Origin of the sequence: Lactimicrobium sp. (genome assembly GCF_036453465.1) — a bacterium.
Classification (GTDB): domain Bacteria; phylum Bacillota_I; class Bacilli_A; order Erysipelotrichales; family Erysipelotrichaceae; genus Bulleidia.
In genome coordinates this window covers 1-54063 of the sequence record NZ_JAZHUW010000013.1, presented here as the reverse complement: position 1 = coordinate 54063, position 54063 = coordinate 1, and the positions used below count along the sequence as shown (strand labels likewise).

General features: G+C 46.8%; 55 protein-coding genes and 1 pseudogene. 42 read left to right on the top strand and 14 right to left on the bottom strand.

Annotated features, from left to right (window positions below; genetic code table 11):
- Nucleotides 1–89: 89 nt before the first annotated feature.
- A complete protein-coding gene (locus tag SOI44_RS04980) occupies nucleotides 90–404 on the bottom strand; it encodes a GNAT family N-acetyltransferase (protein WP_331348123.1) in 315 nt (104 codons plus the stop codon).
- Nucleotides 405–610: 206 nt separating this feature from the next.
- Between SOI44_RS04980 and SOI44_RS04975 the strand changes: the two genes are divergently transcribed.
- The 8 genes from SOI44_RS04975 to SOI44_RS04940 all read left to right on the top strand — a co-directional run bounded on the left by SOI44_RS04975 (nucleotide 611) and on the right by SOI44_RS04940 (nucleotide 7025).
- Entirely contained in the window at nucleotides 611–952 is a 342-nt protein-coding gene (locus SOI44_RS04975) for a VOC family protein (protein ID WP_331348122.1), read from the top strand.
- Nucleotides 953–975: 23 nt separating this feature from the next.
- Nucleotides 976–1530 (top strand): TMEM175 family protein, encoded by a 555-nt coding sequence (locus SOI44_RS04970; RefSeq protein ID WP_331348121.1) that lies wholly within the window; start codon nucleotides 976–978, stop codon nucleotides 1528–1530.
- A gap of 42 nt (nucleotides 1531–1572) precedes the next feature.
- Nucleotides 1573–2361, top strand: a complete 789-nt coding sequence (locus tag SOI44_RS04965; protein WP_331348120.1) for an arginase family protein — start codon at nucleotides 1573–1575, stop codon at nucleotides 2359–2361.
- 162 nt (nucleotides 2362–2523) lie between these two features.
- Entirely contained in the window at nucleotides 2524–2787 is a 264-nt protein-coding gene (locus tag SOI44_RS04960; RefSeq protein ID WP_331348119.1) for a hypothetical protein, read from the top strand.
- Complete coding sequence (locus tag SOI44_RS04955) at nucleotides 2784–3101, top strand: type II toxin-antitoxin system RelE/ParE family toxin (RefSeq protein WP_331348118.1); 318 nt, start codon at nucleotides 2784–2786, stop codon at nucleotides 3099–3101. Before SOI44_RS04960 ends, SOI44_RS04955 begins: the two co-directional genes overlap by 4 nt.
- Before the next feature lie 198 nt (nucleotides 3102–3299).
- Nucleotides 3300–4742 (top strand): adenylosuccinate lyase, encoded by a 1443-nt coding sequence (gene purB, locus SOI44_RS04950; protein WP_331348117.1) that lies wholly within the window; start codon nucleotides 3300–3302, stop codon nucleotides 4740–4742.
- Nucleotides 4743–4965: 223 nt separating this feature from the next.
- Nucleotides 4966–6279, top strand: coding sequence for an MATE family efflux transporter (locus SOI44_RS04945; RefSeq protein WP_331348116.1), 1314 nt, complete (start codon nucleotides 4966–4968; stop codon nucleotides 6277–6279).
- A gap of 104 nt (nucleotides 6280–6383) precedes the next feature.
- Entirely contained in the window at nucleotides 6384–7025 is a 642-nt protein-coding gene (locus SOI44_RS04940) for a YczE/YyaS/YitT family protein (protein ID WP_331348115.1), read from the top strand.
- 103 nt (nucleotides 7026–7128) lie between these two features.
- Here SOI44_RS04940 and SOI44_RS04935 read toward each other — a convergent pair whose 3' ends face one another.
- Nucleotides 7129–8301 (bottom strand): mandelate racemase/muconate lactonizing enzyme family protein, encoded by a 1173-nt coding sequence (locus SOI44_RS04935; RefSeq protein WP_331348114.1) that lies wholly within the window; start codon nucleotides 8299–8301, stop codon nucleotides 7129–7131.
- Nucleotides 8298–9218, bottom strand: a complete 921-nt coding sequence (locus tag SOI44_RS04930) for a Sir2 silent information regulator family NAD-dependent deacetylase (protein WP_331348113.1) — start codon at nucleotides 9216–9218, stop codon at nucleotides 8298–8300. The genes SOI44_RS04935 and SOI44_RS04930 overlap by 4 nt, the downstream gene beginning before the upstream one ends.
- A 197-nt stretch (nucleotides 9219–9415) precedes the next feature.
- Here SOI44_RS04930 and SOI44_RS04925 point away from each other — a divergent pair, with 197 nt between their 5' ends.
- A complete protein-coding gene (locus tag SOI44_RS04925) occupies nucleotides 9416–10042 on the top strand; it encodes a hypothetical protein (protein ID WP_331348112.1) in 627 nt (208 codons plus the stop codon).
- 14 nt (nucleotides 10043–10056) lie between these two features.
- Here SOI44_RS04925 and SOI44_RS04920 read toward each other — a convergent pair whose 3' ends face one another.
- From SOI44_RS04920 to SOI44_RS04910, 3 genes are all read right to left on the bottom strand, one after another.
- Entirely contained in the window at nucleotides 10057–10521 is a 465-nt protein-coding gene (locus tag SOI44_RS04920; protein ID WP_331348111.1) for a hypothetical protein, read from the bottom strand.
- Nucleotides 10522–10613: 92 nt separating this feature from the next.
- Complete coding sequence (locus SOI44_RS04915; protein WP_331348110.1) at nucleotides 10614–11030, bottom strand: DUF4430 domain-containing protein; 417 nt, start codon at nucleotides 11028–11030, stop codon at nucleotides 10614–10616.
- On the bottom strand, nucleotides 11027–12427 hold the full coding sequence (locus tag SOI44_RS04910) for a B12-binding domain-containing radical SAM protein (RefSeq protein WP_331348109.1): 1401 nt from the start codon (nucleotides 12425–12427) through the stop codon (nucleotides 11027–11029). The genes SOI44_RS04915 and SOI44_RS04910 overlap by 4 nt, the downstream gene beginning before the upstream one ends.
- Nucleotides 12428–12542: 115 nt before the next feature.
- Here SOI44_RS04910 and SOI44_RS04905 point away from each other — a divergent pair, with 115 nt between their 5' ends.
- The 11 genes from SOI44_RS04905 (at nucleotide 12543) to SOI44_RS04855 (ending at nucleotide 24612) form a co-directional block, all read left to right on the top strand.
- The gene (locus tag SOI44_RS04905; RefSeq protein WP_331348108.1) at nucleotides 12543–13118 is read left to right on the top strand and encodes a TetR/AcrR family transcriptional regulator; all 576 of its coding nucleotides are present in this window, start codon (nucleotides 12543–12545) and stop codon (nucleotides 13116–13118) included.
- A gap of 103 nt (nucleotides 13119–13221) precedes the next feature.
- A complete protein-coding gene (locus SOI44_RS04900; protein WP_331348107.1) occupies nucleotides 13222–13842 on the top strand; it encodes a TetR family transcriptional regulator in 621 nt (206 codons plus the stop codon).
- A 71-nt stretch (nucleotides 13843–13913) separates the two neighbouring features.
- On the top strand, nucleotides 13914–14459 hold the full coding sequence (locus SOI44_RS04895; protein ID WP_331348106.1) for a flavin reductase family protein: 546 nt from the start codon (nucleotides 13914–13916) through the stop codon (nucleotides 14457–14459).
- A 21-nt stretch (nucleotides 14460–14480) separates the two neighbouring features.
- Nucleotides 14481–15344 (top strand): aldo/keto reductase, encoded by an 864-nt coding sequence (locus SOI44_RS04890; protein WP_331348105.1) that lies wholly within the window; start codon nucleotides 14481–14483, stop codon nucleotides 15342–15344.
- A 191-nt stretch (nucleotides 15345–15535) separates the two neighbouring features.
- Entirely contained in the window at nucleotides 15536–15688 is a 153-nt protein-coding gene (locus SOI44_RS04885; protein WP_331348104.1) for a hypothetical protein, read from the top strand.
- Between the two features lie 62 nt (nucleotides 15689–15750).
- Nucleotides 15751–16299 carry a methylated-DNA--[protein]-cysteine S-methyltransferase gene (locus SOI44_RS04880; protein ID WP_331348103.1) on the top strand — a complete coding sequence of 183 codons (549 nt, stop codon included), beginning with the start codon at nucleotides 15751–15753 and terminating at the stop codon, nucleotides 16297–16299.
- Entirely contained in the window at nucleotides 16299–16886 is a 588-nt protein-coding gene (locus SOI44_RS04875) for a DNA-3-methyladenine glycosylase I (protein WP_331348102.1), read from the top strand. Before SOI44_RS04880 ends, SOI44_RS04875 begins: the two co-directional genes overlap by 1 nt.
- Before the next feature lie 179 nt (nucleotides 16887–17065).
- Complete coding sequence (locus tag SOI44_RS04870) at nucleotides 17066–18913, top strand: TerB N-terminal domain-containing protein (RefSeq protein ID WP_331348101.1); 1848 nt, start codon at nucleotides 17066–17068, stop codon at nucleotides 18911–18913.
- Nucleotides 18914–18918: 5 nt separating this feature from the next.
- On the top strand, nucleotides 18919–20250 hold the full coding sequence (locus tag SOI44_RS04865; RefSeq protein ID WP_331348100.1) for an ATP-binding protein: 1332 nt from the start codon (nucleotides 18919–18921) through the stop codon (nucleotides 20248–20250).
- Nucleotides 20251–20280: 30 nt separating this feature from the next.
- Nucleotides 20281–22539, top strand: a complete 2259-nt coding sequence (locus SOI44_RS04860; protein ID WP_331348099.1) for a DEAD/DEAH box helicase — start codon at nucleotides 20281–20283, stop codon at nucleotides 22537–22539.
- A gap of 45 nt (nucleotides 22540–22584) precedes the next feature.
- Nucleotides 22585–24612, top strand: coding sequence for a glycoside hydrolase family 31 protein (locus SOI44_RS04855; protein WP_331348098.1), 2028 nt, complete (start codon nucleotides 22585–22587; stop codon nucleotides 24610–24612).
- Between the two features lie 188 nt (nucleotides 24613–24800).
- Here the strand turns inward: SOI44_RS04855 and SOI44_RS04850 are convergent, their stop codons facing one another.
- The 4 genes and pseudogenes from SOI44_RS04850 to SOI44_RS04840 all read right to left on the bottom strand — a co-directional run bounded on the left by SOI44_RS04850 (nucleotide 24801) and on the right by SOI44_RS04840 (nucleotide 26766).
- Complete coding sequence (locus SOI44_RS04850; protein ID WP_331348097.1) at nucleotides 24801–25259, bottom strand: hypothetical protein; 459 nt, start codon at nucleotides 25257–25259, stop codon at nucleotides 24801–24803.
- Between the two features lie 74 nt (nucleotides 25260–25333).
- Nucleotides 25334–25963, bottom strand: coding sequence for a class I SAM-dependent methyltransferase (locus tag SOI44_RS04845; protein WP_331348096.1), 630 nt, complete (start codon nucleotides 25961–25963; stop codon nucleotides 25334–25336).
- 119 nt (nucleotides 25964–26082) lie between these two features.
- Nucleotides 26083–26313, bottom strand: a pseudogene (locus SOI44_RS10395) (class I SAM-dependent methyltransferase); the annotation flags it as partial.
- A 39-nt stretch (nucleotides 26314–26352) separates the two neighbouring features.
- Nucleotides 26353–26766 (bottom strand): hypothetical protein, encoded by a 414-nt coding sequence (locus tag SOI44_RS04840; protein ID WP_331348095.1) that lies wholly within the window; start codon nucleotides 26764–26766, stop codon nucleotides 26353–26355.
- A gap of 197 nt (nucleotides 26767–26963) precedes the next feature.
- Here SOI44_RS04840 and SOI44_RS04835 point away from each other — a divergent pair, with 197 nt between their 5' ends.
- The 7 genes from SOI44_RS04835 to SOI44_RS04805 all read left to right on the top strand — a co-directional run bounded on the left by SOI44_RS04835 (nucleotide 26964) and on the right by SOI44_RS04805 (nucleotide 33517).
- A complete protein-coding gene (locus SOI44_RS04835; RefSeq protein ID WP_331348094.1) occupies nucleotides 26964–27584 on the top strand; it encodes a 4Fe-4S binding protein in 621 nt (206 codons plus the stop codon).
- Entirely contained in the window at nucleotides 27581–28417 is an 837-nt protein-coding gene (locus SOI44_RS04830; protein WP_331348093.1) for a protein-ADP-ribose hydrolase, read from the top strand. The genes SOI44_RS04835 and SOI44_RS04830 overlap by 4 nt, the downstream gene beginning before the upstream one ends.
- Nucleotides 28395–29381 (top strand): SIR2 family NAD-dependent protein deacylase, encoded by a 987-nt coding sequence (locus SOI44_RS04825; RefSeq protein WP_331348092.1) that lies wholly within the window; start codon nucleotides 28395–28397, stop codon nucleotides 29379–29381. Before SOI44_RS04830 ends, SOI44_RS04825 begins: the two co-directional genes overlap by 23 nt.
- Nucleotides 29382–29439: 58 nt before the next feature.
- The gene (locus tag SOI44_RS04820; protein ID WP_331348091.1) at nucleotides 29440–30027 is read left to right on the top strand and encodes a uracil-DNA glycosylase family protein; all 588 of its coding nucleotides are present in this window, start codon (nucleotides 29440–29442) and stop codon (nucleotides 30025–30027) included.
- A 280-nt stretch (nucleotides 30028–30307) separates the two neighbouring features.
- Entirely contained in the window at nucleotides 30308–32029 is a 1722-nt protein-coding gene (locus SOI44_RS04815; protein WP_331348090.1) for an ABC transporter ATP-binding protein, read from the top strand.
- A 172-nt stretch (nucleotides 32030–32201) separates the two neighbouring features.
- Entirely contained in the window at nucleotides 32202–32759 is a 558-nt protein-coding gene (efp, locus tag SOI44_RS04810) for an elongation factor P (RefSeq protein WP_277655537.1), read from the top strand.
- The gene (locus tag SOI44_RS04805) at nucleotides 32759–33517 is read left to right on the top strand and encodes an SDR family NAD(P)-dependent oxidoreductase (protein ID WP_331348089.1); all 759 of its coding nucleotides are present in this window, start codon (nucleotides 32759–32761) and stop codon (nucleotides 33515–33517) included. The genes efp and SOI44_RS04805 overlap by 1 nt, the downstream gene beginning before the upstream one ends.
- A 54-nt stretch (nucleotides 33518–33571) precedes the next feature.
- Here the strand turns inward: SOI44_RS04805 and SOI44_RS04800 are convergent, their stop codons facing one another.
- A complete protein-coding gene (locus tag SOI44_RS04800; RefSeq protein ID WP_331348088.1) occupies nucleotides 33572–34840 on the bottom strand; it encodes a methionine gamma-lyase family protein in 1269 nt (422 codons plus the stop codon).
- 103 nt (nucleotides 34841–34943) lie between these two features.
- On the opposite strand from SOI44_RS04800, the gene SOI44_RS04795 reads away from it, so the two are divergent.
- On the top strand, nucleotides 34944–35375 hold the full coding sequence (locus tag SOI44_RS04795) for a GtrA family protein (RefSeq protein WP_331348087.1): 432 nt from the start codon (nucleotides 34944–34946) through the stop codon (nucleotides 35373–35375).
- A 5-nt stretch (nucleotides 35376–35380) separates the two neighbouring features.
- Entirely contained in the window at nucleotides 35381–38173 is a 2793-nt protein-coding gene (locus tag SOI44_RS04790) for a DUF3427 domain-containing protein (protein ID WP_331348086.1), read from the top strand.
- 125 nt (nucleotides 38174–38298) lie between these two features.
- Here the strand turns inward: SOI44_RS04790 and SOI44_RS04785 are convergent, their stop codons facing one another.
- On the bottom strand, nucleotides 38299–39468 hold the full coding sequence (locus tag SOI44_RS04785; protein ID WP_331348085.1) for a pyridoxal phosphate-dependent aminotransferase: 1170 nt from the start codon (nucleotides 39466–39468) through the stop codon (nucleotides 38299–38301).
- Between the two features lie 76 nt (nucleotides 39469–39544).
- Between SOI44_RS04785 and SOI44_RS04780 the strand changes: the two genes are divergently transcribed.
- From SOI44_RS04780 to SOI44_RS04755, 6 genes are all read left to right on the top strand, one after another.
- A complete protein-coding gene (locus SOI44_RS04780) occupies nucleotides 39545–40357 on the top strand; it encodes a hypothetical protein (protein WP_331348084.1) in 813 nt (270 codons plus the stop codon).
- 35 nt (nucleotides 40358–40392) lie between these two features.
- On the top strand, nucleotides 40393–41742 hold the full coding sequence (locus SOI44_RS04775) for an MATE family efflux transporter (RefSeq protein WP_331348083.1): 1350 nt from the start codon (nucleotides 40393–40395) through the stop codon (nucleotides 41740–41742).
- 116 nt (nucleotides 41743–41858) lie between these two features.
- Nucleotides 41859–42848, top strand: coding sequence for a phosphate acetyltransferase (gene pta / locus SOI44_RS04770; RefSeq protein ID WP_331348082.1), 990 nt, complete (start codon nucleotides 41859–41861; stop codon nucleotides 42846–42848).
- Nucleotides 42849–42960: 112 nt separating this feature from the next.
- Complete coding sequence (locus tag SOI44_RS04765) at nucleotides 42961–43374, top strand: hypothetical protein (protein ID WP_331348081.1); 414 nt, start codon at nucleotides 42961–42963, stop codon at nucleotides 43372–43374.
- Nucleotides 43371–44291 (top strand): metallophosphoesterase family protein, encoded by a 921-nt coding sequence (locus SOI44_RS04760; protein ID WP_331348080.1) that lies wholly within the window; start codon nucleotides 43371–43373, stop codon nucleotides 44289–44291. Before SOI44_RS04765 ends, SOI44_RS04760 begins: the two co-directional genes overlap by 4 nt.
- A gap of 195 nt (nucleotides 44292–44486) precedes the next feature.
- A complete protein-coding gene (locus SOI44_RS04755; protein WP_331348079.1) occupies nucleotides 44487–46376 on the top strand; it encodes an EAL domain-containing protein in 1890 nt (629 codons plus the stop codon).
- A 6-nt stretch (nucleotides 46377–46382) separates the two neighbouring features.
- Here the strand turns inward: SOI44_RS04755 and glgB are convergent, their stop codons facing one another.
- Complete coding sequence (glgB, locus tag SOI44_RS04750) at nucleotides 46383–48170, bottom strand: 1,4-alpha-glucan branching protein GlgB (RefSeq protein WP_331348078.1); 1788 nt, start codon at nucleotides 48168–48170, stop codon at nucleotides 46383–46385.
- A gap of 133 nt (nucleotides 48171–48303) precedes the next feature.
- On the opposite strand from glgB, the gene SOI44_RS04745 reads away from it, so the two are divergent.
- Complete coding sequence (locus SOI44_RS04745) at nucleotides 48304–48840, top strand: TetR/AcrR family transcriptional regulator (RefSeq protein ID WP_331348077.1); 537 nt, start codon at nucleotides 48304–48306, stop codon at nucleotides 48838–48840.
- A gap of 63 nt (nucleotides 48841–48903) precedes the next feature.
- Complete coding sequence (locus tag SOI44_RS04740; RefSeq protein WP_331348076.1) at nucleotides 48904–49776, top strand: phosphoribosylaminoimidazolesuccinocarboxamide synthase; 873 nt, start codon at nucleotides 48904–48906, stop codon at nucleotides 49774–49776.
- 58 nt (nucleotides 49777–49834) lie between these two features.
- Here the strand turns inward: SOI44_RS04740 and SOI44_RS04735 are convergent, their stop codons facing one another.
- The gene (locus SOI44_RS04735) at nucleotides 49835–50770 is read right to left on the bottom strand and encodes a D-2-hydroxyacid dehydrogenase (protein ID WP_331348075.1); all 936 of its coding nucleotides are present in this window, start codon (nucleotides 50768–50770) and stop codon (nucleotides 49835–49837) included.
- A gap of 81 nt (nucleotides 50771–50851) precedes the next feature.
- Between SOI44_RS04735 and SOI44_RS04730 the strand changes: the two genes are divergently transcribed.
- From SOI44_RS04730 to SOI44_RS04710, 5 genes are all read left to right on the top strand, one after another.
- Entirely contained in the window at nucleotides 50852–51604 is a 753-nt protein-coding gene (locus SOI44_RS04730) for an EFR1 family ferrodoxin (protein WP_331348074.1), read from the top strand.
- Between the two features lie 86 nt (nucleotides 51605–51690).
- Nucleotides 51691–52320, top strand: coding sequence for an HdeD family acid-resistance protein (locus tag SOI44_RS04725; RefSeq protein WP_331348073.1), 630 nt, complete (start codon nucleotides 51691–51693; stop codon nucleotides 52318–52320).
- An 81-nt stretch (nucleotides 52321–52401) separates the two neighbouring features.
- Entirely contained in the window at nucleotides 52402–53157 is a 756-nt protein-coding gene (lgt, locus tag SOI44_RS04720; protein ID WP_331348072.1) for a prolipoprotein diacylglyceryl transferase, read from the top strand.
- Nucleotides 53154–53597: a ribose 5-phosphate isomerase B gene (gene rpiB / locus SOI44_RS04715; RefSeq protein ID WP_331348071.1), complete on the top strand. Its 444-nt coding sequence runs from the start codon at nucleotides 53154–53156 to the stop codon at nucleotides 53595–53597. Before lgt ends, rpiB begins: the two co-directional genes overlap by 4 nt.
- A complete protein-coding gene (locus tag SOI44_RS04710) occupies nucleotides 53598–53909 on the top strand; it encodes a glutaredoxin domain-containing protein (protein ID WP_331348070.1) in 312 nt (103 codons plus the stop codon).
- Nucleotides 53910–54063 lie beyond the last annotated feature (154 nt).

Genomic DNA, 54063 nt, shown 5'->3' with positions numbered 1-54063 from the left:
TGGAGAAGATCGAGATCCTCCTGAAATTAGGTTTTGAAAACCACAAAACACTCAAATATAGAGATCTTTTTAGCGTAAACAAGCCACAATCAGAGAATAAATAGACCCACTGTGCAAAAACAGCATCTTTCTTTTATCAGTTCAATCAGCCGGCCGGCAATTCCCTGTCCCTGATATGCAGGATCAACAAGAACATAATGCACCTGAGCCAGCATGCAGGAATCATCCAGTGCTCTTGCCAGACCCACAAGTTTCCTGTCATCCCAGGCTGTAATTACCGTTGAGGAGTGTATTAAAGCCTGATACAGCTTATCAGGATATTTCCCGGATACCCAGTTCACAGACAGAAACAGATGTTGGATTTCTTCCTTTGTGAACTTCTTTTCTTCTGTATAGCGGATCATATGTATCTCCCTTTCTCTACAGCTGCTGTCATGTAAAAAATGTAATGAATAAAAAGCATTATACAGTGTACTCATGCAGGGACAAATACTATGAAACTTCATAGCTGCCAGTACAGGTGATGAAGTTTATTGTCGAATCATCGTTGAAGCAGAATCGAATCAAAGATATATTTTTCTGTGAAAAATGCAGGGGATGGAGGAAATTTATGCTTGAAATCGGATCAATTGTGTGGGGTGTGAAAGATATCAACAGAGCAGTGGCGTTCTGGTCTGCGGCATTGGATTATCAGCTGAAATATCCGGCGGAAGAAGACTGGGCAATCCTGGTGCCAAAGTCCGGCCATGGGATCCAGCTGTCCTTGAAACTGATTGCTTCTGATAAGGCACAGAGACATCACATGGATCTGTTTACGGATCATCAGAAGGAAGAGGTAGAAAGGCTGCTGACTCTAGGTGCTTCGCGTAAGGAATGGAACTATGAGGAAGGGGCAGACTATGTTGTTCTGAATGATCCGGATGGCAATCCTTTCTGTGTGGTGCAGCGCTGATAGAAGAGAGCAGGAATATTCATATGGAAAAGAACAGGCTTGAAGCATTTTCAGATGGTGTGCTTGCCATCATCATAACAATTGTTGTACTGACCTTTACAACACCACAGGGAGACCAATGGTCGGATCTTGCAAAGATGATGCCTATGATCAGTGCCTATTTTCTGAGTTTTCTCTTTGTTGCGATTTACTGGGTCAATCACCACATCATGTTAAAAGATGTCAGCCGTATCAATGTCAAAGTCTTGTGGGCAAACAATGCCCTTCTGTTTGTGATGTCATTCATCCCGTTCTGTACCGGCTGGGTCGGCAGATATCCCTTGTCATTTGTTCCGCTGTTCTGCTACTTCTTTGATATGTTTCTGGCATCCGTGGCCTTCCATATCATGGCAATGTTTATTTCGCATGAACTGGGAAACAGTTACCATGTGGATCTGCGCGGTGCCTGCAGTCTGATCGGCTATCTGGCAGCTGCCTTGCTGAGTTATTTTGTCCCGGTCATATCCTATCTTCTTTCCACTGCCATCAACATCTGGTGGCTGTTCCCGCAGAGAACCGGCAGGATTCTCAAGTTGTGATACTGCTGGCATTCTTGAAAGACTGCGGTATTCTCTAACCGTATGCAGAAAACAGAGAAAAGAGAAAACTATATTCTGGATTTTTCACATGTGTATCCGGAAGATATTGAACAGATCATACCCGGACTTCATCGTATTGACTGCAGTGATATTCAGGGAACAGATCTCTATGTGACACCGCAGGCAGCCGCAAAGATCCGTGAAAGGATCCGTCCTTACGGGATCCATGGCATTCATTTTCTGGACAATGGCAACTACCACTATGTAACAGGCATCATCACAGAACGGATCAGGACACCGTATGTGTTGTTTTTGTTTGATCATCATACCGATATGCAGAGGCCGATGATCCATGATCTTGTCAGCTGTGGCAGCTGGGCAGGGGAGATGGTACGGCGAAGATCCATGTTAAAGCAGCTTGTGCTGATTGGACCTTCTGCCGCTCAGATTGCGCACTTGCCTGCCTCCATGAAAGAAAAAGTATTGTGCATCAGTATGCAGCAGCTGGAGAGTCGGGATGCTTCTCAGGCTTTTGATCTGATCCGGCATGATCTGCCTGCCTATATATCGATTGATAAAGACGTACTGGACCGCTCCTTTGCCAGAACCAACTGGGACCAGGGTACTATGAACCTGGATATGCTAGGTAGGATTGTGAGAGAAACATTCCATCACCATCATGTGCTTGGAGTGGATATCTGCGGAGAGTGTTCCCTGCAGGAGCCGGCAGGAGAGCTTGCACAGGATCTGAAAATCGATGAACGCACCGATGAGATCCTGTATCATTTCCTGTCTTCATCTTATATAGCAGATTCAAAAAATAACGTGTAATCCGGGATACGCTGAATGACGCAATATTTAATGATAATTTCATTCAGATTCGATCTGTATAATTCGATGAATCATTCGTAAAATTTTTCTTTAAATAATTGAAGTTATCAAGTTATTATTTTACTATGATTACATCAGCGATCTGAAGAAAGGAGATTAATTATGACAAAAATCAGCCCGGTTTCTGATCTTAGAAATTATAATTCTGTTCTTGAAAACGTATCTGTTGGAAATCCAGTTTATTTAACAGTGAATGGCAGGGGAAAATACACAATTCGGAATATTGAAGATGATGAAGAATTTGAAAAAGCAAAGGCGATGCTACGGTTAATGAGCGAGCTAAATGAAGGAAGGCGTTCCGGAGAAGAAGAGGGATATATATCTTCTGATGACGTAAGAGCACATTTCCGTGATAAAAGATTATGAGATATCAAGTTGAATATTCTCAGATTGCTCTCAGAGATCTTGATCAAGTCTGGTATGAGGTATTTGAAGCCTCCAAAGATTATGGTACTGCACAAAAATATCTGGACGAGCTAATTAACAAAATTGAACAGAAATCCGATTTTCCTAAATCTGGGATTCCTCTTTACTATGAGGATCTTTTTGAAGGATACTATTTTGTCTCCTTTAAATCCTACTTAGCTTTTTACAGAATTGAAGGAGATAGAATGCTTGTTGAAAGAGTTTTGTATTCTGCAAGCGATTATCGAAGATTTCTGCCAGGCGTTTCAAAATAACGGTTTCATTATTTGAAAGACAAATGGCAGATGAAATGCGTAGATGAATGAATATCTAATACTATAAGTTCAAGTGCTCATATTCGAAATGATGCTGCCTACTGCAGGTGTTTCTGGTTTGATGTCTTTATGATATACTTGCCTCGGTTTTAGTAATACATCAGGCAGTATCACAGCGATTTCATGCAGGAGGGTTACATGACAAATACAGACCGCTATATCAGTCCGCTCTCAGAGCGCTATGCAAGCAAGGAAATGCAGTTCATCTTCTCTGAGGATCATAAGTTCCGTACATGGAGAAGACTCTGGATTGCTCTTGCAGAGACAGAGAAGGAACTTGGCATTGACCGCATCACGGATGAGATGATTGCGGAGATGAAGGAACATCAGGATGATATCAACTATGATATGGCAAGGGCACGTGAGAAGCAGGTTCGTCATGATGTCATGAGCCATGTGTATGCCTATGGCGTACAGTGCCCTAAGGCAAAGGGCATCATTCATCTTGGTGCCACAAGCTGCTATGTCGGTGATAATACTGACATCATTCTGATGAAGGAAGCTTTGACACTGGTGCGCAGGAAGCTGATCAATGTCATTGCGACACTTTCCAGATTTGCCAGAGAGCAGAAGGATCAGCCGACCCTTGCTTTCACACATTATCAGCCGGCTCAGCCGACAACGGTTGGCAAGCGGGCAACGCTGTGGATCAATGAATTCATGCTGGATCTGGAAGAAGTTGATCATGAACTGAAGAATCTCAAGCTGCTTGGCTCCAAGGGAACCACCGGCACCCAGGCATCTTTCCTGGAACTGTTCCAGGGAGATCTGGAAAAGGTGGATGCGCTGGATCCGATGATTGCCAAGAAGATGGGCTTTGAGGCATGTGTTCCTGTCAGCGGCCAGACGTATTCCCGCAAAGTAGATACCCAGGTTGCCAATGTGCTGGCTGGCATTGCGGCATCTGCTATGAAGATGGCAACGGATATTCGTCTTCTGCAGCATATGAAGGAAGTTGAAGAACCGTTTGAAAAGTCACAGATCGGTTCTTCGGCAATGGCTTACAAGCGCAATCCGATGCGTTCTGAGCGTATCTGCTCACTGTCCAGATATGTCATGGTGGATGCTTTGAATCCTGCCATTACAAGCGGTGTGCAGTGGTTTGAGCGTACACTGGATGATTCTGCCAACAAGCGTCTTTCCATTCCGGAAGGTTTCCTTGCCATTGACGGTGTGCTGGATCTCTGCCTGAATGTGACCGATGGCATGAAGGTATATCCGAAGATGATTGAAAGACACCTGAGAGATGAGCTGCCTTTCATGGCAACGGAGAATATCATGATGGATGAAGTGGAGAAGTATGGCGGCAATCGTCAGGAGCTGCATGAGCGCATTCGTGAGCTTTCCATGCAGGCAGGACGCCGTGTCAAGGAAGACGGCCTGGACAACAATCTGCTGGAGCTGATTGCCGATGATCCGATGTTCCATGTCACATTAGAAGAACTTCAGTCCAAGCTGGATCCGAAGCTGTATGTCGGATGTGCACCGCACCAGGTTGAGAAGTATCTGGATACTGTGATTCAGCCGATGCTGGATGCCAACAAGGATCTGCTTGGTGAAACAGTTGAGATTAACGTCTGAGAAAATAGCTATGATTGCATGAAGATAGCGGATGGCAGATATGCTGTCCGCTGTTTTTGATTTCTTGCAAAATTATGAGTAACTTAACATCTGGCACGTGTCTTTTTCCCTGTCTGCAAGCGCCATATACTTTATCGCGATGAATGTAAACGACAGGAAAGCTAACATAGAGACTGACAGAAAAAGAGATCCTCAAACAAATGAGGATGATCTGCTGGCATCCATGCCAGTGGTGAAGGCTTTTGTGAAACTGGCTGTGCCGGCTGTGGCTGCTCAGCTGATCAATATTCTTTATAACCTGGTGGATAAGATGTTCATCGGCCATATTCCAGAAATTGGCTCTCAGGCATTGGCCGGGGTTGGCGTGACAACACCGGTGATTCTGGCGATCTCTGCTTTTGCAGCACTGGCCAGTATGGGTGGTGCACCAAAGGCATCCATTCTGATGGGCAAAGGTGAGAAAAATCAGGCAGAAAGAGTGCTTGGCACATGCACGTGGATGTTACTGATGATATCGTTGATCCTGACAGTGCTCATGCTTGTCTTTGGCAGAAGTATCCTGATGCTGTTTGGCGCCAGTACAGATACGATCGTCTATGCGGTTGATTACATGAATATCTATTGTCTTGGCACTGTGTTCACACAGCTGACATTAGGATTGAATGCGTTTATCACCGCCCAGGGCAGGGCCATGATCAGTATGCGCAATGTTGCCATTGGTGCCGTCACAAACATGATTCTGGATGCACTTTTCATCAATGTCTTTGGCATGGGCGTACAGGGAGCAGCCCTTGCAACAATCATTTCCCAGGCTGTTTCTGCCTGCTTTGTTGTCAGATATTTATGCACAGACAAGACTGATCTGCACTTGTACAGAAGAAATATCCATTTTGATGGAAAGCTGCTTGGGCCATGTATTCTGCTTGGCACTTCACCGGCTTTAATGCAGTTGACGGAGAATATGGTATCGATCAGTTTTAATACAGCTTTGCAGAAATACGGTGGGGATATGGCAGTGGCTTCCATGAGCATTCTCAGCAGTATCATGCAGATTGTGATGCTGCTGTTACCCGGACTGGTGCAGGGGGCACAGCCGCTGCTGAGCTATAACCTTGGTGCTGACAATATTGCCAGGGTGAAGAAGACATTCCGCCTGCTCTTTTTCTGCTGTGTGAGCGGATCTGTTATGATCTGGCTTCTCTGTATGGGTGCTCCTTCCACGATGGCATCTGTCTTTACAAGTGATCATAAACTGATCCAGTACACAGTCAGAAGTATGCGGGTTTACTTTGCCGTACTGCTGATTTATGGCGTGCAGGTTGCCTGCCAGTACAGTTTTGTGGCACTGGACCATGCACCCAAAGCAATCTTTCTGACCATCTGGAGAAAGATCATTCTGCTGATTCCGCTGATCTTTCTTCTGCCGCATATCTGCCCGGATCCTGTTACCGGTGTCTATCTGGCAGAGCCCATTGCCGATACGATTGCGGTATGTACGACGGCACCGATGTTTTTTGCCTATTACCGGAAACTGTAAACACTGCTGTCTGTTATTTTTTCAGGAATTGATGAATTTGTGATCGCAATTTTCATGGAACGCAATATAATACCTGCGTTATGCGAAAGGAAACAGAAACGTTCATGAAAAAGCGTATCTTCTTCGTCATTATCGGCAATATCATCCTTGGTCTGGGTACAGCCGTTCTCAATCTTTCCGGCTTTGGCATTGATCCCTTTACATCCATGACCTACGGCCTTTCTTCTGTGCTTCATATCGGCCTTGGCATTGTGCAGGCATGCGTCAATCTCATCCTGCTTGTTCCGGTTGCCTTGATGATGCATAAAAGCTTTGGGGTCGGTTCTTTCATCAATATGTTTCTGCTTGGCTTTATCGTTCAGTACTGGGGCGTCTTCTTCGGACTGTTTGGCATCACCCAGGCATCTCTGGCAGCCAATCTGCCCATCCGCTGCCTCATGCTTGTGCTTGCTATCATCATTCTCTGCTTTGGCATTGCCCTGTATATGGAATGCGATCTTGGCTGCGGACCATATGATGCTCTGGGAGATCTGATTGCTGAGAAGTCACATGGTAAAATTCCGTTTCACTGGGCACGCATCATGCTGGATGCCATCAGTTCCATCATTGGCTTGATCTGTGGTCTGACGATGCATATTACAACAGTTGGCTTAGCAACCGTGTTTATTGCCTTGTGCACAGGTCCGATCACATCCTGGTTCCGCCGCAATGTAGCTGCCAGGATTCTTGGCACCAAAGCTGCCTGAATGTACTGCAAAAAAAAGAAAACGGTCTACTGCAAAGGAATTCAGAAACATGTCAGTTCTTCCTGCATCAGATCGTTTTTTTTGCTATTGAGGCACTGTTGATTCACCCAATATGGATGACTTCAGAATGCTCAAAGGTGGATGGCGCAATCTCATTGCCAAGGCCTGGCAGATCCGGTATGGGCATTCTGCCATTGATGGGTTCATAGGTTCTGGTTGTTAAGCCAAGCATCTTTGGCATTTCGGTGTTGACGTTATATTCATGAATGATGAAGCCTGGGATGGCGGCTTCCATCTGCAGTGATGCTGCAGTAACAAGCGGTGAGCCGCAGACATGGATCTGTACAGCTGCTTCATACACATATGCCATATCACAGATTTTCTTGACTTCGGTAATACCGCCGCAGGTGCCTAGATCCGGCTGAATGACCTGTACCGCACCTTTGTCCAGACGGTCCTTGAACTGCCAGCGGGAATACATTCTTTCACCTGTGGCAACCGGAATGCCGGTATGTTCATGAATATAGGCAAGATTGTCAGCATGAGGCGCTGTTGGCTCTTCGAAGTACATGATCCGGTATTTCTTTGCCATATTGCCCATCTGGGTGGCAGAGAGTTTGTCGGTCAGGCTGTGGTTTTCCAGAATGATATCACCATTGGGGCCAAGCGTATCACGGACAGCTTTGAGTCTTGCTTCAATCAGATTCATGTAATCCTGGGACAGGTAAGGCGCCTGGTCAAACTTGCTGTAGGGTGTGCCGTCTTCTTTGAAGGTGGTGAAATTGATCTTGACCGCATCAAAGCCTTTTTCCATGGCTGTTTTGGTAACCTGTGCATAGTCTTGTGGTGATGTGGCATGGTGTCTGCCAACGCCCCAGCCCATCTGCAGCTGGCTGGCATATGCACGCAGAGAATCACGCAGTTTACCGCCCAGCAGCATCCATACTGGCACATTGAATTTCTTGCCGCGGATATCCCACATGGCAAGATCGAAGGCACTGATCGCACCAAAGACAACCGGGCCGCCATTGTACCCCCAGAAGCAGCCATAATAGAGCTTGTTCCAGATCTTCTCATTTTCCAGTGGATTCATGCCGATCAGTTTCGGCGCCATGTCCTGTAACATGCCAAAGGCCGCATTGTCGATGCCGCCATAGGACAGTGCCACTTCTCCATCGCCATAAATGCCTTCATCCGTATACACTCTGACAAAGATGGGTCTCCAGCCATCTTCCACCGGTTCACTGTGCAGTAAATCAATCTTTGTGATCTTCATGATCTTGCCTCCTTCATCTGCAGTAAATCTTTGATTGCCTGATCCAGATCTGCCTGAATGACAATCGAGCGGTCTTCAATCTGGTTCCATGTACATGGCTGGTTGAGATCAATGGTGGCAAAGATGGCATTCTTGTTATCAGCTGTCATCTGCCAGAAAGGATATTTGATCACACCGGGTGAGTTGAAACCAACCCCAAGTTCCAGAAAGAGAATGTGCTCATTCTGATGCTTTTTTAGCCAGGATTCATAGCGGGCATGGGCGATGTGCCATCCTTTGTCACGCACAAACCGGTTGTCCCAGAACAGATCAAAGTCCATTTCAGCACCGCACTTTGGACAGTGGGGAATCAGCTCACTTGGGATTTCCATCTTGACCGGATGGTCTTTTGGCGCCTGGAAATGTCCCTGGTCATCCTGTACATATCCCTGCGCTGCTATCATCTTCTGCAGCAGCTGCTTGTCATCGTATGTTTCTTCATGGCATGGCACACTGCACTGCAGAACACCGAAGTCTCCCTGTGTATAGCACAGCTTCTGCTTGTCAAAGCCGGCCCTGATAAATGTATGGTCAATATTGGTTGTCAGTACAAAGTATTCTTTTCCCAACAGCAGTTCTTTCAGGTTTGACATCGTATTCTTTGGAATCTCTTCAAACCGGTTGAACCATGCCCATCTGGACCAATAGGCCCATCTTTCTTCACGTGAGGAAAACTTTGTAAAGCAGCCGCTGTACATATCTGTGATCTGGTATTTTTGTACAAAATCCCCAAAGTATTTCTGCAGTCTGTCCCCGGCAAAGTTCAGCCCTGCTGCGGTGGACAGGCCGCTGCCGGCACCAACCAGAATCGAATCCGCCTGTGCAATGGCATCAGATAACGCCTGCAGGTTTTCCGTATCGTTCTCTGTATCTGACATCTTCCACATTCCTTTCTTTATTGCAGCTATAAGTTAGCACGGTGACTTTTGATGATGAAGATATCAGTAAATTTATGAGCAGCTAATAAAATTGATAGTTATATGACAGGAATTACTGCGGGCAGGGAATGATTTAGCTGATTTTGTAAAGATCTTTTACATTGCTCTGCTATGATAAAAAAGAAAGGGGCATCCCGATGGAATTCTTCAGTATGCTGTGGTCACTGCCAGGGTATGGGCCGTTGATGTGTCTGTTGATGATTGGTCTCATTATCTTTTTTGCCTGTTTGATTCTTGGTGACGTCATCATGGTTTCCGGCCGCAGTTCCTTTCTTCATTTCACTTTTCATGGTGCGATGTATACCGGGCTTCTTCTGATGTTTGCCCCACTTGGTGTACTGACAGTCATGCTGGCGGCGGAAGTCAAAGCAGATTCCGGTCTTGGTATAAAAGGATGGCTTGTGACGATTGCCATGGCTGCCCTGTGCATTGTTATGTCAGCTGTGTCGATCAGCGGCATCATTGACTTCACCAAGAATATTCCCTATATCATCCATCCGCTCCTGGTACAGCTTTCTTCCTGTGAACTGTATGAACAGGAAACAAATGACAGTACGGATTACCGCATCAGCGGCCTGGATGAAACCGGTGACCGCTATGATTTTCAACTGGAACATCAGGAATGGAAGAGGGCAAAAGAACTGTTAGAAAAGATCGGGCAGAACCGGTTCCATGTCAATGTTACGTATCTGCCGAAAGAGAATATTGTTGTCGATTTTAAGACGGAAGATGCAAATGGCATACCGGATCATCAGAAAGATTGATGATGCCGCATAGATTATTTGTGCATTTGTTTTCTGATGTGCTGCAGTCCTTTCATGACGGGTGTATACAACAGACGGCAGACGATGAAGTTTGAGATACAGTGGAGAATATCGCTGGGAATGCCGGCGATCCACCAGGTGAATGCCATGGAAGGCCCGCCGATGAAGATATAGACGATGGCGCAGAGGGCACCGAAGATCAGTCCGAAAAATGCGGACAGAAAGCTGTAGAACCATGCATTGGCATGTTTTCTTGTCAGATAGACGATCATGATCAGCAGCGGCCATAGATACAGGTACATGATGACCCATGTGTCAGGTCCCCAGTAAATGGTTTCAAGGCCTGTAAAGGCAAAGGCAACATAGATAACCTTTGGACCGTAAAACAGAGTGAAGACGATAAACAGGAAGGTGACGAGTTCAACATTGGGAACAGCATCAAGAAGCCTCTTTGAGGCTTCCAGCAGGGCAGTCATCATGCCAAGTACGGCGATGTCATGTGCTGATAAGCGAAAGAGGCTTCTGGTTTGAGATTGTGTCTTCTTTTGATGTGTGCTGCTTTCAGGCATTGTTATTTCTGATCTGTGGTATAGACAAGCTGGAAGTCATCACCATCTGCCACTGGCTGCTGATCAATGCCATAGGAACCATAGTCTCCATTGACCATGATGGACCAGTAGGCAGAGTCTTTTGTATAATCTGCAGTTTCACCATTGACTTCAGTGATATAAAAACCAGACTGTGATTCCATGCCGTCATAGGAAAAATCCTGATCTTTGACAAGTTCATCCATCACACCGCGCAGATATTCCTGATCGGTAGTTCCCTTGTAGTCTGTTTCTTCTCCTTCCTGGTTGATCACTTCCAGTGTATATGCTTTTTCTCCTTTGACAGTCTTTGGCTTGAAGACGTTATAGACAACAAGCAGAATGGCAATGGCTGCCACAATGATGATGGCCGCAGTAATCTTTCTGTTTTTCTTTTTCATTGGTTTTTCTCCTCTTCTGCATTGTTCTGGCTGCTGTCTTTTGTCCAGTGGCGCAGCTGGTAGTAGCAGCTCTTCGGTGCTTTTTCAGAAGCCACATGGGCACCCCATACACCTAGACGTGCCGCCAGGGCCAGTCCCCACCGCCGCCATCCATATTCTTTTCCATAGATTTCTCCGATCTTTCTGGCTGAAGAAAAGTCATAGAAATATTTGGCTGACTTGTAGAATTCTTCCTGCAGCTGCCACGGGGTCATATGAGCAGGCTCAAAGGTCACATTCATCATGTCAAACAGGCTCCAGTCATGGGTGATCATTCTGCCTTCTTTTTCAAACTTCTCATAGACAGGTGTACCCGGGAATGGTGTCAGAATGGCAGGCTGCAGCTGGTAGGCATTGATGCTTTTGGCAAACTGGACACTGCGGTCCATATCTGCCAGCGTATCTTCATCCAGACCGAGAACAACACTGGCAATCATGCGGATGCCATATTTCTGGCAGGCAGCACCGGCTCTTCTGATGTTTTCGATATTCTGTCCTTTGTGAATGCTGTTCAACGCTGCCTGATTCAGTGATTCAATGCCGATCAGCACTCTGGTCAGATGGGCATCATGCAACAACTGCAGAAGTTCTTCATCATCCGCCAGATCCGTACGGCCGAAAAAGAAGGTTTCTTTGAAGGTCAGATTCTCACCGATCATCCGCCTGCAGATTTCCTTGGCACGTTCTTTATCAGCCGTGAAATTGTCATCTTCAAAGTTCATGTATTTGAACCCCATGTTCTTGTACATGCGGATTTCTTCAATAACATTGTTTACGCTGCGCTGCCGGTAAGGTGCAAACATGCGGGATGTCGTACAGAATGTGCAGCGGTAAGGACAGCCTCTGGTCGAGATGACATTGGCTGCCTGGCATGGTGTTTTCAGGATGGAATAGTCCGGGAAGGGAACCTCATCCAGATTCTTGATCGGAATACCATGTACAAGTCTGTCTTTGATGCGCCCTTCAACAACATCCAGGATGACTTTTTCACCTTCACCGACAATAACCTGATCGGCATGCGCAAGAGCTTCATCCGGCATCCAGGTTGCATGCATACCGCCCATGATGACCCGTGCATGAGACTTCTGATGAATCATGTCCGCGAGTTCATAGCCGCGGATGGAATTGGAAGTCATGATTGAGATGCAGAAAACATCTGTATCCTTGAACAGCTTTTTATAAGGGACAGAGGCGTTGAGCTCTTCATATGCCTCTACATGATGTCCTGCTTTTTTCAGGATACCGCCCAGAATCAGTGGTCCTGTGATGGAATTTGTCTGTCCGTAGATTTTGCCGCCCCAGCGGTAGGGAGGAAAGCGGCGGAGGGCAGTTGTTGGTACAATAAATACAATTTTCATTCTGTACTGCTCCTTACAGTTGTTATAATAAATTAACGGTTGTTAAGAATCTGATGCAATGACAGTATTCATGCACACGTCAGATATCGATACAGAAGGAGGGAATGTGTAAAGAATGGACAAACGTATCTATAAAACGAAAAAAGGTCTGCAGGAAGCACTGCAGGAACTGCTTGGGGAAATGTCATTTGATAAGATCAGTGTCAGCCAGATCTGTGAGCGGGCCGCCACAAGCAGGGTGACATTCTATATGTATTATAACGATAAATATGATCTGCTTTCTGATCTGTACGATACGATGGCAGAAAAAGCAGAGATGAACTTCATGCAGAAACAGAAAGAAAACAATCCTGGCAATGAGACAAACCAGAGTCTGGAGAATCTGCTGGATGTTCTGATTGCCTTTGAAAAAGAACCCGCTGCCACAGCAGCCAGGGTCGTCTCGGAAAGAAAAATCACCCATCTGTACATGGAATTCATTCTGCGCTGCATTGAGAAGTTTGAAACCATCAGTCCGCTCTTCAGCCAGAGCCGCTATCCCGAAAAAGCTCTGAATTCCTTCTTTGCCTTTGGCCTCTGGGGATTTCTGCACAGCAGCAATGGAGAGATTACAGAGCAGGATCGAAAGAATGCGAGCAGACTGCTGAAAGATCTTGTCAACAGTCCGATTTTCCGAGAAGAAATAAAATGAAGCTTCAGCGATGAAGAATATTATCTGTATAATATAGACACTGTGTCAGGAAAGAAATATCATAACAGTGCTGACATAATGTCAGCATAGAAACGGGAAGATGATGTCTAGAGGATCTACAGAACTGTCAGAAAGCAGGAAAAATGAAATTATCGATGCGTGTGCAAAGCTGTATCAGACGATGAACTACCATGATATTACGCTCAAGGAGATCAGCCGGGAGACAAGCTTTTCAAGACCTTCGATCTATAACTATTTCCAGACAAAGGAAGAGATCTTTCTTGGCCTGTTAACAAGGGAATATCATCTCTGGTCTCTGGATCTGCTGGCTCTGTCAAAACAGACAGACAATCTGAACAAAGAAAGCTTTTCGGATCAGTTTGCCAGGATTCTTGAAAGCAGGGTGGTACTGCTGAAGATTACGGCCATGAATCTGTATGAGATTGAAGACTATAGCAGACTGGAAAGACTGGAAGAATACAAGAGGGAATTCCTGTATGCGATGGAGATGGTGAAGAAATGCCTGCAGCACTTTTTCCCGGAAATGAGTGAATCGCAGATGGAAAATTTCCGCTATGCATTCTTTCCCTTTATGTACGGCATCTATCCATACGTGTATCCCACTGCAAAGCAGTTGGAAGCCATGGATGCTGTGGGCGTTCCGTATCATAAGACGTCTGTGTATGAGATGGTCTTTCAGTTTATCAATGAGTTTCTGCATTGATTTTTTATGGCCAATGTCTGACATGATGTCAGCATATTGACCTTGAGATAAAGAAAAAGGAGAAAACAAACATGACAAAGAAGAACATTGGGGCCCAGCTGGCACTTTATCCGTACCCGGTATTTGTAGTCGGTGCAATGGTGGATGGCAAACCGAGCTGGACACTGGCCGCCCATGCGGGTATCATGGCACATTCCCATCTGATGGTGTCACTTGTACAGGCACACTACATTAACAAAGGGATTCGTGAGACAAAGAAGCTTTCCATCAATGTAGTGGATGAATCCTGGCTGAAACAGGCAGATCTGATGGGAACAACTTCCGGCAACAAGACCGATAAGTCAAGTGCCTTTGCATGGACGATGGGAGATAACGGGGCACCGTTGATCAATGATGCTAAAGTTTCCATCGAATGTGAAGTGGATGGCTGCTATGAGCTGGAACACTTTGATCAGTTCTTCTGTAAGATTCTGGCGACATATGCGGATGACAGCATTCTCAATGAACGCGGGAAGATCAATTATCATATCTTTAAGCCGGTTCTGTTTGAATTCCCGACGTATGAATACTTTGTGACCGGAGATAAAGCCGGTGACTGTGGAAAGATGAATGCGTAAGAGCATTGGAAAGGAAATTGTATGTATAACAAAACAGTAACGCTATCAAATGGAGTGGTTGTTCCCCAGCTTGCTCTGGGCACATGGCTGATTGATGATGATCAGGCAGCTGAAGCAGTCAGACAGGCCGCAAAGCTTGGCTATCGTCATTTTGATACTGCTCAGGCCTATGGCAATGAGCGCGGTGTAGGTGAGGGGATCCGTACCTGCGGCATGCCAAGAGAAGAACTATTTGTCACAACAAAAGTGGCTGCTGAACATAAGGATTATGAATCAGCAATGAATGGCATCAATGCATCACTGGCAAAACTTGGCCTGGATTACATTGATATGATGATCATTCACAGTCCGCAGCCATGGGATAAGGTCAACCAGTCCAATGACCGCTATTTCAAAGGTAATCTTGAGGCATGGCGTGCATTATCGGATGCTTACAAAGCAGGAAAAATCCGTGCCATTGGTGTTTCGAACTTTCTGAAAGAAGACATTGATAACATCTGGAACAATGCCCAAATCAAGCCGATGGTCAATCAGGTATTATGCCATGTTTCCAATACACCCATGGATCTGATCCAGTACTGCCAGGATAAAGGCATCGTCATGGAAGCCTACAGTCCGGTTGCCCATGGTGAAGCATTGAAGAATCCTGTCATTTCTAAGATGGCTGAGAAGTATGGGGTCACACCGGCACAGCTTTGCATTCGGTATGATCTGCAGCTTGGCATGATCACACTGCCTAAGACGGCCAATCCTGCCCATATGAAGGCCAATGGTGATGTGGACTTTGAAATTTCCAAAGAGGATATGGATACACTGATCCATGTGAAGAAGATTGACAACTATGGTGATGCCAGCTTCTTCCCGGTCTTTGGCGGCAAGCTGTAAGATCACAAAGCCATCATATTTCAAACAGCCTCACCGGCATCATTCCATTTATGCCAGTGGGGCTTTTCTGGCGTAAAATGGAGTCAAATGAAAGAGAAAACACCGGCTGAAAAAAGACAGCAGAAGGAACATCAGATGCGGCATAAACTGATGATGAATATGCTGAAAAGAGGTTTTCCAAACGCTATACAATGGAAGTTGTGGAATTCCTGGCCAGTTATCAGGCAAGACGTCGTATGGTGGAATATCTCAACCATAACGATATCTGGGCAGGTGATGACCTTGATGACATTCTGCTTTCCATCCAGGACCGTACAGAATTGGAAAAGATTGGAAATAATTAGAAAACGGAAAAACAAGGAACAGAATAGTCAGGATTCTGATTAATATAATGAATGGAGCAAACATGTACTACACTGCAGACTATGATTCCCCGCTTGGCCAGATGATCCTGGCATCAAATGGGAAACATCTTGTTGGTGCCTGGTTTACAGGACAGAAATACTTTGGCGGCAATCTCAACATGGAACAGACAGAGAAGAAGGATCTTCCTGTTTTTGCGAAAACAATTCACTGGCTGGATCGCTATTTTGCCAAAGAAAAGCCATCCATTGAGGAACTGGAGCTGGATCCTGCTGGTACACCATTTCAAAAACAGGTATGGAATCTGCTTTGCCAGATTCCATATGGTTCAACGATTACCTATTCTGATCTGGGAAAACAGATGGCAGTCAGAATGGGAAAGGTACATATGTCCAGCCAGGCAATTGGCAATGCGGTTGGCCACAATCCCATTTCGATCATTGTTCCCTGCCATCGTGTTGTTGGCAAAGATGGCAGCCTGACTGGCTATGCCGGCGGCATCCAGCGTAAAATCAGCCTGCTGCAGATCGAAGGCGTTGATCTTTCCAGACTGTATGTACCGGAATCAAATCAAAAAGCAGGAGACAGATAATGGAATGGGCAGATGGGAAAACCAGGTGCAGATGGGCAGATCCAAAGAATGAGCTGTATATCCGCTATCATGATGAGGAGTGGGGTGTTCCTGTTCACGATGACCATAAACTGCTGGAGATGCTGATACTGGAATGCTTTCAGGCAGGACTTTCCTGGGAATGTATCCTGAATAAAAGAGAAGGTTTCAGGAAAGCTTTTGATGACTTTGATCTGGATGCTATCTGCAATTATTCCAGCGAAAAGCTGGATGCCTTACAAAAGGATCCTGGCATTGTACGCAATCGTCTCAAGATCAAGGCTGCCGTCACCAATGCAAGAATCTTCAGACAGATCCAGCAGGAATACGGCAGCTTTGACAGCTATCTCTGGAAGTGGACAGGTGGAAACATCATCTATGAAACTGGAAAAACATCCTCCTCTCTATCCGATGCTATCTCGATGGATCTGAAGAAAAGAGGTATGAAGTTTGTTGGTACAACCATCATCTATGCTTACTTACAGGCAGTTGGCGTAATCTATTCCCATGAAGAAGACTGCTATCTTGCCCACAATCCTCATCAACCATTGTCATCAGAACAAAATTAAATCCCGTTTCAGCAGCTGACACATTAATCTTGAATTCCCGCGTGTCATTTCTATCTACAGTTAGTAAGTATTGCAATAAATTCTTACAAATCCGCTGTTCATGAGGATTCATGTGCTTTTTGTATGGAACAGCCAAATCCTTGTCAATTTCCTATAATATAGTTCCGGGAGGAAGAGGCATGGAGATGAAAGAGCTGGCTGTGTATGCCGAAAAGAAATATCGTTGTCAGATCCGGTTTTCCGGCAGAAAATCTATGCTTCTTCTGGTGGATCCGGTGGAACGGCAATGTGTTGGCCTTTTGATGCGGGATATGGACAGAGAAACCGGTGAAATCACTGAATACGGGGATATCCGCTGCCCGCAGTCTGCCCTGAAGGATGTGCATGACCCTGCTGTTGGTCTTCCCTACCATATGAAACAGAACAGCTGGATTGGCATCCGCTTTGATGATGGTATAGATGCAGATCTTGTTTTTTCTCTTTTTGATCAGGCCATGCAGTCATTGAAAACACGCGGCTATACGATTGTGCTGGATGAGCATCCTGCCCCAGAACAATATCAGGCTTCTTCCATTCCATTTGCCCATGGCGTACATCAGGAAAAAGTGCCGGCAAGAATTCTGGATATGATGCAGAGCTATCAGTATGGGGATGGCTCTTTTTCCTGGAAATGCCGCAGTTTCCTCAGACAGGGAAAGATGATGGCAGACTATGAGGATCATGTGCCATGGGATGGAGAAATCCAGCTGTATTTTCCAACCTATCATGATCTGACCCCTGCCCAGCTGCGGGGCTATTTCACCTGGCGTACAATGGTGCGCAAAGGTGACTATCAGAAAACAAATGCTGCCTTTGTCTATCTTTATGTGTATGAACTGCTCAATCAGATTGGTACATCTTCACCTGCAGACAGTATTTCCCATTTACAGGCATTTCAGGAAAACTATGTCAATGTCCATGGTGATGCCAGAATGAAGCAGCTTGTCAGTCAGTGGATGCTTGGCTTTGCGGTTGTTAAAAGACTGCCGCTGGCTGTTGTACAAAGCTGTCTGGATGCAGAAAGTATCCAGCAGGGAAAGGATCTTTCCGTGCTGAAAGAGCCAGAGGATGACAAAGAAAAAGAGATTGCGTCTGCCTTGCTGAAGTATTCCCGCTACCGCAGCTTTGATACAGCTGTGTATAAAGACAGAAAAGAAGAGGCACTCTCTCTGCTTGGAAAGATGTGGATAACAGCTGAAAAGATGTATCACAATGAGAAGGGTCAGGATCTGTTTACGGCCATCTTTGGTGAAAAACAGAAAGTCAGCTGGAAACCTTTGCTCAGTGCAGTCTATGATGGCCGCAGAGACAGCAGGGAAGATGTATCGTATCAGCTGAATGCCTGTGAGCGTGTCTTTTGCCAGAATGGCAATTGGATCAAGGAAAAATATACATTGGCTGGCTTTGATAAAAAGCTGCTTGTCAGCTTTGTGCGTGCCAGTGATCGGCAGATTCGTCTGTATCTGCAGCTGCCGCATCCTTTGCCGGCAAAAAGTGAAGGTGACTGGGCACTGCCATATATCAAAGCTGCCATCGCGCAGAAGGAGCAGGAAAGGATGCAGGCAAAGCGTGATGCTGTGAAGATCCATTTTGGCAGTCTTGCTGAAATACGCAGGGATGCTATGACGACGCAGGAGAGCCTGATGACAGATGAGGAAAGAATGGAGGATGCAGTTTTTGAGATCAATGAAACAATGATCAGGCAGGAAACAGAACCAGAAAAGCCTGAAACAGAGACAGTGTCAGAAGAATCCTCAAACTCTCTGCTGAATGCACAGCAGGTAAAGATATTGTCTTTGCTGGTGGAAAACAAGCCGGTGGATGATGTGATTGTTTCCATGCATGGCATGCCGGAAGTGATTGCGGATGAGATCAATGAAGCATTGTTTGATGAGATCGGGGATGCAGCTGTAACGTGCATTGACGGTAAGCTTGCTTTGCAGGAAGATTACAGGGATGATGTCATTGCGATTTTGAAAGGGGAGTGAGATGGATGAGTGAGACAAGAAGAAAGGTGCCCAGAAGAATTGCCCAGACGGTGTTGAATTCCTTAAAGGGCGGCGTGGTGCCGAGAATCGGGCTTCCCTATATTGCGGTTGGCAGAAAGAATGAGATTGCGGCCTTGCTGCATGATGTGGATATGATTTCCGAGGGTGGAGCATCCTTTCGTTTCATTGTTGGTAAATATGGTGCCGGCAAGAGTTTTCTGATGCAGACCATCCGCAACTATGTCATGGACAAGGGCTTTATTGTGGTGGATGCAGACCTTTCTCCTGAGCGCCGGCTGATGGGTACCAAGGGACAGGGCCTGGCAACATACCGGGAACTGATTGGCAATCTTTCCACCAAGACCAAGCCGGAAGGCGGTGCTTTGACACTGGTGCTGGACCGCTGGATTTCCCATGTACAGTCTTCCACTGTGGCCAAAAGCGGATTATCTGTAGGTGATCCTGCTTTAGGTAAACTTGTCGATCAGGAAATCTATGCGGTGACATCTTCGATCAGTGAACTGGTCCACGGCTTTGAATTCGCCCATCTTTTATCCATGTACTACCATGCCTATCTTGATGGAGATGATGATACCAAGGCAAAGGTCATCAAATGGTTCCGTGGTGAATATACGACTAAAACGGAGGCGAAAAACGAGCTTGGCGTCAATATCATCATTTCGGATGACAACTGGTATGACTATCTCAAGCTGTTTGCCATGTTTTTCCGTCTGGCCGGCTATACGGGCATGATGATCATGATTGATGAGCTTGTCAATCTTTCCAAGATTCCCAATGCCATTACCCGCCAGTACAACTATGAAAAGATGTTAATGATGTACAACGATGCTCTTCAGGGCAAGGCAAAATATCTTGGCATTCTGATGGGTGCTACTCCGCAGGCACTGGAAGACAGACACCGCGGTATTTACAGCTATGAGGCACTGCGCTCCCGTCTGGCCGAGGGTAAGTTCTCCCGGCCGGGTGCACGTGATTTGTTGGCACCAGTAATCCGGCTGGATCCATTGACGGCAGATGAAATGCTTGTGTTGTGTGAGAAGCTGGCGGATATGCATGCCGATCTGTATGGTTACCCAAGAAAACTTGTCGATCAGGATCTGGCAGCTTTCATCCAGAATGAATATGCCCGTATTGGTGCTGATACAAACATCACACCGCGTGAAGTCATCCGTGACTTTATCGAGCTATTGGATCTTTTATATCAGAATCCGGATATGTCTTTGGCACAATTGATGCAGTCAGATCAGTTTACGTATACAAAGTCTGAGGCAGTCAGTGATAAAACGGATGAGAAGTATGCCGAGTTTACGCTTTGATTGATATTCTAGCAGAAAGGAGGTGGTAAGATGTCAGATGTGTTTGGACGCTATGCACCGTTTATCCAGGATTATATTTATCGATATGGCTGGCAGAATCTGAGGGCGGTGCAGAATGCGGCCGGGGATGCCATCTTCAATACAGATCAGAATGTGCTGCTTTGTGCATCCACGGCATCCGGCAAGACCGAAGCTGCCTTTTTTCCCATGCTTACACTGCTGCAGGAAAATCCTTCCCGTTCTGTTGGCATCCTGTACATTGCACCATTGAAGGCATTGATCAATGACCAGTATCTGCGTTTGAAGGATCTTTGTCAGGATACCGATATTCCGATTACCAAGTGGCATGGAGATGCCTCTCAGTCTGAGAAACGCAAACTGCTGAAGAAACCGCGCGGGGTTCTGCAGATCACCCCGGAATCATTAGAAGCACTGTTAATGCGCAAACACATGGAGATTCCAAGCTTGTTCGGTGATCTGCGCTTTATTGTCATTGATGAGATTCATTCTCTTTTGCGGGGAGACAGAGGCATGCAGACGTTCTGTCTGATTGAGCGTTTATGCAAAACAGCAGGCTGCTCACCAAGAAGAATCGGTCTTTCCGCAACCATTGGCAAGCCTGAGGAGGCTGCCCGCTTTCTGTCAGCCGGCAGCGGCAGAGATACGATCATTCCCCGCGTTGATGGCGGCAAAGAAGTGTGGCGGCTGTCCATGGAGCACTTCTTTAACAGTGATCCTCAGGCAGATGAAGGCAAAGATGTTCTGATGCCATCCCCTGTCAATGAAGAGCCCAGTGACAAGGCACCTGCAGCGGCGGATCCGGGCTGTGCCTACATCTTTGAACATACCAAAGGCAGAAAGTGTCTGATCTTCACCAATTCAAGAGAAGAGTGTGAACTGGTCTGTCAGACATTGCGGCAGTATTGTGAAGTCAATCATGAACCAGACCGCTTTTTGATCCACCATGGCAATCTGTCTTCTTCCTATCGGGAAAGTGCTGAGGAAGAAATGAAGGATGATGAATCATTGAAGAGTGTCTGTGCTACGGCTACCCTGGAGCTGGGCATTGATATTGGCAGACTGGAAAGGGCCTTCCAGATTGATGCGCCTTTTACGGTGTCTGGCTTTCTGCAGAGAATGGGCCGAACCGGCAGAAGAGGCCAGCCATCTGAGATGTGGTTTGTCATGCGTGAGGATCATCCTGAGGCCAGATCTCTGTTGCCGGAACAGATTCCGTGGTATCTGCTGCAGGGTATTGCCCTTGTGCAGCTGTATCTGGAAGAGCGGTTTGTGGAACCGCCCAGAACCGAACGGCTTCCTTTTTCTCTGCTGTATCATCAGACCATGAGCACGCTGGCATCTCTGGGGGAAATGACACCGGGTGAGCTGGCATCCCGCGTGCTTCCGTTAACAGCGTTTCATCGTATTACAACGGATGATTACCGGATCCTGCTGCGCCATCTGATCAAAACGGATCAGATCAGCCAGACAGAGAATGGCGGTCTGATTGTTGGCATTCATGGCGAAAGAATCGTCAATAATTACAAGTTCTTTGCTGTATTCCAGGAAAATGTGGAATATACCGTCCATGCCGGTTCCCAGGAGCTTGGTACGATCGTTAAACCGCCGCCAGTGGGTGACAAGATTGCCATTGCCGGAAGGGTATGGGCTGTGGATGAGGTGGATCACAAGCGCCGGGAAGTGTACTGTACGCTTGTCAAAGGGACAGTACCTGCCTACTTTGGTGATGTGCCTGGTGATATTCATACCCGTATTCTGGAGAGGATGTATGGTGTTTTAAATGAAGAAAAGATGTATCCGTATCTGACGCCCCATGCCTGTGCCAGGCTGGTATCAGCCAGAGAAACATTTCAGAAAGCCGGCATGAAAGACCATCCTCTGATTTCCCTTGGCGGCAATATGTGGGTATTGTTCCCGTGGCTTGGGACATATGCCTTTCTGGCATTGGAACGTTTCCTGAAGATCCGCTGCGGCAAGCGGCTTGGCCTGAAAGGCATGAGTCCGGCCAGACCGTATTATCTGGAATTTACGATGCAGGTGGATGCGGAAGAATTCTTTCAAATTACATCTGAGGAAGCCCAGAAAGCATTTGATCCGATGGAGCTTCTGTATCCTAAGGAAGTGCCTGTCTTTGAAAAGTATGATGCCTATGTGCCGGATGAGCTTGTGCGCAAAGGGTTTGCATATGGCGTGCTGGATATTGCGGGTATGAAACAGCGGGTGCTGTCGTGGATTCCGCATGAGGAAAGTACAAAAAGCGGTAAGTGAGAGACAGTAACGGCCGCGGTACAATGGCTTCAGGAGGAATATGTCATGCAGTTTCTCAAGAAAAACAATGCATTGATTGCAAAGCACAATGGTGAAACACTGCGTATTGAAGCCTGGGGAGACAATTCCCTGCGGGTACGGGCAGTGATGGATCCGGAAGTGTATGATGAAAACTGGGCTTTGAGTGAGCCGTTGAAAATATCCCATGTGGATGTTGAAATCAGTGAAGAAAAGCACTGGGTGGGTGATGGTTCATGGGATACCATGCCCATTGCGTCTATTACAAACGGACATCTCAAGGCAGTGGTCAACTTTGCCGGTATCATCACATTCTATCGGGATGACAAGATGATTCTGCGGGAATATTTCCGCAACTATGATGGCACTCTGAGTAAAGAAAGCCGCTGTCTGAAGTTCATCAGCAGAGAGTGGAAGGGTATCATCGGCGGCAGTGAGTATGCACTGAAAGTACGTTTTGAAAGCAATGATGGCGAGAAGATCTTCGGCATGGGCCAGTACCAGCAGAAGTATATGGATCTCAAGGGATGCACCCTGGAACTTGCCCAGCGCAATTCTCAGGTGAGTATTCCTTTCCTCGTATCAAATCTTGGTTATGGCATGTTGTGGAACACCCCGGCAGTTGGTTCGGTAACATTCGGCAAGAATGAAACGGTATGGACAGCCCGTTCCACAAAGCAGATGGACTATTGGATCACGGTGGGTGATAACCCGAAGCAGATCCTGCAGCAGTATACGGCTGTTACCGGCAGGGCACCGCAGTTTCCGGAAGATGAGATGGGTCTGTGGCAGTGCAAGCTGCGCTACCGCACCCAGCAGGAAGTGCTGGATGTTGCCAGAAGATATGTAAAGGAACATATCAAGATTGACCTGATCGTCATCGACTTCTTCCATTGGACAGTGCAGGGCGACTGGCAGTTTGATCCTAAGTACTGGCCGGATCCCAAGGCCATGGTCGATGAGCTGCATTCCTATGGCATCAAGGTAGTTGTGTCGGTATGGCCTTCGGTTGACCGCCGCAGCATTCACTTCCAGGATATGCTGGAAAAGGGTCTTCTGATCCGTACGGAAAGAGGCGCTCTGCAGACATATGACTACCAGGGTGACTGTGTTGAGATTGATGCCTTTAATCCCAAGACACGTGAATATGTCTGGAATGTCTGCAAACAGAACTACTATGATCTGGGCATTGATGCGTTCTGGCTGGATAATTCTGAACCGGACTATGGCGTTTATGACTTTGATCATTATCGGTATTGCAAAGGACCTGCACTTTCCTGCAGCAACCTTTATCCGCAGATGTACAGCCGCACCTTTGATGACAACATGAAGAAGCTAAGCAAGAAGCCATTTGCCAATCTGCTGCGTTCCGGCTGGGCCGGCAGCCAGAAGTACAGCAATGTACTCTGGTCCGGTGATGTGCCAAGTACGTTTGAATCTTTGTATGATCAGGTACAGGCTGGATTGAATATGGGCCTTGCTGGTATTCCCTGGTGGAATACAGATATCGGCGGATTTATGACAGACGATGTCAATGATCCGAAGTTCCGTCAGCTGCTGGTAAGATGGTATGAGTTTGCAGTCTATACACCTGTCTTCCGTTTACATGGAGACCGCGGTCCTTACAATATTCCAAAGCTGGATGACCGTGACTTTGGCGGCGGGTATCTTCATACCGGCCAGCCAAATGAGATGTGGAGCTATGGTGAAGATATCTTCAGGATCATGAAGAAGTATTACGATATCCGCATTGATATGCATAAATATCTTTCTTCACTGTTCAAAGAGGCATCCACAAACGGTTCACCGCTCATGCGGGCGATGTTCTATGAATTCCCGGAGGATGCTCAGTGCTGGAATCTGCAGGATCAGTACATGTTTGGCAATAAACTGCTGATTGCTCCGATTCTGCATCTGGATCAGTACAGCCGTTCTGTCTATCTGCCAGCAAATGCAAAGTGGAAAGAGCAGAGAACAGGCACGATATTTGACGGCGGACAGTATGTTATCGTAGATGCACCGATTGACTATCTGCCTGTATTTGAGAAGCTGTAAGCAGCGATTGTTTATTGTTTTTAGCGCAGTATGTACAGAGCATACTGCTTTTCTTCTGGCTGAAAATTACTGGCAAAAACAGGAATCCCGTGTTATATGTCCAAAATGCAATGAAAATACATGAAAAACAGAAGCAAATTACGGATATTGCATAATTCACTGCATCATGTCAGTGTATATGTTCTTTTCTACTGCAAGATTCCCTGCAGTGTTTTCAAGTAAGCATCCGGTGCACATACCTGATAGTCACAGTGTTTGTAACCGGGAATGATCAGATAGTTTGCATAGGGATGGGACTGTCTGACCGTCTTTTCTGATTTCTTTGCGGATTCGACTGCACCCCAGAGAAAAGTGAATTTTCTTTGTGTCTGTTTTGGTATCTCTGGGAAATGTAAAGTGATAGCAGGTTTCCACCATTGCCTTGATTGATTCTGGGCCTGCTGGACAAAGGCCATCAGTACTTCTGCACCCATGGAGGTGCTATGTGCCATAGCAAGTGAAGAAATATGATGGCTCTGCAGCCACTGAAGTGCTGATTCTGCTTCTTTGTGCTCATCCTGGAAAATGGATCCGGTGCCGTCATAGCCATCATATGTAGCCAGAATAACGTAATACTGACGGGATAATCTGTTTGCGATTGGCATCATGCTTTGTGCAGAACAAAGCATTCCCGGAAGTATCAATATGGCAGGATGATCTTCTTCTCTACGTGTTTCAAACTTTATTTCTGCGCATCTCCTTTTATTGCTGAAACGGTCAGCCACGGCTTTTTCTGATGATGAAAGGTACGGATGGATGAAAAGCCGGCCTGTTGTAATGCTGTTTCAATGTCTTGTTTTGAATAGCACTTCATGCCATCAATAATGGTTTCGCATTTTTTACCCATTTCATCAGTGCCATCTGATTCGTTGCAGATCAGGAAAATGCCTTCTGGTTTCAGCGTGCGGTAAACCTCCTTGAAGCATTCCGTGAGATCCGGCCAGAAGTAGATGGTTTCAAAGGCGGTTGCCAGATCCATGCTTTCTGAGGGAAAGGGAAGAATTGTTATACTGCCCTGTATTACCGTGCACCGTTTTGCCAGGATGGCTCTGCGGTTTGTCTGCATTGTCTTTCGCACACTCAAGGCAGAATAATCCAAGGCATAGATCTTTGCGTCTGGATATTTTCTCAGCAATACTTTTACATTTCTGCCGCCGCCACAGCCCAGCTCTTCGATGGTATCGGGGGCGATATTGACAAGATGGGACATGCCCCAGTCAGCCAGTTTTGCATGATGGCTGTTCATGCTGGAAATCATCAAAGAGCCAAGCAGCCCATCAGGCTTCTGTGTCTGCTGCAGATAGTTTTTCAAGATGCCCAATTTTCTTATTTCCTTTCTGTCAGAAGGGCTGATCCTGTTAACATCAGTCTTCTGGCTTCCTTTCTGGTCATAAACCGATCGTTTGTCGTATCAATCAGTTTCACCTTTTCCTAACCAAGATCCTGAAGCTTTCTGATGAATGCGTTCATGTCACCATATTTACTTCTGATGAAGAGATTATGAATGGTAAAAGTGCCGCCATTCTTTAAAACACGCAGCGTTTCCATCAGGATTTCCTGACGGTCACTGGCAGGAATGTTGTGATAGACATAGTTGCTGAAAACAGCGTCAAAGGTTTCATCTTCAAAAGGCAGTTTGACGGCATTTTCCTGCTGGAAGCGGACATTGGATACATCCTATGCTTTTGCATTGCACTGGCATCATGACTGATTGAAAGAGACATATTCCTTTTCCCAGCGGTCAATACCCACAAATCCAGCATCTGGATTTCTTCTGACACAGGCGATGACAAGCGCACCGCTGCCACAACCTGCATCCAGTCCTTTCTGCCCATTGGAAACAGAAATCCGTGTGCCAATGCCATCAATCACTTCTTTGGATAGCTTTCTTTTGCCATTGTAGGAAAATGCCCGGAACATCATGACAGCTTTCAAAGAAAGATATGCCGATACTATGGAAAGCAATATCAGTATGATCAATACGATTGTCTTCAGACTGCCGGACATCATACACAATGATGCCAGGATGGTGCTGACCAGGCAGATGGCGAAGACTGTAACGGCACATATGACTATTCCTTTTGGCATCCAGTTTTGATAATCGGGTTTCATCATACCTCCTTTTCATGGATGGATAAGCAGATATTCTCTAAAGTTAGTATATTCTAACTATAGCATATCTGAGGCTTCCTGAATCAGAAAAAGCAGAGTAAATATGTTTTATGAGATGTAATAAATAAATTGACAATAATGGAACAGAATACTATGATGTTCCTGCCTGAGTGATCAGACTGATGATACAGGAGGCGGCTATGGAGACAGGAGATTATCTGAGAATACTGACAGATGAAATACATTCAACGGTTGTGGCAACCATAGATGGTGAAGGACATCCGGTGACCCGGTGCATTGATATGATGCTGTATGATGACAGGGGTGTTTACTTTCTGACCGCTAAGGGCAAGGAATTCTTTGATCAGCTGATGGCACAGAAGTACATTTCGCTTTCTGCTGTGCAGGGAAAGAAATGTATCAGTTTATCAGGCTGGGTGGAAAACATCGGCTATGAAAAGCTGGATGAGATCTTTGCAAAGAATACGTATATGCAGGCAATTTATCCTGGTGATACGCGCTCTGCTTTGAACGTCTTTCGTATTTACAAGGCACATGGGAACTTCTTTGATATCAGTGATCCTGCCCATATTGAAAGAGGGACATTTTCACTTGGAAATGAAACCATTCATCCTTCCGGCTATTTCATTACAGATAAGTGCAATGGCTGTGATGCCTGTCTTTCAGTATGTCCGCAGCAGTGCATTGATCTATCCTGCATTCCGGCTGTGATTGATCCAAATCGCTGCCTGCACTGTGGCAGGTGTGTGGAAGTGTGCCCGCAGAATGCAATTGAAAGATTGGGAGGTATGAGAAGATGAACGATACGATGGCACAGACGGAACGTTTGGATTACTTACTGGATTTTCTGATCAAGGATGAAGATCTTCAGGGGCAGGTATCCATGCCTGAAGATGTGGAAGATAAGAGGAAACTGCTGCGTGCCTTGATGAATGTCAGGATGCCAAAGATTGTGCCGGCCAATGTTCTGGCTGTACAGGATGCCTATCTGCAGGAAAGAAATAAGGAAAGAGGCATTGTAAAATGGCAGGATCTTCCTGATGTCCAATCTTCTGGCAGCCATCTTCCTATGGCAGATCATATTTCTTTGTGGCAGGGCGATATCACCACATTATCTGTGGACGCCATTGTCAATGCCGCCAATTCCAAAATGCTTGGCTGCTTTGTACCATTGCATAACTGCATCGACAACTGTATTCATACCTATGCCGGTATTGAACTGCGTCTTGCCTGTGCAAGAGGCATGCTGCAGAAACAGAGGGAATATGGCAGCAGCTATGAACAGCCGACATCTGTACCGATGCTTACTTCTGGATATAATCTGCCTGCTTCCCATGTCATTCATGTGGTAGGACCGATTATCAGTGGCGCATTGACAGAGCAGAAGGAAGAAGAACTTGCGGCATGTTATACAAATGTGCTGTACCTTTGTGTAGAGAATCATTTACGCTCAGTGGCATTCTGCTGTATCTCCACCGGTGTCTTTCATTTCCCCCCGGAAAAAGCAAGTGCGATTGCCGTCAATACCGTCACAGCCTGGCTGCAGAAACATCCGGGTGTGATGGACCGAGTGATTTTCAATGTCTTTACAGATCAGGACAGGAGGTACTATGAACAGCAGATATTTGGATGATGGCTATCATGATACGATTCAGATGGCAATGGAAGTACTGCCACGGTTTGAAAGCAGCCGGATTTCCACCGGCCGGCGCATAGATACGCAGAATATCCTTCAGCTGAAGCACGAGATAGAAACTGCAGATGCAATTGTCATTGGGGCCGGAGCTGGTCTTTCTGCCTCTGCCGGCATGACTTACAGCGGAGAACGCTTTGAGCGGTATTTCTTTGACTTTGCCAAAACATTTGGCATTCAGGATATGTACTCCGGTGGTTTTTATCCTTTTCCGGATAACGAGACAAAATGGGCATGGTGGGCCAGAGCAATCTATATCAACCGTTATGTGGATGCCCCAAAGCCTGTCTATGAACAGCTTAAAAGACTGGTAGAAGGAAAAGATTATTTTGTCATTACGACAAACGTGGACCATCTGTTCCAGCGTGCCGGCTTTGATAAACAGAGATTGTTTTATACCCAGGGAGATTATGGCCTGTTTCAGAGTGTTGTACCTTCAGATCAGAATACATATGACAATGAGGAATGGGTCATGGCGGCGATGGAAGCACAGGGGTTTTTCAAAGATGAACATGAGATCTTTCAGGTACCTTCGGATGGAAAACTGCTGATGAAGCTTCCTTCCTCTCTGATTCCAAAGTGTTCTGATGGCAGTGATGTGGAAATGAATCTTCGCGCAGACAATTCTTTTGTGGAGGATGCAGGATGGCATCTGGCTTCGCAGCGCTATGCCCGCTTTCTTAATACCCATTCCCATCAGCATGTGCTGTATCTGGAACTTGGGGTAGGTGCCAATACACCCATCATCATCAAATATCCTTTCTGGGCTATGACACTTTCCAACCCTGAGTCGGTGTATGCCTGCCTGAATTACAGTGAAGCATTCTGCCCTGATCAGATTGCAAAGCGCAGTATCTGTATCGACGGGGATATCGGTGATGTGTTGAATCGTCTGGCTGCATAGGCAAATGGCTTTCTTACCAGAGCGTGGCTGGTACAATCTAGGCAAGAGGCAGAAGATCATGGAAGATGAAAACTGGCAGAAAATCAAAGAAAAGATCATGCAGGATCCACGGAACAAATCTTATACAGAAAGGAATATTCCGCCGATTCTGCAGGTGAATGCACAGGCCCGCGTGCTGATTGTCGGTCAGGCACCAGGCAGAAAAGTAGAAGAATCTTTGATTCCGTTTCATGACAAATCCGGAGATCGGCTGATGGAATGGCTTGGTATGACAAAAGATGTCTTCTATTCCGATCAGGTTGCGATCATGCCCATGGATTTCTATTATCCCGGCAAAGGAAAAACCGGTGATCTGCCGCCAAGAAAATTCATGAGCGAATATCATCAGGAAATTCTTGCATTGATGCCGGACATTCAGCTGACGGTACTGATTGGCAAATACAGCATTGATTACTATCTTAAGGACAGAAAAAAGAAGAATCTGACCGAAACCGTACGTGCCTATCGTGAATATCTGCCTTCTTATTTTCCGATTGTGCATCCCAGTCCATTGAACTGCCGCTGGCTCAAAGCCAATCCGTGGTTTGAAGAAGAGGTAGTACCTGCCTTACAGGAACGTGTTGCCAATGCACTGCATACCAAATGAGTCAAAGAAATCTGGCTTTTTCTTTTCATCTTGTTTTGTTTCATGTTTGAGCATGCCGGCATGGAGAAATTGCCATTAAACTTTTACTTTTTCTGACAATGAAAATTATTTCCCGGGTAACTTTTCTTTGGGAAATAACTGTGAAAAAAGTGTCATAGAAAGGATACGATACCGTAGAAAGAAACTGCGCTGTAACGGTCAGGAATGCCTTTTCTTATGAGCTTGTGTGGTATGATACCCCCTGTTAAATGCTTGTTTATTATGAAGGAGAGGCGGTTATATGTTCAGGATGTTTCTGCGGTATTTCAAACCGCATATGAAGCTGTTTGTTGTAGATATTATTTGTGCGGTGATGGTTGCCCTGATTGATCTGGCCTTTCCGCTTGTGTCCAGGTATGCCATGAAGAATATGCTGCCAAACAAGGAATACCGGCTGTTCTTCATCCTGATGATTTCCATGATCGGCTTCTATGTACTGCGTTCTGTATGTCAGTATATCATGACCTACTGGGGTCATACCTTTGGCACCTATGTTGAGGCAGACCTGCGCAATGATCTGTTCCAGCACCTGCAGACACTGGATTTTGATTTCTATGACCAGAACCGTACCGGTCAATTGATGAGCCGGCTGACAGGTGATCTGTTTTCCATGACTGAGCTTGCCCACCATGGCCCGGAGGATCTGATCATTTCCGTGCTGACCATTGTTGGTGCTTTGATCTTCATGTTCCGCATGCAGTGGAAGCTGGCTCTGATCATTCTGATTCTATTGCCAATATCGGTGCTGGTGGTCATGCGCAACCGCAAGGCAATGGCCACCACATCCGTATCCAACAAGAAACGCCTGGCTGAAATTTCAGCCGATATTGAATCCGGTATTTCCGGTGTGCGCACTTCCAAAGCTTTTGCCAATGAAGAAGTGGATTATGACCGCTTTGATGCCTCCAACAAGGCTTACAGCAAATCCAAGAGTGACTATTACAAAGCAATGGCAAACTTCAACAGCTCGCAGGAATTCTTCATGAGCATCACCCCGGTCATTGTCATCATGGCCGGCGGCGTGCTGATCATGAAGGGTGAAATGAACTATGTAGACCTGATTACGTTTACACTGTTTGCCAACAGCTTTATTACACCGATCCGCAAACTGGCACAGTTTGCCGAAGTGTTTACCGATGGTGTTGCCGGTTTATCACGCTTCTATGATCTGATGCAGGTGAAGCCGGATATTGTTGAAAAGCCAGACGCAAAAGATCTGGTGGTGACGGATGGCACAATTGATTTTGATCATGTGTCCTTCCAGTACAATGCCAGCCGTCAGATTCTTTCGGATATTACCCTGCATGTCAACAGTGGTGAAAAGCTGGCCATTGTCGGCCAGTCCGGCGGTGGTAAAACAACCCTGTGTTCTTTGATTCCGCGCTTCTATGATGTCACGTCCGGTGCCATCCGCATTGATGGTACGGATATCCGCGATGTGACCAAACATTCTCTGCGTTCCAGCATTGGTGTTGTGCAGCAGGACGTGTTTATCTTTGCGGATACAATCAAGGAGAATATCCGCTATGGCAGACCCGGAGCCAGTGATGCAGAAATTGAGGAAGCTGCCAGAATGGCAGAAATCTATGATGACATCATGGAGATGCCGGATGGGTTTGATACGTATGTCGGAGAAAGAGGCGTGCGTTTGTCCGGCGGGCAGAAGCAGCGTATTTCCATTGCCCGTATCTTTCTGAAGAATCCAAAGATTCTGATTCTGGATGAGGCAACTTCTGCTTTGGATACGATCACTGAGCAGAAGATCCAGGCAAGCTTTGATAAGCTGGCTATAGGACGTACGTCCCTGATCATTGCCCACCGTCTGGCAACGGTGAAAGATGCCGATCGGATTGTGCTGATTGATGAAGGAAAGATTGCAGAGATGGGCACCCATCAGCAGCTGCTGGCAGAAAACGGTGAGTATGCAAGACTGTATAACACCCAGAAACTGTTTGAAAAGTAAAGAATCTTTTAGAATTGCATGAAAAATCCATCTGGTGTTGTTCACATTGCAGATGGCAATGATAGAATAAGACAGGCAGAAATGTCTGTCTTTTCTTCATGCAGAGGCCGTTGACCTCTTTCGTGAGATAGATAAAATAAGATAGTATTTCTAAAGATAAAGGAGAATAACAATGGCTATTGAAGCAGGAGATTTTAAAACAGGATTGACAGTAATCGTCGATGGCGACCCGTGGGTTGTCCTTGACTTCATGCATGTAAAGCCGGGTAAGGGCGCTGCTATTCTGAAGACAAAGATGAAGAACCTGAAAACAGGTTCCACACAGGAAAGAAACTTCAATGCAAGCACGAAGTTTGAGCCTGCCATGATTGAGAAGAAGACAGCACAGTATTCCTACAAGGATGGCAATACGTACTACTTCATGGATCAGGAAACATTTGATACCTATGAGCTGGATGAGAGCAGAGTCGGTGATAACAAGTACTACATCATCGAAGGCATGGAAGTCGGCCTGATGTTCTTTGACGGCGAGCTGCTGTCTGTATCTGTTCCGGATCGTGTGACCCTGACAATTACAGAGACAACACCAGCCATCAAGGGTGCTGCCAGCAACCAGACCAAGGATGCTGTGACTGAAACAGGCCTGAAGCTGAGAATCCCGCAGTTTATTTCTGAGGGTGAGAAGGTCATCGTTTCTACAGCTGATGGCAAGTATTCCAGCCGTGCTTAATGGTATCTGCTGAAAACAAAACGGTTCTGATCACCGGCGGTGCCCGCGGCATCGGCCGTGCCATTGCTTTGGAACTGGCATCCTGCGGCTATCAACTGGCGGTAAATTACCATACTTCCCAAACAGAGGCAGAATCACTGAAGAAAACCATTCAGGAAAAATGGGGTACACCATGTCTGATTCTGCAGGCAGATGTATCAAAAGAAAATGAAGTGGATGCGATGGTCAGCCGGATTGAGGAAGAGCTTGGCGGTGTTGATATCCTCATTAACAATGCCGCGATCGATCTTTCTAATCTGTTTCATCTGAAAACAGCAGCAGAATTCCGGCGCACCATGGATGTGAATGTGATTGGCGCCTATAACTGTGCTGTGCGGGTATGGCCCCATATGAAGCAGCAGGAATATGGCCGCATCATTAACATCTCATCCACCAATGGCATGAACACCTACTATCCCATGTCAGTGGATTATGATGCCTCCAAGGCAGCACTGAATTCTTTGACGCATGATCTGGCCGTGCAGTTTGCGCCATTTGTGCATGTCAATGCCATTGCGCCAGGCTTTATCGGGACAGAAAGTGAACTGGATGGCTATGATGAGGAATTCCTGAAGGAAGAAGAGGAAAAGATTCTGGTGAAGCGCTATGGACAGCCCGAAGAAGTTGCCCATTTAGTCAGGTTCTTGATCAGTGATCAGGCAGATTATATCGATAATACGATTATCCGCATTGATGGCGGACAGATCGGCAGTATGTAAAAGGGAGAATACCTGTGTGCGGGTACTCTCCCTTTTTTGCGTATCTTTTCGTTGTTATTTCTTATCAGGTTCGCCATGCAGAACATGCTGCAAAGCCAGCAGGATGGACAGTCTGCCATAGGCATAGGACAGGCCGCCCTGCATATACAGAGTATAGGGTTCAATGACCGGAGCATCCCCACTGAGTTCAATGGTGCTGCCCTGGGTAAAACTGCCGCAGGCCATGACTTCATCAAATGGATAGCCAGGCATCGGAGCAGGCAGCACTCTGACATAGGAATCAATCGGCGAAGAGGACTGCAGGCCCTGGGTGAAACGGACAAGATTCTCCTTGGTGGAAAGTTCAACGGTCTGGATGATATCGGTGCGGTATTCATCATAGGCTGGTGAAACATTCTTGAAGCCAAGCTTTGCCAGCATATAGGAGGAGAAGACAGCTGTCTTCAGGGCATTGGCAACTGCCTCCGGAGCAAGGAAGACACCCTTGAAGAAGGCATTGTTCATGTTGAAGTTGGCACCAAGATCCTTGCCGATGCCAGGTGATGTCAGACGGTCTGCACACATGGCAATCAGATCTTTTCTGCCGGCAATATAGCCGCCGGTCGGAGCAATGCCGCCGCCAAGGTTTTTCATCAAAGAGCCGACAATCAGATCGACACCGACATGCCCGGGCTCCTTTTCTTCCACAAGCTCACCATAGCAGTTATCTACCATGATGATGACATCTTTGTTGACAGCACGGATGGCTTTGATGATGGCTTCCAGCTTGGCAATGGTCAGTGATTTCCGGCTGGAATAGCCCCGGGATCTCTGGATTTCAACAAGCTTTACGTTGTTCTGTTTTACTCTGTTGACAATGGCATCTTCATCAAATTCATTGTCGACAAGATCAATCTGTTCATACTTGACACCATATGCTTTCAATGACTGCGTGGAATCACCGATCAGGCCGATCATTTCCTGCAGGGAATCATACGGTGTGCCGGTGATGGAAATCATCGTATCACCTGGTTTGAGCATGGCGGAAAAAGCCAGATAGAGGGCATTTGTACCGGACATAATCTGCGGTCTGACAAGAGAATCCTCACAGCCAAGAATCGTGGCAAAGATCGCTTCCAGCTTGTCTCTACCGGTATCATAGTTGCCATAGCCGTTGATATCCGCAAAGTCAGAATAGGATACCTGATTCTCAATAAAGGCAGACAGAATGCGGTCGGCATTGTACTGCTCCACTTTATCAATCTGTTCAAACTGCGGTTTTATTTCTTTTTCTGCTTCCTCTGCCATCTTCAGCAAAGAAGCATCAATCTGATCTGTAATCATGGATAAACCTCCCTCGTGCATACCGGGCTATTGTACTCTGCTCACAAAAGGAATTCACCATTCATGGCCAAAATTGCAGCACAGGCAGGTATAATTGCACTGTATGGATTCAGAGAAACAGGAAAATCATGGTCTGGTGGAAAAATACCGTGATGTGATACCGTATACCGTTTTTGGCGTGCTGACAACACTGGTCAATATCGTGACATACTGGCTGTTTGCGCATTTGATGCATATTTCCATCATGATGAGTACGGTGCTGTCATGGGTGCTTTCTGTCCTGTTTGCCTATCTGACCAACCGGAAATGGGTATTCCGGAGCGATGCGGCTGCAGCCAAAGCCATTCTGCGGGAAATGTCATTGTTTTTCTCATGCCGTCTGGCTACCGGTGCACTTGACTGGTTCAATATGTTTTTGTTTGCACAGACACTGGGATGGAATGATGTGTGGGTGAAAACCATCTCCAATGTGGTCGTGATCATTGTGAATTATGCGGCAAGCAAACTTGTGATCTTCAAACATCATGAAGGGTAAGGAAAATGAAAGACAGTCTGTTTTATACAAATCATTCCGATATCTGCTTTCTGGATCATCTCTGCCAGCAGCTGGACAGATGCCTTTCTTTTGCTTTTACAGTCAGTTTCATCAAGCGGGCAGGTCTTTCCCTGATTCAATCACATATAGAAGCTGCGCTTGCCCGCGGTGTGCATGGCCGTATCATCACTTCGACATATCAGAACTTTACGGATATCAACTCATTAACTTACTTCCTGCATCTGCAGAATACGTATCCGGACCAGTTTGCCTGCCACCTGGACAAGGACTGTTTTCATGATGGCAATGGCAATATCACCGGCTTCCATTCCAAGGGATATCTGTTTACGTTTGAAGATGATAAAGAACTGCTCGTTGGGTCTTCAAACATCACCGTATATGCACTGTTAAAGAATGTGGAGTGGGATCTGGCTTCCTTTGCCTCCGTGCATCCGGAAACCTGGCAGCAGGCTGCTTCTGACTTTGAAGCATTATGGGACCATACACTGCCTTTGACCAGGACTTTGATCAGCCAGTATCAGACACGGCTTTGCTATGCTGTGGAAAGATGGGATATGGACTATGCCGTTGCCAATGCAAAGATCCAGCCCAATGCCATGCAGAAGAAGGCATTGAAGCAGTTGAACCGTATCCGCTGCATGGGTGAGGACAAGGCCATGATCATTGCCTCACCAGGATCTGGCAAGACCTATCTTTCTGCTTTTGATGCAGTCAACTTCAATCCGAAACATCTTCTGTATATCGTGCATGAAGGATCAATCCTGAGAAAGTCGCTGGATTCCTTTCAGAAGGTGATTGGCAGTGAAAAGACATTTGGCATCTATGACGGATCGCATAAGGATCTGGACTGTGATTTCCTGTTTTCCACCAATGTGACAATGGCAAACCATCTGGATCTGTTTTCGCCGGATTATTTTGATTACATTATCATTGATGAGGCACATCATGCTGCGGCGTCTTCCTATCAGAAGATTCTGCACTATTTCCATCCGCAGTTTCTGCTGGGTATGACAGCAACGCCGGAACGCATGGATAATAAGGATGTCTTTTCCAACTTTGGTGACAATGTGCCATATGAGCTGCGGCTGCGGGATGCCATTCTGCAGGATCTGGTTGTGCCTTTTCATTATTATGGTATCCGGGATGAACTGCTTTCCTACAGCGATGCCGCTGTGAAGGCCAGAACGTTCAGCCAGCAGTGTGCATCTGATGAAAACTGTGAACTGATTGTCAAGGAGATTGAAAAATACAGAAAACCCGGAGAGAAGCTGAAGGCACTGGCGTTCTGCCGGGATGTCTCACATGCCATCATGATGGCACAGGCAATGTCTGATTATTACTACACCCAGTATCTGACCGGCCGCAACAGTGTCGGGGAAAGAATACGCGCCTATCATGATCTGCAGAGTGATGATGAGAAACTGGAAATCCTCTTTACTGTCGACATTCTCAATGAAGGCGTGGATATTCCTGGTGTCAACATGGTTCTGTTTCTAAGGCCAACCCAGTCTTCCACCATCTTTCTGCAGCAATTGGGCCGTGGCTTGCGAAAGTATACAGATAAAAAATACGTAACGGTGCTGGACTTTATTGGCAATGACTACCAGCGCAGCAGTCAGATTGCCTTTGCCTTAGGAAGTCTGTCTGAGAACTTTGTACTGGAAAAACAATTGGTAGGCAGTCTTGTCAAAGATGATTTCAAACAGCTTGGCATGGAAAAATATGGCGTTGAGATTCACATGGATGATCTGTCCAAAAAAGAGATTCTGGACCAGCTGGATCACATCAACTTCCATAACAAGCGGTTTGTGCAGCAGGATTATGAGAATTTCAAGAAGTATCTTGGTGAGAGCTCTTATCCCTGCCACATGGATTATCTGAACAATGAATGTGCACCGGATCTTTTACGATTGATGAGTATGAAAGGTGCCAATGGCAAGGCAGGCTCTTACTATGGCTTCCTCAAAGAAATCGGCGAAGAAAATCTTCCCTCTTTCTCAAAGGAACAGGAAACCTATATCAAGACAGTTTCTTCCTTTCTGCCACTGGTCCGTCCACAGGAGTATCTCGTACTGCAGAAACTTCTGTTAACAGGAAGAGAAGACATTGAATCGATAAGAAGATATGTGAATGACAATGCCATAGCTGCAGCCACGGCAATATTCAAACATGTGCTGTGGTATCTGCAAGATCGAAAACTGATCAATATTCATGAAAATCAGATTGTGATGCCGGATGGCATCCTGAATGTAGAAATGAAACAGTATCTGGATGATCTTCTGCAGTATGGCATTGCCAGATATGAAACAGAGTTTGGTGACAAGGATCCCAATAGTACGTTCTGTATCTGGGGTAAATACCGCAAGGATCAGATCAAACTGCTATTGTTGAAGAATCCGCATGATATCATGCTTGGTACGGATATTTACGATGGTATCTGCTATGCCTATGTCACCGTCCACAAGGCAAAAGATATCAAAGATGATCTGCGCTATGCGGATGGCTTTCTGGATCCGCAGACATTCCTGTGGGAGACACGTGCAAACCTGAAACAAAAAGAGCTGGATGCACTTTGTGCAGCATCCCGCATTGAATTGTTTGTGCGCAAAGTTGAAGCAGAAGATGGACTTGCACTGCCATTTACCTATATTGGCAGTGGAAAGATGCATCTGATTCCGAATTCACTGAGGCCAAATGGCTCCTGGCAGTTCCGGGTAGAGATGAAGCAGAAAGCACCGGATGATCTGTATTTTGATTTTCAGCTGCCAAAGGCTTGATGTTGAATGTTCGACGGATGGCGCATGTACCATTTGATTGAACTTCGGCAAAATTGGGAATTGCCGGATTTCGTTGAAATATCTGAAAATATATAGGCATGAAAAAAGCATGGACTATGCCATGCTCAGTCGTGTTTGAGAATACCGCAGTCCTGGATTGCCTGGACTGCTTTTTTGATTTGTTCTGGCGGTAAGACCAGGGCGAAGCGCACATAGCCTTCTCCCAGTGGCCCGAAGGAGGATCCTGGTGTGCAGATGACACCGCTTTTGTCCATGAGGTCCAGGGTGAACTGCATGGAAGATTTGTACCAGGAAGGAATGGGTGCCCAGACAAACATGGTGCCTTTGGAATCCGGGACATTCCATCCAATGCTGCGCAGGCCGCCGCACAAAGCATCACGGCGTTCCTGGTATTTGTGTTTCTGTTCTTCGACCATATCCAGCGGTCCTTCCAATGCGGCAATAGCTGCTTTCTGCAGCGGCATGAACATGCCGAAGTCATACTGGCTTCTCAGCTTCTTAAACATCTTCACAACTTCCGGATTTCCTACCAGGAAGCTCAGTCTTGCCCCGGTCACATCAAAGCTCTTGGACAAGGAGAAGAACTCGACGCCATTTTCAATGGCACCTGGATACTGCAGGAAAGACTTTCCTTCCACACCGTCAAAGATGATGTCAGAGTAGGCATTGTCGTGGATGATCAGGACATTATGCTTCTTTGCCCAGGCAATGATTTCCATATAGTTTTCATCATTGCCGATGGAACCGGTTGGATTGGATGGCAGCGAGACAATCATGAACTTTGCCCAGTCTGCCACATCATCCGGAATGGTTGAGACATCCGGCAGGAAGTTTGTCTCTTTTGTCATCGGATAATAGAACGGTGTCAGTCCGGCCATGTTGGCACAGGTAATGAATGCCGGGTAGCAGGGGGTAGGCAGAATGCATGTGTCACCCTCATCTGCCAGCACCATGCCGATGTGGGCCATACCTTCCTGGGATCCCGGGCAGCTGGCAATCATATCCGGTGTCAGATCAACATTGAACCGCTTGTGGTAGTAGTGGATGACGGCCTGGACAAGTTCGTCACAGTCACGCAATGTGTATTTCCAGTTAGCTGGATCTTTAGCCGCTTCACACAGGGCATCACGGATATGCTTTGGTGTTTCAAAGTCCGGTGTGCCGACAAACATGTTATACAGTGTACGGCCCTGTTTCTGCAGGGCAATGGTCTTTTCATTCAGTGAAGCGAAGATTTCATCGGGAAAGCGTTCCATGCGTTTGCTGAAGTTCATATGATTCCTCCATCGTGATTCTGTTGTACTATATTACACTGCATGAAAAAGATCTGCATGTGAAAGTGGTGATGTCATGAAACGTATCTCAGAAATATCCTTCCGGCAGCTTGTACCTCTGGCTTTGATCTGGTGGCTTCTGCTTGTCAGCATCTGTCTTCCTTATACATTGGCAAGATCCATGCAGTTAGAGGGCGTCGGCCTGCGCTTTGCCTGGCGCATCAATGATGTTGTCAATGAAGCCTATCCGGATCTGAATATTGACACTGCTGTGACGATGCAGGATGAATTCTCCAAGGAACGTTCCATTGGCTGGCTGAGTGACTACATGCTTGCACATGTGGTGAGCAATACGGTTCATCATAAAGGCTTGACGCTTGTTGAACCAAAAGACTCCGATATTGAAAAAGTCGTTCAGGAAACAAACAGAATCTGTTACAAGTATGCCGGTCATGAAATTGATGCATATCAGGATGAGCTGAAAGCAGTGGTGTCGGATGCGGCTGGTGCCATGGCGGATTATGCCAGCGGCTTACTGATGGGCAATGGCAGACTGTTTGGATTGATCTATGTCTATAACGGGTTTACCAGCTGGATGTTTCAGGTTGTGGCGGCAGCAGCTTTACTTGCCATATTGTTTGTACAGAGTGGCAAGAGTTCAGCAGTGATGGCAGCTTCCATGGGCACAATGATGCTGGCAGGCGGTGCCCTGCATGATCTTGTGGGACTGGTATTGAAACTGCTGTTTCCATCGCTTTCCAATGCCTGGCTGGGCGGTACCATGTCTTTATCTGTCACTGCCTGGATGGTATATGGTCTTGCCAGCATGGTCTGCGGTGTTGTGCTTCTCGTTGTTTTCCATTTTCTGAAAAAACGTTCTGCCCGGTAAGAAGTCTGCTATGATAGCTGCTGTTTTGAGGCGGAATGATGGAAGAAACAAAACGGTTGTTTTCCGATGCATATTTGAAGAAGCTGATTGTCCCGCTGATCTTTGAGCAGACCCTGGAAATCACGGTTGGCATGGCCGATACGATGATGGTGTCTTCGGTTGGCGAGGCTGCTGTCTCTGGTGTTTCTCTGGTAGATCAGATCAATAATCTGATGATTGCCGTACTGGCTGCGGTGGCAACCGGCGGTGCGGTTGTGTCTGCGCAGTTTTTAGGTGCGAAAAAGAATAAAGATGCCTGCCGCAGTGCCAATCAGCTGCTGTATACACTCATCTTCTTCGGTGTGGCGTTGATGGCAGTTTCCTTGCTGCTAAGGAAACAGATCCTGCGTCTGTTCTTTGGCTCCATTGATGACAATGTCATGCAGGCTGCGCTGATCTATTTTGTCATTACCGGCCTTTCCTTCCCGTTTCTGGCTGTTTACAATGCCGGTGCGGCGCTGTTCCGCTCCATGGGCAACTCCAATATCTCACTGCGGATTTCTCTGATCATGAACATCATCAACATTGTGGGCAATGCTGTCTGTGTATTTGCTTTGCATATGGGGGTTGCCGGCGTTGCGGTGCCTTCCCTTGTTTCAAGAGCGGTAGCAGCGGTTATTGTCACCATCCTTCTGCTGGATGCTACATTGCCAGTGCATTATGAGAAGGAACGCTTCCATCTGGATGGCAGTATGATCCAGCGCATTCTGTATATCGGTATTCCTTCCGGTATTGAAAACGGAATCTTTGAACTTGGCAGAGTCATTGTTGTTTCTTTGATTGCCACCTTTGGCACCGTGCAGATTGCGGCCAATGGCGTTGCCAATAATCTGGATGGGGTCGGCTGTATTATTGGCAAGGGCATGAGCCTGGCCATGATTACTGTGATCGGCCAGTGTGTGGGTGCCCGTGATGAGCAGCAGATTCAGTACTATACAAAGAAGCTGATGAAGATTACCTACATCGGTACCTTCCTGCTGGATATTACGATTCTGATTTTCTTAAAGCCTCTGCTTTCTATATATGGTCTGCGCACAGAAACACTGCATCTGGCCTGGATCCTGGTCATGATTCACAATGGCTGTGCCATCCTGCTGTGGCCGCTTGCCTTTGTGCTGCCGAATATGCTGCGGGCCTGCAATGATGCCCGCTATACCATGGTTGTTTCTCTGGCAAGCATGTTTATCAACCGGATTGTATTTTCCTGGATTCTCGGCCTGCATTATGGCATGGGGGCCATTGGTGTCTGGATTGCCATGATCATTGACTGGATCTGCCGGATTATCTTCTTTGTCGGCAGGTATAAGGCAGGCACATGGAGAAAGACAATGTACCGGCTGTCCTGATGGGTTGTTAGATAAATTAATTATTTAACTTTTGTAAATGTGGGACAAACGCTTACATGCCTGCTAGAATTCTATGTGCATGAGCCATTTTTATGGCGATGGAGGCAATAGTTAACATGAGTGTTTATGGATTTGGTCAGATGATCGAGAAGCTGAAGGCTTCTCCGAAGACGATTGTTCTGACAGAAGGCAGTGATCCCCGTATTCTCGAGGCTGCTTCCCGTCTGCTTGCCAGCAACTTCCTGGAGCCGATTCTGCTCGGCAATCCGGAAGAGATTGCCAAGGCATCTGAGAAGGCAGGCTTTAATATTCATGGTGCCCAGATCATTGATCCGGAAAACTATGAAGATTTTGATGAGATGGTTGCCCAGTTTGTTGAGCTGCGCAAGAACAAGGGTATGACACCGGAGAAGGCCAGAGGCATTCTCAAGAGTGCCAATTACTTTGGCACCATGCTTGTCAAGATGGGCAAGGCTGACTGCCTGCTGGGCGGTGCTACCTATTCCACTGCGGATACAGTGCGTCCTGCTCTGCAGATCATCAAGACAAAACCGGGCAGCAGCATCGTTTCTTCCTGCTTCATCCTGGTAAGACCGGCTGTTTCCGGCGGCAATGAGGTCATTGCCATGAGTGACTGCGCCATCAACATTGATCCGAGTGAGGATGATCTGGTGGAAATCTGCGGCCAGACCATTGAGTGTGCCAAGGTATTCGGCATTGATCCGAAGGTTGCTTTCCTGTCCTATTCGACAAAGGGCAGCGGCAAGGGTGATTCTGTGACCAAGATGCAGAATGCAACAAAGAAGGCTAAGGAGAAGTTCCCGAACGAGCAGATTGATGGTGAGCTGCAGTTTGATGCGGCAGTGGCACCGCGTGTTGCCAAGCAGAAGGCACCGGGCAGTGAGGTTGCCGGCCATGCCAATACGTTTATCTTCCCGGATATCAACGCTGGCAACATCGGTTACAAGATTGCCCAGAGACTTGGCAATTTCGAAGCATACGGCCCGATCCTGCTTGGCCTGAATGCACCGATCAACGACCTTTCCCGCGGCTGCAATGCTCTGGAAGTATATTCCATGGCAATCATTACCGCTGCATTGGCCTGAGGACAGCATAAATATGTCTCTTGAGAGGAGTCATGGAAATGGCTCCTCTTTGTTTTTTGTTTTAAAAATTTACACAATATTGCTAAACTGTACTCGATAAGGGGACAAATCTATGATCAGGATTGCAATCAGCTGTGGTGAAGGTTTTTCCAGCGGCTTTCTGGCAAATCGGCTGGAACAGGAAGTAAAGGACAATCATCTGGAGGACCGTGCCAGTTTTATCCGGATTCCATATATCAATCTAGCTGCCCATCAGGATGAGGTGGATATTGCCATGATCATGCCGCATATTGAGTGGAAGGTGAAGGCGGACAAGACGCAGTACCGTATTCCTTTGTATGTGATTCCGTTCAAGGTGATGATCAAGCCGACTGTATTAGATTACATTGAAGATGCCGAAGATATCCTGAAAATTGCGGATGGACGCGGCGGACGTTTCCGCTTTCCGGATGAAAAACGCACTGCGGATGTGACACGGCTTTGTTCTCATCGGAAATGGCTTGCAGAAAGAAGTGAAAAGAAATGATTTATCTGACCGGTGATACCCATGGCGGCATTGACTTAAGAAAGCTGACAGATAAAAGACTGCTTGGTTTAACCAGGGATGACTATGTGATTGTGTGCGGTGATTTTGGCTTTATCTACAATTGGAAGAAGGAATCCCGCAAAGAAAGAAGCTGGCTGAAATGGTTTGAGAGACAGCCGTATACACTGCTGTTTGTGGATGGCAATCATGAGTGTTTCCCACGTCTTGCGTCTTATCCTGAAGCTGTGTGGCATGGGGGAAAAGTACATGTGATCCGTGACAATGTCATGCATATGATGCGCGGTGAGATCTTTGATCTGGATGGCAATACGATTTTTACCATGGGCGGGGCACGCAGCCATGACCGCGGTCCTGTCGCAGGTGATACCAAAGCAGTGGAAGGCCGCTTCTGGTGGCCTGAAGAAGTGCCGGATGAGGCTGAGATGGCGCATGGCCTGGAAAATCTGAAAGCCCATGGAAATCAGGCGGATTATATTGTGACACACTGCCTGCCGGGTTCCCTGCAGCAGCGCATCAAGCCTGCCTTTGGCATTGATCCTTTGAATGAATATCTGGAAAAGATCATGTGCAGTGTGAAATATACACACTGGTACTGCGGTCACTACCATATTGATCAGGATCAGCCCCACAATATTTCGGTGCTGTTCAACCGTCTGGTAGAACTTGGTGAAACCGTATCTGCTTCTTTGCCCCGGGCTGGTGAGCCGATTTACCGCCGTGATAATAAAGTTGGTTTCTTCAAGGATAGAAAATATACAGAAGGTACGATTACGGGTATCTATCCCTGGGGAAAGGCCCGTGTCAAGGACCAGCCGGTCTATGATATTGCGGTGAATGGGATTGTGACACCGTTTGTCAAGGAATCGGATATTGCCGGATATGGCCGGGAAGAATGAAATCAGAGCCGGGTCACTGGTGATGTTCCGGCAGGGAAATGTTCACCTGTATGGTGAAGTGATACAGATTATTTCACAGGATGAGGAAGAAGGATTTGCTATTTGTCTTGTGCAGGCATATCATAACCATCATCTTCATCTGTTTCAGGTAGAAACAGATCAGATACTGCATGTATATCAGGAGAGGAGACAGTCATGAAGCTGGATACATCGTATTCCATTCCAACATTGATGATTCTGATTGTTTTCCTTGTGCAGTATTTACTGCGGCCAAGACTGAAGATTGACCGCACCCGGATCTATCTGAAACTGCTGGCTGTGGATATGGCTGCCAGCATCATTGACATCTGGTCAACACAGCTTGATAACAATCCTTTTGGTTACAGCAATATTGTTCTGCAGATTGCCAATGTTCTCTTCTTTGCATTGTTTATTGCCAGAACCCAGATCTTCCTGAATTATCTGATTGCTCTGTGCGGCCGTCTTCACACCGGCAGTAAACTGTATCTTGCCTTCACCAGGATATTCTTTGTGGCATGCGAACTGATTGTTCTGTCTACACCATGGACGCATGCTGTGTTTGCCATTGATTCTTATGGGTATCATCCGGGAAATCTGTATAATCTGATCTATCTTCATCTGTATGTGACAGCCGCAGCTGGTTTCCTGCTGGTGGCAAAAAACAGAAATCATCTGGAAAAGCAGGTCTGGATCAGAGCATATGTCTGCCTGACTCTGCTTTCTGTTGGTGCGGTTGTGCGTGCCTTCAGCCACATGCTCATCATGAACATGTTCTTTCTGCTGGATATCTTTATTCTGTATGATGGCATTGAAAATCCAGATCACTATCTGGCATCCCGCGCCGGCACCTTCAATATCGTGGCTTTCCGGCAGCTGTATGATGAGCTGTTGTTCAAGAAGAAGCCATTTGTCATGTCAGGATTCTGTCTGAAGAATTATTCCTACCTGCGCTCCAGCTATGGCTCACAGCTGTCAGATGAAGGACTGCATCAGGTCGGTCTGTGGCTGCATCAGGCAAAACCGGATGTGCCGGCTTTCTATCTTCATCATGGCCGTTTTCTGCTGCTGGGATCCAGTGAGGAACTGCAAGATCTGCCTGGTCTGGTGCGTGCCCGTTTTGCAGAAAACTGGCATGTGAACAATTCTGATCTGATTCTGGATACCGATCTGATTGAGATCTCACCGGATGTGCATTTTAAAAACAGTGAGCAGTTCATGGATGTGCTTGATCTGGCTCTTGTAAAGCATTCTGATGGGCCGATCATTCTTAATGAGGAGCTCATTCAGATGAGTGAGCGCCACAATGCGGTACAGCGGCTGGTGGCAGATGTACTGCAGAATCATGGCATTCAGGTTTATCTGCAGCCGATTATCAATGCAGCGGATGGCAGAACCATTGGTGCGGAGGCACTCTCCAGGCTGCATGATGACACACTGGGTACGGTATCTCCGCTGGAGTTTATTCCGGTGGCGGAGCAGATGGGCCGTATTGATGATTTCACGTTACAGGTAGCAGATAAAGTCGGTGTCTTTATTGAAGAGGGCGGCCTGGAGCGCTGCCACATTGACTGGATCAATATCAATCTGTGCCCTTTGAACTGCATGAACCGCAGTTTTCCTGCCCGCCTGCATGAAGTGCTGCAGCAGCATCATGTCAGTCCTTCTCAGGTACATCTGGAGATTACGGAAGAAGCCATGGTGGACCGTAAGGTGCTGAAACAGATGATGGATGGCATGATTGCCATGGGTTACTCCTTCTCTCTGGATGATTATGGTACTGGCTATGCCAATGCCTCAAGGCAGATGGAACTGCCGTTTGTCAATGTCAAGCTGGATCTTTCGGTGGTCAGAGAATATATGAAAACCGGCAATAAGCTTGTACCGGCGATGGTGATGGTGTTACAGCATGATCAGCTTTCGATTACGGCTGAGGGTGTGGAAACATTGGAAATGGCGCAGAAGATGAAGCAGATTGGCTGCACCTATCTGCAGGGGTATTTCTACAGCAGGCCGCTGCCAATGGCAGAGTTTGAAGAATGGTGCGAAAAAAGGATGCCTGATTGAGCATCCTCAGTATTCAAGATAAATCCGGGCACTCTTGCCGGGAATTGTAATGGTGCACGTACCGTTTGCAACAAGCGGTGCGTTTTCTTTTCTGCTGAAATCGGTATGGCCATGCCAGCATTCCTCATCACTGGCTAACAGCAGCTTGATCTTCGCACCGGTGCGCCATGTATATCGGTTGGCCAGGGCACCACAGTTCATGACAAAGACAATGGTCTGTTTTGATGACATGCGGCGGTAGGCATAGATGCACTCATTGACTTTGTCGGCATCAATCCACTGGAACCCTCTGTTGTCATAGTCCCATTCCCACAGAGCACTGTTTTCCAGATAGATGTGATTCAGTTTCATCATGTAGCGGTGGAAGGCATCATGAATCGGATATTTCAGCATATCCCAGTCCTGCTGGCGTTTCTCATCCCATTCCCGCAGCTGGCCGATTTCATTGCCCATGAAGCTGAGCTTCTTGCCAGGCAGGGTATACATGTAGAGATACAGGGCTCTTGCCTGATCAAACTTGCCTTCATACAGGTCACACATCTTATTGACGATGGTTGCTTTGCCATGGACGACTTCATCGTGGCTCAAAGGCAGGATGAAGTGGTCACTGCCGGCATAGGACTGCCGGAAGGTCAGCTTGTGATAGATATCTCTGCGGTAGGCAGGATCCGTCGCAAAGTATTTCAGTGTATCATTCATCCATCCCATATCCCATTTGTAGTCAAAGCCAAGGCCGCCCTTGTTTACCGGATCGGTATCATGGGAATAGGTGGTGCTGTCCTCCGCCATCAGGATGATGGCCGGATGGCGCACCCGCAGTTCCTGGTTCATTTCCTTCAGGAAGTCAATGGCAGCCTTGTTTTCACCACGGCTGACATCCCCCTGCCAGTACAGCAGGTTGCCGACGGCATCCATGCGCAGACCGTCAAAGTGATACTGGCTGATCCAGAAGTCACAGGCAGACTGCAGGAAGGAACAGACTTCCGGCCTGGAAAGCATGAAGTTGTTGGAACCCCACTGGCTCTTGGTCATATCACTGTAGGGGTATTCATACAGCGGCGTGCCGTCATAGTTGGCCAGGGCATAGTCATTGACGGCAAAGTGGACAAGGACAATGTCCAGGAAGACACCGATACCATTCTGGTGCAGAGTATCGATCAAAGTGCGCAGCTGGTCCGGGGTGCCATAGCGGGATGTCGGGGCATAGAAACCGGTTGCCTGATAGCCCCAGGACTGATCACTCGGATATTCATTCAAAGGCATGAACTCGACATAGTTGTATCCATTCTCTTTCAGATAGGGGATCAGCCGGGGTGCCAGCTCATCATAGCGGTACCAGCCATCCTCTTTGGTATCATCCTTTTTCTTCCAGGATCCCATGTGCATCTCATAGATGTTCATGGGTTTATCTTTATGGGTTGTGGCATTGCGCATCCATTTGTCATCATGCCAGTGGTATTTTGTCAGGTCAATGATGCGGCTTGCCCATCCCGGGCGCAGTTCTGCTGAGAAGCCATAGGGGTCGCAATGGTCCACGATCCTGCCATCGGGCTGCTCAATCTGAAACTTATACAGGTCCATGGGTCTGGCGTTGGCAATGCGCACTTCGAAGAATTTGCCATCATAGACCCGGTTCATCGGTGTTTTCTGCCAGTTGTTGAAATCACCGGTGACATAGATATTGCGAGCATTGGGGGCATACGTGCGGAAGGTGGTGCCGTGATGATCGGGATGGGCACCAAGCCAGCTGTAGGCTTCAAATTCTTTACCGGCATAAAAATAGTAAAAATCCATGATGCATCCCTCCTCATTATCTGGATTGGTTTTTCACTCTGGGAAAACTATAATGTTTCTATATGAAAAATACGAGCATCAGAATGCAACGATAGTCTGAAATCAGACATCTGATTAAAAACGTTGGAGGAATATGGCAGGAAGAAAAGAGACATCGAAAAGCAGAAGGCGGATTCTGAATGCCTTCATTGAACTGCGCTCACAGAAAGATCTGGAGAAGATCACCGTGGTAGAGATCTGTGAACGGGCAGACATTAACAAGTCGACTTTCTATGTGTATTTTCATGATGTGTATGATCTGAGCCGGCAGATGCAGCAGGAGATTATTGACCGCATTGCGGCATCACTGCCGGATCCTGACAATGTGATCAAGAATACCACGCAGTTTACCCGGGATATTCTGATGGCATATGAGGCAAACAAACAGCAGATTCAGACAATGTTTTCTGGTTCCCAGTCTTCACGGCTGCCAATGATGGTAGAAGCCAAGATCCTGGATCTGATTCATCAGCTGCACCCACAGATCAGGGATCCCCAGCGGCTGCGGCTGGTGCTGAATTACAAGATCTATGGCGCGTATTATGCATTTCTGGAAGATACGGATATGAATGAGATGGAGAAGATTGAATATATTTCCAATCTGGCCGGAGAATCCAGTTTTAACGCCTGATTTGATCAGGTTGTGGTAGGATAGTCGTGTTTCATGATACTCATCATCAATAAGGAGGAAAAGATGGAAGAATATACACCGGTTAAAGAAGGCAAAGTACGTGAAATCTATGACATTGGCGATTATCTTGTGATGGTTGCGACGGACCGCATTTCAGCTTTTGATGTGATTCTCAAGAACAAGGTAACCAAGAAGGGTACGGTTCTGACCCAGATGTCCCGTTTCTGGTTTGACTATACGAAGGATATTGTGAAGAACCACATGGTTTCCACAGATGTCAATGATATGCCGGAATTCTTCCGTCAGCCGCAGTTTGACGGCAATTCCATGCTGTGCCAGAAGCTGAACATGATTCCGATTGAGTGCATTGTCCGCGGCTATATCACAGGCAGCGGCTGGGCTTCCTATCAGAAAAACGGTACGGTATGCGGCATCAAGCTGCGGGACGGCCTGCAGGAATGTGAAAAGCTGGATGAGCCGATCTATACGCCAAGCACAAAGGCTGAGATTGGTGATCATGATGAAAATATTTCCTTTGAGCAGTCCATTGATATACTGGAGAAGAAGTTCCCTGGCCATGGTGTGGAATATGCCACCAAGATCCGTGACTATACGATTGCCCTCTATAAGAAGTGTGCAGATTATGCTTTGACAAGAGGCATTATCATTGCTGATACCAAGTTTGAGTTTGGCCTGGACAAGGATGGCAATGTGGTGCTTGGCGATGAAATGCTCACACCGGATTCCAGCCGCTTCTGGCCGCTGGAAGGCTATGAGGCCGGCCACAGCCAGCCTTCCTTTGACAAGCAGTTTGTACGTGACTGGCTCAAGGCACATCCGGAAAGTGATTACAACCTGCCGCAGGATGTCATTGACAAGACCATTGCCAAGTACAAGGAAGCCTATCATCTGTTAACAGGCCTGGAAATCAAGTAAGAAGGCACATGAAAAGCATGGATGCATATGTCCATGCTTTTTAAATGCTTTGCTTTGATCAATAACCAAGCTTTCTGTCAACGACATGCTGCAGCGGTTCATTGGCAAGGTATCTTTTCAGATTGTCCTCAAAGATAGAGAGTACTTTGTCATATGTCACTTCGGCATTGAATCTTCCGGCAATGTGCGGTGTGCACAATGTGTGGGGCAGATTCCAGAGCGGATTATTCTTAGGCAGCGGTTCATGCTCAAACACATCCAGGCAGACACCGCCAAAGTAATCTTTCTTCTGCAGGGAAATCAGTGCTGTTTCATCAATGGCACTGCCTCTGCCAACATTGATCAGTATACTGCCGGGCTTACATAATGCCAGGCGCTCTTTGTTCATGATATGAATGGTATCCGGTGTTTGCGGCAGGGACATGGCAATGACATCCGCCTTTGGCAGAAGTGCATCCAGATCTTTGATCTCATACTGTTCATCAAAGCCTTCCGGCAGTTCTTTCATATGTCTGCGGACCCCAATGACATGGGCACCCAGTGCTTTGACTTTCTTTGCAAAGTGACTGCCGATGTCGCCCATGCCAAGGCACAGTATTGTTAACTGTGAGAGGGTTTTGACAGAGCCAAGGTTGACCCAGTCATGGCTGGCCTGCAGAGCTTCGTAGTCATCCAGACGTTTCAGTGTTCTTAACATGCAGGCAAGCATGTATTCTGAGATGGCCGGGCCATAGGCACCCGACGCATTGGTTAAAACAAAATCACCGGGCAGCTTTGCATAGGCATCGGCACCGGCAGAATCCAGCTGCAGCCATTGCAGATGCTGGCAGACAGAAAGCCTGGCGGGGGAAACATTGCCCATGATCACTTCTGCTTCCTTCAGCTGCTCATCACTGACATCTTTCCTTGAAACAAAGGTGATATCTTCACCGGCAGGATCTGTAAAGCAGTGCTTCTTATCTTCCGGAATTTCTGTAACAAACAAGATTTTCATAACGGACTCCTTTGCGGATATCTTAGCACAGCAGGATGAAGGGAATGAAGAATGCTAAAATGAGGAAAAGGAGTGAGATATATGATTCTGTATTTTTCTGCAACGGGAAACAGCAGGCATGTGGCAGAAAGGGCGGCAGCAGCACTGCATGAGCGGGCGGTTTCAATGGAAACAAGTAAGCCTGTCCTGCAGCTGTCAAAAGATGAAGTGCTTGGCATTGTGACGCCGGTTTACTTCTGGCAGCTGCCCCTTGTGACAAGGAACTTTCTTAACAGGCTTTCTCTGACAGGAGAGAACAGCTCTCCTTATACATTCATCATTGTGACCTATGGTACAACACCCGGCTGTACGGCTGAAGATGCCAGAAGAATCCTGGATCACAAGAAAATCCGGCTTTCATCTGCCTTCAGTGTGCGCATGCCGGATACCTGGACACCGTTCTTTGATCTCAGTGATCATGATCATGTAAAAAGATTGAATGCACGTGCTGAAAAAGAGATTGATCAGGTGATTGCCAGCATTCAGGCAAGAGTGACTGGAAACCATATGGCACGCAGGCTGCCCTATGCCTTTCGTATCATGACTGATAAGGCATACAACAAAGCCAGAAGAACTGTATATTTCCATGTGGAAGATTCCTGTGTCGGCTGTCATCTGTGTGAGAAAAACTGTCCGGTGCAGGCAATTGCGATTAAAGATGGAAGGCCTGTCTGGGTTAAAGAACAGTGTGCGCTGTGCCTTCGCTGTCTGCACTTCTGCCCGAAGTTTGCAATTCAATATGGCAATGGCAGCACAAAGAAACATGGCCAGTATCATTATCCTGGCATCGGATGACAATACATCTGTACGAAATCTGAGATTTGTAGCTTTTCAGATCAATGCATGCAGGTGTAATACAATAGTGTAAAGAGGGTGTATGTATGAAAGAACTGAAGTGGAGTGCGATTCTGGAAGGTTTGATTGTGACCATACTTGGTGTGCTGCTGATCTGTTTCCCGACAGCCAGTGCATCGGTTGTCTGTACATTGATTGGTGTGGGATGCCTGATCGGCGGTCTTGTATGTATCATCAACTACTGCATGATTGATGTACATGATATCTTTTACCGCAATGATCTTGCCTTTGGCATTTTCCTGATCCTGTTTGGCCTGCTGGCTCTGTATAAGAAGAATGTACTGGCCGAGATTCTGCCGATCATTCTTGGCCTGGTGATTCTGATTTCCGGACTGGTCAAGCTGCAGAGTGCATCGGTCGCAAAGCGGATCGGCTATCAGGGTGCCAATGCATATACTGTTCTTGGCGTGATCTCCATTGTCCTTGGCATTATCATCATGTTCTTCCTGCCGGGCAGTGTTGCAACGGATACATTGTTTATTGTCATTGGCATTGGCATGGTCTACTCCGGTATCTCAGATCTGTATGTGACTTTCTTCCTTTCCAGCAAATATAAGAAGTTTATCAAGAGATGGAAGGAAAAGATGGAGACACCGAAGGTCATTGATGCGGAAGTGTCGGATGAGCACGAGGAAGACGATTCTTCTGAACAATAATCACAAAGCGAAGGAAAGCGGCGGGCTAGCTGCTTTCCTTTTTTTGCAAGTAAGGTATCATTATGGGCAGGAGGTTTTCTCATGTACAATAACTGGCTGACAATCGGTCCGATTACGATTCATGGCTATGGTGTCATGATTGCCATTGGCATTCTGACAGCGGTATGGCTGGCTGAAAAACTGGCCAACAAGCACGGACTGGATGGTTCCAAGATTGAAGGAATTGCCATTTCTGGTGTCATATCCGGCTTTTTCTTCTCAAAGGTAACATATATTCTGACAGTCTTTCCGCAGTTTCTCAAAGATCCGGTATCTGTGATTGGAACTTCAGGATGGGTTGTTTATGGCGGTATTCTTGGCGGCATTCTTGGCGCCGGCCTGTACTGCCGGGCAAAGCATCTGAACTTCATGAAGTATTTCAATGTTGTGATGCCCTGTGTTGCTCTGGCTCAGGCAATCGGCCGCATCGGCTGCTTCTTTGCCGGATGCTGCTATGGTGTGGAAACACACAGCCACTTCGCATTGACATTTCCAAGTGGATCACTGGCACCGGCCGGCGTACCGCTGGTGCCAACCCAGCTGCTGTCATCCTTTGGTGACTTTGTTCTGTTTGTGATTCTTTATAAGGCATTGGCGAATCCAAAGACGGAAAACAAAGTAGCAGCACTGTATCTGATTCTTTACAGCATTGGAAGGTTCATGATTGAATTTGTGCGCGGTGATATCATCCGCGGCAAGATCGGTATTCTGTCAACATCACAGTTTATTGCCATCTGGGTATTATTGGCTGGCATCATCCTGTATATTTATCTTGAAAAGAAGGAGAAAAAGGCATGAAAGTAGGAATTGCGAATGATCACGCAGCAACGTCCATGAAGAAAGAACTCATGGCATATCTGCAGGAAAAGGGCTATGAAGTTGTCAACTACGGTACGGATGGCAATGAATCTGTTGACTATCCGGATTATGGCGCAAAGCTTGCCAAAGCAGTGGCAGCGGGTGAAGTTGACCGCGGCATTGCGATCTGCGGAACTGGTGTCGGCATGTCTATAGTCTGCAACAAGGTAAAGGGTGTGCGCTGTGTGCACTGCTCTGAGACGTTCTCGGCAGAATATGGCCGCCGGCATAATGATGCCAATGTGGTTGCCTTTGGTGCCCGTGTCATTGGCATGGGCATTGCCAAGCAGATTGTGGATGTTTTCCTGACAACGGAATTTGAAGGCGGCAGACATCAGCGCCGGGTAGATAAGATCAAGGCGCTGGAGGAAGAACAGTAAATGCTGAAGGTATATGGAAGTGAGCACTGCCCGGACTGCACAGCCTGCAAGGCAAGTCTGGATGCCAGCGGCATTGCCTATGATTTTGTGGATATCACCGGTTCCATGCCGGCATTGAAGGAATTCCTGGCCATCCGTGATACAAACAGCCTGTATGATGAGGTGCGTGCCAGGCACAGTGTTGGCATTCCCACACTTGTGGAAGAGGATGGCGCTATGACCCTGGATTGGGAAGGCTGGATGAAGGCGCACAATGGCAAGATTGTGGAGCCGAAAGCTGCCTGCTCTCTGGATCATAAGGGAAACTGCTGAAGTAATACATGACGGTACAGATGATGTAGGATCATCCGTGCCGTTTTTCTTTTGGACAATGGACATATTAACAAATTGGTGAATTCTGTGGCTACTGTACTTGTTCATGTACAGTAATGTTAAGCTGGTTGATTATCTTCATTCATGTGAGGTG

Bases quoted from the DNA above. Each gene is read 5' to 3' on its own strand.
- SOI44_RS04980 (WP_331348123.1), bottom strand. From the start codon at position 404: ATGATCCGCTATACAGAAGAAAAGAAGTTCACAAAGGAAGAAATCCAA.
- SOI44_RS04975 (WP_331348122.1), top strand. From the start codon at position 611: ATGCTTGAAATCGGATCAATTGTGTGGGGTGTGAAAGATATCAACAGA.
- SOI44_RS04970 (WP_331348121.1), top strand. From the start codon at position 976: ATGGAAAAGAACAGGCTTGAAGCATTTTCAGATGGTGTGCTTGCCATC.
- SOI44_RS04965 (WP_331348120.1), top strand. From the start codon at position 1,573: ATGCAGAAAACAGAGAAAAGAGAAAACTATATTCTGGATTTTTCACAT.
- SOI44_RS04960 (WP_331348119.1), top strand. From the start codon at position 2,524: ATGACAAAAATCAGCCCGGTTTCTGATCTTAGAAATTATAATTCTGTT.
- SOI44_RS04955 (WP_331348118.1), top strand. From the start codon at position 2,784: ATGAGATATCAAGTTGAATATTCTCAGATTGCTCTCAGAGATCTTGAT.
- purB (WP_331348117.1), top strand. From the start codon at position 3,300: ATGACAAATACAGACCGCTATATCAGTCCGCTCTCAGAGCGCTATGCA.
- SOI44_RS04945 (WP_331348116.1), top strand. From the start codon at position 4,966: ATGCCAGTGGTGAAGGCTTTTGTGAAACTGGCTGTGCCGGCTGTGGCT.
- SOI44_RS04940 (WP_331348115.1), top strand. From the start codon at position 6,384: ATGAAAAAGCGTATCTTCTTCGTCATTATCGGCAATATCATCCTTGGT.
- SOI44_RS04935 (WP_331348114.1), bottom strand. From the start codon at position 8,301: ATGAAGATCACAAAGATTGATTTACTGCACAGTGAACCGGTGGAAGAT.
- SOI44_RS04930 (WP_331348113.1), bottom strand. From the start codon at position 9,218: ATGTCAGATACAGAGAACGATACGGAAAACCTGCAGGCGTTATCTGAT.
- SOI44_RS04925 (WP_331348112.1), top strand. From the start codon at position 9,416: ATGGAATTCTTCAGTATGCTGTGGTCACTGCCAGGGTATGGGCCGTTG.
- SOI44_RS04920 (WP_331348111.1), bottom strand. From the start codon at position 10,521: ATGATGACTGCCCTGCTGGAAGCCTCAAAGAGGCTTCTTGATGCTGTT.
- SOI44_RS04915 (WP_331348110.1), bottom strand. From the start codon at position 11,030: ATGAAAAAGAAAAACAGAAAGATTACTGCGGCCATCATCATTGTGGCA.
- SOI44_RS04910 (WP_331348109.1), bottom strand. From the start codon at position 12,427: ATGAAAATTGTATTTATTGTACCAACAACTGCCCTCCGCCGCTTTCCT.
- SOI44_RS04905 (WP_331348108.1), top strand. From the start codon at position 12,543: ATGGACAAACGTATCTATAAAACGAAAAAAGGTCTGCAGGAAGCACTG.
- SOI44_RS04900 (WP_331348107.1), top strand. From the start codon at position 13,222: ATGTCTAGAGGATCTACAGAACTGTCAGAAAGCAGGAAAAATGAAATT.
- SOI44_RS04895 (WP_331348106.1), top strand. From the start codon at position 13,914: ATGACAAAGAAGAACATTGGGGCCCAGCTGGCACTTTATCCGTACCCG.
- SOI44_RS04890 (WP_331348105.1), top strand. From the start codon at position 14,481: ATGTATAACAAAACAGTAACGCTATCAAATGGAGTGGTTGTTCCCCAG.
- SOI44_RS04885 (WP_331348104.1), top strand. From the start codon at position 15,536: ATGGAAGTTGTGGAATTCCTGGCCAGTTATCAGGCAAGACGTCGTATG.
- SOI44_RS04880 (WP_331348103.1), top strand. From the start codon at position 15,751: ATGTACTACACTGCAGACTATGATTCCCCGCTTGGCCAGATGATCCTG.
- SOI44_RS04875 (WP_331348102.1), top strand. From the start codon at position 16,299: ATGGAATGGGCAGATGGGAAAACCAGGTGCAGATGGGCAGATCCAAAG.
- SOI44_RS04870 (WP_331348101.1), top strand. From the start codon at position 17,066: ATGGAGATGAAAGAGCTGGCTGTGTATGCCGAAAAGAAATATCGTTGT.
- SOI44_RS04865 (WP_331348100.1), top strand. From the start codon at position 18,919: ATGAGTGAGACAAGAAGAAAGGTGCCCAGAAGAATTGCCCAGACGGTG.
- SOI44_RS04860 (WP_331348099.1), top strand. From the start codon at position 20,281: ATGTCAGATGTGTTTGGACGCTATGCACCGTTTATCCAGGATTATATT.
- SOI44_RS04855 (WP_331348098.1), top strand. From the start codon at position 22,585: ATGCAGTTTCTCAAGAAAAACAATGCATTGATTGCAAAGCACAATGGT.
- SOI44_RS04850 (WP_331348097.1), bottom strand. From the start codon at position 25,259: ATGATGCCAATCGCAAACAGATTATCCCGTCAGTATTACGTTATTCTG.
- SOI44_RS04840 (WP_331348095.1), bottom strand. From the start codon at position 26,766: ATGATGAAACCCGATTATCAAAACTGGATGCCAAAAGGAATAGTCATA.
- SOI44_RS04835 (WP_331348094.1), top strand. From the start codon at position 26,964: ATGGAGACAGGAGATTATCTGAGAATACTGACAGATGAAATACATTCA.
- SOI44_RS04830 (WP_331348093.1), top strand. From the start codon at position 27,581: ATGAACGATACGATGGCACAGACGGAACGTTTGGATTACTTACTGGAT.
- SOI44_RS04825 (WP_331348092.1), top strand. From the start codon at position 28,395: ATGAACAGCAGATATTTGGATGATGGCTATCATGATACGATTCAGATG.
- SOI44_RS04820 (WP_331348091.1), top strand. From the start codon at position 29,440: ATGGAAGATGAAAACTGGCAGAAAATCAAAGAAAAGATCATGCAGGAT.
- SOI44_RS04815 (WP_331348090.1), top strand. From the start codon at position 30,308: ATGTTCAGGATGTTTCTGCGGTATTTCAAACCGCATATGAAGCTGTTT.
- efp (WP_277655537.1), top strand. From the start codon at position 32,202: ATGGCTATTGAAGCAGGAGATTTTAAAACAGGATTGACAGTAATCGTC.
- SOI44_RS04805 (WP_331348089.1), top strand. From the start codon at position 32,759: ATGGTATCTGCTGAAAACAAAACGGTTCTGATCACCGGCGGTGCCCGC.
- SOI44_RS04800 (WP_331348088.1), bottom strand. From the start codon at position 34,840: ATGATTACAGATCAGATTGATGCTTCTTTGCTGAAGATGGCAGAGGAA.
- SOI44_RS04795 (WP_331348087.1), top strand. From the start codon at position 34,944: ATGGATTCAGAGAAACAGGAAAATCATGGTCTGGTGGAAAAATACCGT.
- SOI44_RS04790 (WP_331348086.1), top strand. From the start codon at position 35,381: ATGAAAGACAGTCTGTTTTATACAAATCATTCCGATATCTGCTTTCTG.
- SOI44_RS04785 (WP_331348085.1), bottom strand. From the start codon at position 39,468: ATGAACTTCAGCAAACGCATGGAACGCTTTCCCGATGAAATCTTCGCT.
- SOI44_RS04780 (WP_331348084.1), top strand. From the start codon at position 39,545: ATGAAACGTATCTCAGAAATATCCTTCCGGCAGCTTGTACCTCTGGCT.
- SOI44_RS04775 (WP_331348083.1), top strand. From the start codon at position 40,393: ATGATGGAAGAAACAAAACGGTTGTTTTCCGATGCATATTTGAAGAAG.
- pta (WP_331348082.1), top strand. From the start codon at position 41,859: ATGAGTGTTTATGGATTTGGTCAGATGATCGAGAAGCTGAAGGCTTCT.
- SOI44_RS04765 (WP_331348081.1), top strand. From the start codon at position 42,961: ATGATCAGGATTGCAATCAGCTGTGGTGAAGGTTTTTCCAGCGGCTTT.
- SOI44_RS04760 (WP_331348080.1), top strand. From the start codon at position 43,371: ATGATTTATCTGACCGGTGATACCCATGGCGGCATTGACTTAAGAAAG.
- SOI44_RS04755 (WP_331348079.1), top strand. From the start codon at position 44,487: ATGAAGCTGGATACATCGTATTCCATTCCAACATTGATGATTCTGATT.
- glgB (WP_331348078.1), bottom strand. From the start codon at position 48,170: ATGGATTTTTACTATTTTTATGCCGGTAAAGAATTTGAAGCCTACAGC.
- SOI44_RS04745 (WP_331348077.1), top strand. From the start codon at position 48,304: ATGGCAGGAAGAAAAGAGACATCGAAAAGCAGAAGGCGGATTCTGAAT.
- SOI44_RS04740 (WP_331348076.1), top strand. From the start codon at position 48,904: ATGGAAGAATATACACCGGTTAAAGAAGGCAAAGTACGTGAAATCTAT.
- SOI44_RS04735 (WP_331348075.1), bottom strand. From the start codon at position 50,770: ATGAAAATCTTGTTTGTTACAGAAATTCCGGAAGATAAGAAGCACTGC.
- SOI44_RS04730 (WP_331348074.1), top strand. From the start codon at position 50,852: ATGATTCTGTATTTTTCTGCAACGGGAAACAGCAGGCATGTGGCAGAA.
- SOI44_RS04725 (WP_331348073.1), top strand. From the start codon at position 51,691: ATGAAAGAACTGAAGTGGAGTGCGATTCTGGAAGGTTTGATTGTGACC.
- lgt (WP_331348072.1), top strand. From the start codon at position 52,402: ATGTACAATAACTGGCTGACAATCGGTCCGATTACGATTCATGGCTAT.
- rpiB (WP_331348071.1), top strand. From the start codon at position 53,154: ATGAAAGTAGGAATTGCGAATGATCACGCAGCAACGTCCATGAAGAAA.
- SOI44_RS04710 (WP_331348070.1), top strand. From the start codon at position 53,598: ATGCTGAAGGTATATGGAAGTGAGCACTGCCCGGACTGCACAGCCTGC.